Origin of the sequence: Noviherbaspirillum saxi, from assembly GCF_003591035.1 — a bacterium.
Taxonomy (GTDB): Bacteria; Pseudomonadota; Gammaproteobacteria; order Burkholderiales; family Burkholderiaceae_D; genus Noviherbaspirillum; species Noviherbaspirillum saxi.
Map to the genome: position 1 here is coordinate 2687822 of NZ_QYUO01000001.1, position 54897 is coordinate 2742718.

Below are 54897 nucleotides of genomic sequence, written 5' to 3' on the forward strand. Positions count from 1 at the left end.
AACCTCGCGGCGGCTTCCGGATTCAATGCCGCAGCACGCGCACGGTAAATCTCGTCTTCGCTTGCGCCGCTATTGCGCATGTTCGCGATCGATTGTTCCAGTCTGACGATTTTCATCGGTTCTTCCCTTGCATCGCGCAGTGCCGGCGCGAGCGATGCATCGAGTGCGGCAAGCCGAATTTGTTTTTCCTCGCTTGTCAGCGATTGATCCTGCCGAATTTCGAGACGTGCGATCGCATCGAGCGCACCCGCGTCTTCCATTGCGAACATGGCCTCGATTTCCTGCTGCGAAAAAAAGCGCAGCCTGACTTCCTGCATCGCCGCGAAGCGTTGCCGTACGGCCGTGCCGCCGACCGCACCGGAAACCGGCTTGGTGTCGATGTCCAGCAGCGCATGCTTGTAATCGACATAGCGGGTCAACAATTGCCGCGCCTGTTCGGCAGCACGTCCTTTCAATCTTGTATCGATGTCATGCTCGATTTCTGCACGTATCGCCTGCAGCGGCTTTTCTCCTGTCGCGGCTAGGTAATAGTCAAACATGCGAACCAGTTCGGCACTGACGACCAGATCGCCGCCATCGATCTGCAAGTTGCCATCGGGCCGCGTTCCTTCAAGCGAACGGACAAAGGCAAAGAGATTCGGCTCCGGCGAGGCTTGCATGGGCGCGAGTTCCTCACGCGGCATCAGCGCCAGCCACAGCATCAGGGCAGCGCTAATGGCTGCTGCCCCGTGCCACACTTTCAGTGTGATTCTGCTCATCGCCGGATTACAGACCGAGGTTCTTCAGGCGATTTGCATGTTGACGAAACAGCGTGACGGGATTGACCTCAAAGATGTTGACCAGGCCGGCCGTCTGATTCACTTCGTCCAGGTGGTTCATCGCATAATCGTCGCGAATCACCCGGCCGAGACGACTTGAACAACTGCTGACCAAGCCGTCGTTCTTTGCGAAACCGAAGGCCAGCGATGTCAGCGCGAGTGTCGGATCGATAGGATCGAGCAGATTGGTGTAAGGCTTGGCGCCGCTCCAGGAAAAGTATTGCACGCCCTTTCATGTGCAGCGGGCGATCGATCGCCAGATCCATGCCGCCCCCGGCCAGTTCGCGTTCTATGTCGGTCCGGTTGGCGTCCATGCTGATCATCTTGACGCGCGGTGCGATCCGTTCCAGTCGCGCGGCTAGTAGTGGCAGATAGACCCATTCAAACGGATCGTGGGCACCGACGGTAAAGGACATCTCCACGTTCGCCGGTTCGAAGGTCTCTTGCAGGTGCACCATTTCACGCAAGCCGTTCAGGTGCAATTGCACCTTGGGGATGATCATCTTGGTCTTGGTGGTTGCCACCATGCGGTTGCCCTGCCGGACGAACAGCGGGTCGTCGAGAAGTTCGCGCAGACGGTTGAGCGAGTGCGTAATCGCAGGCTGAGTCAGATGAAGCGCGCGCGCCGCGCCACCGATTCCGCCATGGGTATAGACGGCGTCCAGTATGCGGAACAGGTTCATGTCGACACGACTTTCTGGCTGGCTCATGGTTCAATCGGGAGCGATGACCGGCTTAAGATAACCGCGTAAAGAACCTAGTGTAATGCTTCGCAACCATCAAGCATTGACGCAATAGGCCAGTCAGCGGTATTTCGTTGTCGTTATTGCCGCTGCGGCGTAACACTGCCCTTGACCAGCTCGCCACGGATTTCCCGCAGCTTCGCCTTGACTCTCTGGGCATTGTCGTTGCCCATGCGGATCATCAGCTTGTGACCCGCGGACAGCGATTCCAGCTCCGGATCGGCATACTTGTAAAAGATATGCGGCTGCACCAGCGCGATCTTTCCTTCGCTGGGCGGCGCGGCAAGCACATGATCGATCACCACCACCAGCCGGTCATTGAAATAGCCTTTCGGATAACCGAGGTCCCGATACGCACTCTGGAACAATGGATAGAACCGGATATAGGCCTCCGCCAGCTGTTTGGCATCCACCAGGTCGAGGAGGCGGACAAACGGTGTGTAGCGCTTGAAATTTGTCTCGGCCATGGTCAGGTTTTCACTCTTCCCATTGATACGGAATTTTCCGGGCACCGGCGTCGTCGGCATCATTTGGGCCGAGACGATGGGACGCGGGAGGTTATCCACCGTGACCACGATGCGACGAATGATTTCCTGGGGCTGGAAGAATTGCTTTGCCGCGGCGCCGCCGACAAGTTCGGACAGCATCGCGAATGCCACCGAATCGCTTTTTCCCAGGGCAGGCAGCGATTCGTTCTGCGTTTCCGGAAGCGGATAGCGTATTGCCCCTTCGACCGCAGCGGTTGGCGGCGGCACATCCGAAGGCATCACCTGTGGCGGCTGATAGGTCGGCCCCTGCATCCACAAGAAAAACGCAAATGCCGCAACGCCCAGCAACGCCAGGATAAACAGTGTTCCGGCAGCTTTTTTCATATGCCCCCCTTCGGGACGAGTCGAACACGTTCGCTACGAAATGCATGCCTGCAGACCGCACTGCACGACCATAAACTACGTTATGCCATTTTCCGGGAAGATTCCAAGCGGTTTGGCAAGAGTGCTTATGTTTTGTCAATTGTTCTTGATCACAATGAATGAAAGCACTGTCAATTTAGGAGCCTTTGCAAAAGTTTCTTGTTTTCATTTTGCAATGGCGTGCGCGCCATAATTGCGGTAAGTTTCTTTTGCCAGCCGATTATCTATAAGACTCTACCCATGACCTACGAAGAATATCTAGACGAAGTCACTACCCTGCTCACCGAAATGTTCAACATGAGCGATGAAGAAGCGATCAAGCTCGTGATGCGCGTACAGGCCGCCGACTTTTTCACCTTGCACGACGACCTGCCCGAAATGCGCACGCAGGAGCGGGCCGAACGAGATGCGAAAACGATTTTCGAACAGCACAGGAAATCGCACACTTCCAATCCATCGAAGCGGTCGGCCAAGTCCAGAAAATAATCGGTGCTCAAGAAACCGGCGCGCAAGAATCTCCGTCATTCCTCGCCGATCTCCAGCAACACGGGCTGATGATCGGATGCATCGCTCTGATCATCGACATGTATCCGACGTACGCGCGGCGCAAGGTCGTCGCTGATAAATACGAAATCGCAGGTGAATGGATCGCCGGGCCATTGCACCTTGTCGTAGAGCCCCACCGTCGGCGCATGCGGCTGCCCGGGATAAAGCAGCGTCGACGCATCACGATACGGCGGCGTGCCGTCGTCAAAGTCTGCGAGCAAATTCCTTCGCTCTTCCGAATCAGGTCGACAATTGAAATCGCCTAGCAGGATCGCCTGCTTGCCGCGTCCCGGATGAAAGAAAGGACCATCGGAAGTCGAGCCGGCATCCGGCATCGCCGCATGGGCAACGGCTTCACGATGCAGCTCGCGCAAGCGTTCGACCTGTGCACAGCGCTGCAGCGCGGAGTAGTACTCAAGATGGGTAACGGTAATCCGCACGGCGCCGAGCGGCGTTTGCAGGCTTGCTTCCAGCGCTATCCTTTGCATGCTCTTCTTGCCGGGGTCGACCGGCCAGGGAAGTAGATGCCGGAATACCGGGCCAACAGCAAAGCGCGAAAGCATCATGTTGCCGAAACTGCGACGACCGCCTCCCGGCCCTGAAGCATCGACGGCCTTGCCGGCGATTGCGTGGAAGCCGGGCAAACGACGCGCGATTTCCTCGAACTGATTGCGTTCGTCATTTCCCGGCAATTCGGCATAGCCCGAAGACACTTCTTGCAGGCACAGCACATCGAAGTCTGCGATACGGCGCGCATGCGTGATGATGCGATCAATATCGACGCGGCCGTCCGCACCACGGCCCCATTGAATATTCCATGTGATCAGCTTCATGTTGGCTCCATGGCTTCAGGCAACTTTCCAGAACTTGCACTTGCCTGCACGGGCGTCCTTTACACCGTTTTCTCCTTGTAGGAATCGCCCATCCATACGTAATAAGTTCATATGCAGAAGGCTACCGCTTTTCCGGCTCGCCACCGATGCGCAGTATTTGAGCGATCTCTACATGTTGGACGCCCCCTTGAATGGATTGAACAAGCGCATGGCACGTTTCTCGCGATTGCCACGACTCTTCCCGGGAGTCTGTCATGAATATTCAACTGAAGAAACTGTCGGAACAGGTCATCGTCATGACCGGCGCCACCAGCGGTATCGGCCTATCGACCGCGCGCAAGGCGGCCAGGCAGCGCGCCAAACTGGTATTGGTCGCACGCAACGAAGATGCGCTCAGGGTGGTAAGCGACGACTTGAACCTGCAAGGTGCGGAATGCATGTATGTGGTCGCCGATGTGGCGAATGAATCCGATTTGCGCCGCGTTGCCGATGCGGCCATTGCCCGTTTTGGCGGCTTCGACACCTGGTTCAATATTGCCGGCGTGGGCATCTTCGGCAAGAATGAAGAAGTATCGATCGAGGACATGCGCCGCCTGTTCGACGTCAATTTCTGGGGCGTCGTGCACGGGTCGCTGATCGCTGTGCAACACCTGAAGCAGCGCGGCGGCGCATTGATCAATGTTGGCAGCGACGTATCGGACCGTGCGCTTCCCTTGATGGGTGCGTATTCCGCATCCAAGCATGCGGTAAAAGGCTTTACCGATTCGCTGCGCATGGAACTGGAAGAAGAAGGCGCGCCGGTGTCGGTCACGCTGATCAAGCCGGCCGCAATCGATACGATGTTCGTTGCCCATGCCAAGAATTACCTTGAATACGAACCCAAGTTGCCGCCCCCGGTTTATGCACCGCACGTGGTTGCCGACGCCCTTCTCTATGTGGCCCAAAACCCGGTGCGCGACATGTATGTCGGCAGCCGCGCCAAGATGATGGGGGCTGGCGCGCATTACATGCCGCGTGTGATGGACAAGGGCATGGAACGTTTCATTTACCGCTTGATGAAATCCGACCAGCCGGCCGGAGACCGCGACAACAACAGTCTGTACACCCACAAAACCGATTTGCTGGAGCGCGGCGGGGTGGGTGTGCCGCCACGTGAAACCAGCTACTACACCAGCGCAATGACGCATCCCCGCACAACGCGCGCCGTCGTGCTCGGCACCGGCCTTGCATTGGCGGCGGTGTGGCAGATGCGTCGGCGTCAACAACGCAGTGCGTACTGACGGCTGCGGGCATTGACTGGCGCTACAGTGCTTGCTTCTATAGAGTTAAATAGGACACATCTGCCATAACGCAGGTGTGTCCGCATGGGCTTGGATCGTTTAGCGTCCTAAGCCGTTTGTCGGTCCACTGATCCCGGGACCGCTGGGCGAACCACTGGAACCGCTACCCATGGTGCCGACGCCGGGAGAGGTCTGGCTTGTCGTCGCGCCCAAGCCGGACGCGCCGCTGCTGCTGGCGCCAGAGGTGCCAGCAGCCGATGGCGGACAATCTGTGCGCCCGCTGGACGAGGTGGTTCCGGCCCCGCCGGTTCCTCCAGTGCTGCTGTTACGGCTGCTATTGCCGGATACCGCGTCGGTGCATGGGCTGATCGCCGGACGCGAACAGACTGTTTTCAAAAGCCCGCATATCCATTCCGATCGCATGCATGTCCAACCCGGATTGCTGTACTCTCGGAAAGAGCTGCTGCTCTTCAAATTCGATGTGCCTGAGCATCGCATCCGCCAGTTCGCGAAACAGTTGCTCGGTCTGCGGATCCCCCTCTTCCATTGTGCCCAGTCTTGTCATCAGCTGCTTTGCCTGTTGGTGGTCTGCCTCGCACCGGTCGACCAGGCTGGCCGCGATATCGCTCACACGTGGATAGAATACGCCCTCTTCCATTGATGTATGCATCTCGAGCAGCAGCAAAATGCGTGGTCCGATTTCTTTCTTCTGGCTCAAATCCTGCGTGTTCCGGTAAGTCTCAAATAGTTGGCGGATCAGCGAATGGTCGGCTTTCAGGGCATCGACCGGCCGGTCCACCGGAAAGCCCCCTGCGGCACGTTGCATATTGTGATCCGGCTCCATATCGACTCCTTTTCTCAGCTAGCGTAGAAAGAATGATTGTAGGAGCGGCACGCACGATTGCAAGGCGCATTGAAGCGGATCGTTTCCAGTTTTTAATTGTTCGCTTTTTTTCTTGCCACCGCCTCGACCAGCAGGTACACCACGGTCGCCACCGCAAGGGGTGCCAGATAGTAAATTGCCCGATACGTAAGCAGCGCCGCCAGCAATTCGCTTTTGGAGACCTGATCCGAAAGCAGCGTGACGAATACGGCTTCAAGCACACCAAGTCCGGCCGGCACGTGAGTAATCACACCGGCGATGGCGGCCACCAGCAATACCCCTAGCACGACAGGAAATGCAATTTTCTGTTCAAGCAGCATGTACATCACGGCGCTGATCAACAGCCAGTTTGCCGATGACATCATCAGCTGCAGCAATGCAAGCCGCAGCGAAGGCAAGGTGAGCTCATGTCCTTTTATATTCCAGCTGCGCTTGCGCATGGTTGCGCACAGTACAAGGTAAGCAAATGCCAGCGCCAGAAGCACGCCCCCGAGTATGCGCAAACCCAGCACATCCAGCTTCCAGTCTTCCGGCACAGGAATGGGCCGCCACACGAACACCAGGCCGGCCAGCAACAGATAGCCGAGCCAGTTCGTCAGCATGCTCATCGCGACCACCCGGGTCGTGACTTCCGCATCGAGGCCTAGCCGCGAGTAAAGCCGGTAGCGAAACGCCACGCCGCCCACCAGCGAACCCAGGTTGAGATTGAATGCATAGCTGATGAAGTTGACCGTCATTACTTGTCGCACACCAAGCTGGTGGCCGGTGGTGTAGCGACCGATCAGGTCGAAACAGCTGTACAGCGTATAGCTTGCCGCACCGAAGGCGGCGGCGATCAATATGCCTTGCAGCGGCCGCCGCCGCATGGTGTCGAATACCTCATCCCATTCGATCGTGCGTGCCTGCGTGATCAGCAGATATCCGACCAGCGTAAAGAATGCGAGCGTCAGCAGGCGCTTTGTCCAAGGCCACCATGGCTTCGAAGTCAAACCATGCCCTGCTGGTTGATCCGACGGCGCAACGGGGCGTCGGTCCGCCTCTGCGTTCATGGGCACGCCTTGTCTTCCAGTCGGTCGGCGCCATCGTGCACGGCCTTCGATACCGGCAACGATGCCAGCCTTGGCGCATGGGCCGGCAGCAGGCCGGCCCATGATGGATAGCGTCGCAATACATGGAACAGGAAAAAGCTCCTGAACTGACGCCAGGCGCTGGACTCGGTCAGGTCTTTGGCTTCGATCCGCTTGCAGCTGTTGCTCATCAGCTCCTGCAAGTTTTCGCCAAGCTGCCGGTTGAATTCTGGATCGCGAATCATCACGTTGGCTTCGAGATTCAGTGCCAGACTAAGCGGGTCGAGATTGCTGGAACCGACTGTTGCCCACTCGTCGTCGACGACCGCCACCTTGCCATGCAAGGGCCGATCGCAATATTCATAAATTCTTACGTCGCCGCGCAATAGATAGTGATACAGCATGGCAGCGGCAGTCTGAACAATTGCCATGTCGGGATTGCCTTGCAGGATGAGCGACACTTCGACACCGCGCCGCGCAGCGTTGCGCAGATTACGCAGAAATACATAACCGGGAAAGAAATAGGCGTTCGCGATAATGACGCGCTTGCGCGCCAAACGGATCGCCAGCCGGTACTGGCGTTCGATATCGTCGCGGTGCTGGCGGTTATCGCGCCAGATGAAAATAGCATCGGCATTGCCGGCGTGTGCGGGTTTCACTGCCGCCGGCAATGCGGGCTTGCGCTGGAACCAGTGCCGACGCGGCGAGCCGTCTCGGATGGCCTGATGCATGAACTGGTGAATGTCGGCCACGATCGGGCCTTCTGCTTCGACCGCATAGTCTTGTTTCGCCTCGGGTCCGTAATCCCCGAGATGATCTGCAGAATAGTTGATGCCCCCGATAAATGCGCGGGCGCCATCGACCACCACCAGCTTGCGATGCATGCGGCGAAAGTAATTTATTCTTCGAAACAGCATGGGCGCAGGGTCGAATACATGCAACCGTACCCCTGCCTGCGTGAGGGATGAAATAAAGTCGTCCGACAAATCGGGTGAACCGAATGCATCGATGGTGATGTCAACCTGCACACCACGCTGTGCTGCTTCCATCAATACGGCATGCAGCCGCGTTCCTACCTTATCTTCGTACAGGATGAATGTTTCAATCAACACTTCATGGCGCGCAGCCGCAATGACTTCAAATACGCGCGGAAAGAATTCCTCGCCATTTTCGAGTAGCGAAAATTGGTTGCCTTTGGTCCATTGTTGACTCACTGGACTGCTTTCCTTCTTGTGATGATCTTATGATGGCCGGCAGCGATGCCAGTTCGTTTGCGATCCGCATACAACCCGCAATCATCAGAGAAGCACAGTGGTTGCTTGTTCCATGCAGTATGACGGGTCTCTCATGCTGCACGTTGTACTTGCGCAAGCGAAGCAAGGGTTCAATCGATGCCAATCGCTACTCACAGAGAGCGCATTTGCTGATTATCATCAAACGACATCGCGCTTATTGCTAAGCTGTTTTCAAAGGAGTGCCGCCATGAGACCACGCATTGCGCTTCAAGTGCTTGCCTTGCTGCTTGCATCCATTCCCCTGCTTGCCGTTGCACAGGAATTGACAGCCCCTGCCACCATTGGCAAGCCTGCATCCAAGGTGTATAGGCAAGTCATGCCGGATGGAAAAATCATCTACTCCGACAAACCTGTCAAGGGCGCAAAGATCGATGAAACGATTATTCCCGATCCGGCCAACGTCAATACCTGGAAGTCGGAAACCGGCAAACGCCCGGTCGTTCCGCCACGCGTAGAGTCGACGCCAGTTACAAAGACGCCGCCGCTTGCTGCGGCAAGCAAACGTAAGAGCGAAGATGAAGCGAACACGAATGTGATAAAAGCGGAAATGCTGCTGGAAGACGCCAGGAAAAAACAACGCAACGGCGTGGAACCGCTGCCGGGAGAGAGGACCGGCAATGCATCGGGCGGTTCGAGACTGAATGAAATTTATAATGCGCGCCAGCTAGCCTTGCAGCGTGATGTGGTGCAGGCCGAAGCGATGTTGAAAAAAGCCATACGCGAGCGCGATGCCTTACAGGGAACGCCGGCAACACGTTAAGCGTCATTCGATTCACTTGCCCCCGGTCCAGGGTGCGTTGGATGGATTGGCATTGCGCCCGCAATCGCATTCGTCCCAGTTATGATGATCCCAGATTTTCGGATTGAAATCGCTTGAGCTTGCGACAAAGCCTCGTGTGCGATTGCCTTGTATCGGTGCACCGGACAAATTGCCATCGTCGTCCGGTGGAGCGCCTCCGCATGCGCTTAATGCTGCAGCGACGCATACCGCGGTGACCATTGAAGTCCATGCTCTGTTTATCGTTGCTGTATTTTCCGTCAATCTCATTTCACAAGTTGCGTGACGTCACGTCTATTGCCTACACGCATGCTCTGAGATTTCCCGACAGAAAAGGTTCCTGCCGTCAACGACAAAAATATTTTGATACAACAATGCGTTAAGGCATTGATAACTGTTATCAATTATGGCAACAGCTAAATGAAATTAGGGGGCAAGGAAGCGAAAGCCTGGGCGCGCATGGCGCTGATATGCGCTGTGGCGAAAGAATGGCGGATTGGTGAAAATGCGATGCGGAGAAAAAATTTGCGATGAACAATAAAGTACAAAAGACAAGGGCTGAACGGCAACGCCTGTTCAGCCCTTGTTTATCAGATATATGCGTAGTCAATAATTGGGCACCGGCCGGAATGTACCGCCTTCATCAGATGCCGCAGCCTTGCCTTCCGCTTCTGCCTCGGCAAGGGTTTGAATGATCAGACCGGGGTCGATGTCTGGCAGGCGCTGCGACAGATCGTCGATCGCCATCAGATTGCTTCGGTCCTGATCCCATTGTTGATAGACATCCGTGATTTTTTTCCATACACGGCCGTGCTCCTGGTTCATCGGCATGCTGCATCTCCTTCGAGGTTAACTACTCCTGAGTTCCTTCAAACACGAAACAGTTCTCGTTGCCCGGCACAAAATAGACATGCGTCAATGTGCCGATGCGATATGCATTTCGACGCGAGTTACGGCAATGGCTTAACATGTTGGCCATTGATTGAATGACAGGGGAACAAGTGCAACCAGTTATCGCCGTCGACTCGCTGACAAAGACTTATGCATCCGGCTTTAAGGCGCTCAACAGCGTCAACCTCCAGATCCGTCGTGGCGAAATATTCGCCTTGCTCGGGCCAAACGGCGCAGGCAAGACCACGCTCATCAGCATTATTTGCGGCATTGTCAATGCCAGTAGCGGCAAGGTAGTGGCCGACGGACACGACATCGCGCGTGATTACCGCGCCGCGCGCAAGAAAATCGGACTCGTGCCGCAGGAATTGTCCACCGATGCTTTCGAAACCGTATGGGACACCGTCAAGTTCAGCCGCGGCCTGTTCGGCAAGGCGCCGAACGATGCCTACCTCGAAAAGGTACTGAAAGACCTGTCGCTATGGGCCAAGCGCGATTCCAAGATCATGACGCTGTCGGGAGGCATGAAACGCCGGGTGATGATCGCCAAGGCGCTCAGTCACGAACCCACCATCCTGTTCCTGGACGAACCGACGGCCGGCGTTGATGTCGAGCTGCGGCGCGACATGTGGGACATGGTGCGCCGCCTGCGCGAAAGCGGCGTCACCATCATCCTCACTACCCATTACATCGAGGAAGCCGAAGAAATGGCGGATCGTATCGGCGTCATCAACAAGGGAGAAATCCTGCTGGTGGAAGAAAAAACCGCACTCATGCAAAAGCTGGGCAAGAAGCAGTTGACGCTGCATCTTCAGCAGGCGCTTGCATCGGTGCCCGCCGAGCTTGCCGGCTATCGGCTCGAACTGTCGGAAGACGGCAACCAGCTGGTCTATACCTTCGATGCGCAAGGCGAGCGCATGGGCATTCCGGACTTGCTGCGGCGGCTTGGCGAACATGGCATTCATTTCCGCGACCTGCAAACCAGCGAAAGCTCGCTGGAAGATATCTTCGTCAGCCTGGTGAGGGGGAATGCATGAATCTGCACGCGATCAAGGCAATCTATATTTTTGAAATGGCGCGTACCTGGCGCACTCTGCTGCAGAGCATCGCGTCGCCGGTGATTTCGACCTCGCTATATTTCATCGTGTTCGGTTCGGCGATCGGTACGCGCATGGCGGAGATCGATGGCATCAGCTACGGCGCCTATATCGTACCCGGCCTGATCATGCTGTCGGTGCTGACCGAGAGCATCTCCAACGCATCGTTTGGCATCTATATGCCCAAGTGGGCGGGGACGATCTATGAAGTGCTGTCCGCACCGATATCCGCATTCGAGATCGTGATCGGCTATGTCGGCGCGGCCGCGAGCAAGTCGGTAATCCTCGGCTTGATCATCCTGCTGACCTCATGGCTGTTCGTCGATTATACGATCGTGCATCCATGGTGGATGCTGGGATTTCTGGCGCTGACCTCGCTTACCTTTTGCCTGTTCGGCTTCATCATTGGTGTCTGGGCCGATGGATGGGAAAAGCTGCAGGTGGTGCCGATCATGATCGTGACGCCGCTGACCTTCCTGGGCGGCAGCTTTTATTCGATCAACATGCTGCCGCCGTTCTGGCAGAAGGTGACCTTGTTCAATCCCGTTGTCTATCTGGTCAGCGGATTCCGCTGGAGCTTTTATGGCGTGTCGGACGTCGGCATCGGCGTCAGTCTCGGCATGACGCTGGTCTTCATGCTGTTATGCCTGGCGGGTATCTGGTGGATATTCCGCACTGGCTACCGGCTGAAGAACTGATTTGGCCGACATGACTGTCAACGGTATGGAAAAGGGAATCGCAATGCGACACGTTCTAGGGCTTGCCATGTTCGCTGCATCCACCAGCTTCTCTGTGCCGGTCTCTGCGCATGACACCACCGCCGCCATTGCACCCCTGCCCGGCCGCATCGTGATCGCCCATCGTGGCGCCAGCGCGCTGCGGCCCGAGCATACGCTGGAAGCGTACGCCAAGGCGATCGAAGATGGCGCCGACGCGATCGAACCGGATATCGTGATCACCAAGGATGGCGTCCTGGTGGCGCGTCACGAAAACGAGATTTCCGGCACCACCAATGTCGCCGACAAGCCGGAATTCGCCGACCGCAAAACGACGAAGCGCATCGACAATGTGGCCGTCACCGGATGGTTCATCGAAGATTTCACGCTGGCTGAGCTCAAGACCTTGGGCGCCATCGAGCGCATACCGGACAATCGCCCGGACAACACCCGGTTCAATGGCCAGTTTGCGGTTCCGACGCTGCAGGAGATCATCGACCTCGCCAGGACCAGATCGGCGCAAACACGGCGCACGATTGCGATCTATCCCGAGACCAAGCACCCAAGCTATTTCAACGCTATCGGGCTGCCGCTGGAAAAGCGGCTGGTCGATCTCTTGCATGCAAACGGTTATCGCGGCCGGCATGCGCCGGTCTTCATCCAGTCGTTCGAGGTCGGCAGTTTGAAGGAAATGCGCGCGATGACCGATCTGCGCCTCATCCAGTTGATGTCGGCGTCGGGCCAGCCGGAAGACTTCAGGCTGGCCGGCGACAAGCGGCGCTATCGCGACATGGCGAGCGCCTCAGGTTTGCAGGAAGTGGCGACCTATGCGAATGGCATCGGTCCGAGCAAGGACATGGTCATTCCGCGCGACAGCAGCAAGAACCTGACCGCGCCTAGCGATCTGGTGCGCAACGCGCATGCCGCCAAGTTGCTGGTGCATCCTTACACCTTCCGTCCGGAAAATCCCTTTTTGCCGACCGATCTGCGCCAGGGTGATGCCGCATCGCCTTCGCAGCGGGGCGACCTGATCGCGGAAATCCGGGCTTTCCTGCGGGCCGGTGTGAATGGCGTATTTACCGATGATCCGGCAGCAGGCCGCGCGGCGCTGAACAGCGAACCAGGCAAGTAATACGATCGAACGTCCATTGACAGTCGATCAGCGGACCTCGTCCGGCGTGTCCGCCGGCTTGTCGGTCGCCGGCAATTCCTGCGGAACGGGCTGGTAACCGGGATTGACCAGCGGGTCCTGACCAGGAACATCGGTACGCGGCTGGATAGGCGCCGGATCGGGACGAGGTGCTTCGCGCGTCATCTTCGCTCCCGGTTTCAGGCCGCTTCCGCGGCGCGAAGCAAGGCATCTTCGAACACGTCCACCGGCTGCCCGCCCTGGATCAGATAACGGTCGTTGATGATGACGGCCGGTACCGAATGGATGCCGTGTTCCAGATAAAACCGCTCTTGCTGCCGGGTGTCGTCGGCGAATTCGTCGGACAACAGGATTTGCCGCGCCCGCTCGGCATCCAGTCCGGCCGTGCCGGCGGCGCGTAGCAGCACCTCGTGCGAACTCGGGTCTTCACCCTCGGTGAAATAAGCGGAGAACAAGGCATGCTTGAGTTCCCGCTGCCGCCCTTCGCCTTGCGCCCAATGCAGCAGGCGGTGGGCGTCAAAGGTGTTGTAGATGCGGTCGCGCCTGTCCATGCGGAAGCTAAAGCCGACTGCCGCACCGCGTTCGCGGATGGCCTCACGGGTATGCTCGGACTGCTCCGGCGTCGCGCCGTATTTTTCGGCCAGGTGTTCGGTGATGTCCTGTCCTTCCGGCGGCATTTGCGGATTCAATTCAAACGGCTGGAAATGTAAGTCTGCGCTCACCTTGTCAGCAACACGCGTCATTGCCTGTTCGAGCGACTTGAGCCCGATAATGCACCAGGGGCAGGAAACGTCGGATACAAAGTCGATCTTGAGTCGCGTACTCATTGTTTTACTCATTGTTTATCACTCCGGTCTTGAGGCGTATCGGTTTTTGAAGACTTGGGATCGCCGCTACCGACCACTGCCTTGAGCCGCTGGATTCTCGCATATTCGGACGGATCTTCCTTCGCCAGCCTGTTTTCGCGCCATTTGTAATAGACCGCCAAACCGAGCATCGCAGCCGCACCGACCGCCAGCTTTCCCTTGTGGTTGCCCAGCATGCCCTTTACTGCGGCGGCTTGTTGCCCCGGGCCGGCCGGCGAGCCGGAATCCATTCCCGAATTGGATTTCGCATCGCTTGGCACAACCGGAGGATTCAAATCAGAAGATTCCTGGATATGCATAAGGGACCGGACCTTTCCTGTTCGGGTTTCACGAAATTGGATGACAACATGATTAGTCCTTGCAAAAAGCAAGTAGTTCATCGGAGGAACCCGGTATGCCAAAGGGAAATATCGGCCCTGTTACCGCGCACCGGAAACCATGACCCATTCCCGCTCTTCGACCTGCGTCAATTGCCGCAGGCAGTCGGCTTCCTTGTCCGACAAACCGTCGATCATCCTGGGATCGTCGATGTCGAGCGCACCATGCCGCGCCAGCAATTCCAGTTTGCTCAGATAGTTACCCATCAGCAGAACCTTGCCGACCGGCGACAGATGGGCGCTGTTCTTGTTTTCGCCCTGTTCCCGGATCGCGGTCATGACCGACTCGGGGAAATGCCATTCGGTGCCGATGTTGTAGGCCAGTGTGCGTCCATAGGCCGCCAAGGCATTACAAAAGGTCGGAGATCCGACCGGTTGGCGACCATCCGATATCTGGTCGATGACGCGCAACGACACGGTCAGGCCGACGTTCTGCACCAGTCCGGCGAGGAATACTTCCAGCGGCTCTACCGCTTCGTCCACTGCCAGCAGCCGGTTGGCAAGCGCACAGCGCTCGGACTGCGCCCACAGCCGCGGTGCCACCATCTTGGTAAAACTGCCGGACTTGAGATTGATGATGGGCTTGAAGGCGACGCTGGTGATCAATTGGCGCAAGCCATCCTGCCCCAGTACCAGGATGGCATGGTCGATGCTGGTGATCGGCTTGCCGGTGCTGTAGGCGACGCTGTTGGCCAGCCGCAGCACCTCGGCGACCAGCACCAGGTCGGTTGAAATCTTGCGCGCCAGCTCCGCCCCGGCAAAGTCGCCGCTGCGCAGGCTTTGTAGCAATTGCGGAATCACGCCAGGCATGCGCCGCACCAGGTGGGCGCCGGATTCATTGGACTTCACCACGCCATCGAGCGCCGCCAGGATCGCATTCTCGTTCCCGTTGGTGAAGATATCGGGGTGGCTTTCGGCATCGAACAGCCAGCTGGCGAAGATGAAATCGACCTGGTCGCGTTGCATCGACGAGACGCTGTCCGAGGCGAAGCGTGCCGTCTTGACCGGGGCCGGCGCAGTCGGCGCGGCCTGGGTTGTGGAATTCAGTTTGGGAGCCGGCTTGCCGGAATCAGAAAAGATGCGTCGCAGCCAGTCGTACATAGCGTCAGGAACAGAGGTTATCGGCACCCGGCATGCTGCCGGGTTTGCCTCGATTTAAACATGCTATTGACGCCGCGTCGACTGCGATCTGTACCTACCCTGCCTTTACTCCCTGCTCTGCTTGGCGCAAGGACGCCAGCAAGCGCATGCCTGCGGGCCAGTTACCGACGCCGCTACTGGCATTGATATGCCCCAGCGCACCCGCATTGACGAAGCGAGAGCCCCAGGCCTGCGCGCATTCGCGTGCATAGGCAGGCGCGCCATAGGGATCGTCGTCGCTCGACACCACGATGCCGGGAATAGCAATGCGACGCAATTCATGACGCGCGAAGCCCTTGGCATCGGCGGGAAAATTCGGTCCCTGCGGGTCGGGGACCGATACCAGCAGCATGCCGTGCACACGGATTGGCTGCCGCGTCTGCATTGCCCATGCGACCACTGCCAGGCATCCGAGGCTATGCGCGACCAGCACGACCGGCGCGGCGGCAGTAGCGATCGCATCGTCGATCGACCTCACCCACGCCGCGCACTGCGGGTGATCCCAGTCCTCGACCTGGATGCGTTTGAACTGAGGGTCTTCCGCTTCCCACAAGGTTTGCCAGTGTTGCGATCCCGATCCGTAAATCCCCGGCATGGTCAGTACTTGCGTTTGCATCGGATACTCCCTTTCAGTGGTTGTCATTGCAAAAAGTGTAGCGGCAAGCACCCTGTTCGCACCATGGAGAAACATCGGTTTTAATCGTATGATGCGAAGGAATTCCTGATTCCTCGAAAAGAAAACTGATGAAACCAAAGTTTGAGGCCGACCGGCTGGACTGGAAGATCATTGAACTGTTGCAGCGCGACGCCAGGATGAGCAATACCGAGATCGGCAAGACCATAGGCTTGTCGCAGCCGGCGGTCACGTCGCGCATACGCGCGCTGGAAGATGCCGGCGTGATTGACGGCTATACCGCACGCATCAATCCGCGCGCGCTCGGGCATGAAATCACCGCCATCATCCGTCTGCGCACCACGCATGAAAAAATCGCGCCATGCCTTGCCGCATTCGAACGCATTCCCGAAATACTAGAAGCGCACCGGATCACCGGCGAAGACTGCTTTGTGGTGAAAGCGAGTTTCGCCCACATGCCGAAACTGGAAGCGACGATCGATGCATTGGCAATGTACGGTTCGGTCACAACCTCGCTGGTGCTCGCCACGTACGCGCCCAAACCGCTGACGGCGCCGACCGGTAGCCTCGCATGAAGCACTGGTTGAACCGCCTGCTCGGCCGTGGTCCCAAGTCCGCATCGCCTGCTACGATATCGGCCGCGCCGAGCGCAGCGGCGCAACCGGCATCGAACGATTTGCCCGACCCGCTGGCCGCTTCGACGCTGCATGCGGCGGTCGATGTCGATCACCTCTTTTACCCGTGGCTGCTGGAGTTCGATGCCTCGGTCACCGAACCGAGCGAGGCCGAACAGCGGCTGATGCGTACGCTGGAACGCATGTCGGCTGCGGACGCGCCCGCCGTCAATACGCTGGTGCCGCGCATGCCCGCAGTGATTCCGATGCTGCTGCAAAGTCTGCGCGATAAAAATGTCACCAATGCGCATCTGTCCGAACAGATCGCCCAGGACCCGGTACTGCTGGCCGCGCTGCTGCGACAGGTCAACAGCTCGCTTTACCTCAGGACCGAACCCGTTAGCAGCATCGAACAGGCACTTGCCCTGCTCGGCCAGAACAACCTGCGCCTGCTGGTGGCGAGCGTGGCATTCAAGCCCCTGTTCAATGTGCAATCCGGTCATTTCACTGGAACGGCGGGAGCGCGGCTGTCCATGCTGTCATCCACCTCCGCCGCCGCATGCCGCAGTCTCGCGGCGCGTCGACAACTGGAACCCTTCGAATCCTTTCTCGCATCGCTGTTGCATAACGTTGGCCTTATCGTGGCGCTGCGAATCATGGATCAGGTGCATGAAGGCGCGACTTCCTTGCGCTCGCTGGCTTTCTGTACCGCCCTGGCAACCCACGCGCGCCGGGTTGCTTTACGGGTAGGCCGGGAATGGCAATTCCCGGAAGCGGTACTGGAAGCCCTTTCCTTACAAGGCGCCGCCCCTGTCGCCGCCTCACCGGTCGCATCCCTGCTGCGTCTGGCGGATCGCTTGAGCAAGCTGCATGTACTGGTCGCGAACGATCGGCTTGCCGCCGAAGAAGCCGAAGATTTTGCGCTGATCGAAGGCGGTGAAGATGGCCTGGTCTGTTACCGCAGTCTCGCCGCTGCCGGCGAATAAGTTTGCCGCCAAGTAGGCGCTGCGATAGGCGCGTTTTTTGCTCACGACTCCTGTGTGACTGAACATCGTTCCGTGTGACAAGGAGATTGGATAATGAAAGCCCCTACCGGAAAAATTCTGGCGTCTGCCATCATGTTGTCTCTTGGCATCGCAAGTTCGCCTTCGAGCATTGCACAGAATACCGGTGCCTCAAACGCTCCTGCCGCCGCCCGCTCCGCCACCGGCCAAAGCGCTTCCAGCGATATGCGCGCCAGTCAACTGATCGGCAAGCAGGTGCAGAATGCCCAAGGTGAAAAGCTAGGCAAGATAGAAGATATCGTGCTGGATATCGACAATGAACGGGCAAGCTATGTCGTGCTGTCTTCCGGCGGCACGCTCGGCGTGGGCGACCGGCAGATCGCGGTACCGGCGAGCGGCTTTCAGGTCCGATCGGAAAAAGATCCCATCCTGCTCAACCTTCCCAAGGACCAATTGCAAAAGGCGCCGGCCTACGACAAAAAACAGCATGCCAATTTCAGCCGCGACAGTTATCGCAGCGAGGTCGACCGCTATTTCTTCAAGGAAGAAACGGTGCGCCACAGTGCCGCCGGTGCACGCCTGATGTCGGCCAGCGACCTCATCGGCAAGGACATCAACGACCGGGCCGCGCATGACGCTGGAAAGATCGCCGATGTGGTTGTCAATTTAGGAAGCGCGGGCTCGTATCTTGTCATGCAATCGGACAAAGCCTGGAGCATCGACGACAAGCTCGTGGCACTGCCGTTCGCGGCGTTTAGCTTCCCCAGCCGTCCGGACCTCGATCTCCTGCTGAACGTGGATCGCACGAAGATCGAGTCGGCGCGCGGATTCCAGAAGAACAAATGGCCAGACCTGAATGCGGCAAGCGCGCAGCAACAGATTCGCGAACAATTGATGACCTTCCAGGCGGCGAGCAAGACCAATCCCGGAGAAACCCAAACCGGCAGGGAAACCTCCAGCGGCGGGTCGCGTTGACTAGGCAACTACGGCGCGTTGGTTCAGTAAACTAAGCTTCCGCACCGCAGTTGCAATTATCCGAGTCATCATCAATGTATCGACAATCACATTTCTTCATCGGAGAGTTCATAGATGTTGACGTGATGCGCAATGCCCGTCGTTTTCTTGCAACGAATTGGGCTCGCACAGACGACCCAGCGCGAGACATCGGATTGGGCACAGTGCGAAGAGGAGACAATCTCGTATTGATATTCCTTTAGCCCATGTAATAAAACACGTCGATTCATTAAATTTGATGCCATAAAATATACTTTCCCATCCGGATTTAAGTAATCAGGAACATCGGCAAGAAAGCGGCCAAGCAACTCGCCATCAGGATCACAAAGCGCGATTTCGGCTTCGTGATCGATGGCTTTGTCGAACAAAGGTGGATTAAAGAAAATGGTATCGAACAGTCTCCCTTGCAACCCCGAGAATAAATCGCTCGATACCACTTCCGCTGTTATCTTCATACGATGAAGATTTTCAGCAGCGCTCGCAAGCGCAGCGTCTGAAATATCAGCAAGGGTCAGCTCCATTCCTGGTCGATAAAGCGAAATTCCCACATACCCGCTACCGCAACCGAGATCCAATACTGAAGCTCCAAGAAGTTTATTCGACACCGCCTCGACGAGGAAGCTCGAGGACAATCCTACTCCTGGATGATATACATTCGGCGGAAGAAAAAGCGTGATCCCATTGATCGATGCCACTGGTTGTGGTTTGGCCAGACAAGCGACGTGCTGCGCATGGCTTGAAAACGTCTTGGCACTTGGTTTAATCCATGGCGCTGGAAAGTCTGGCGAGCCAACTGCGTCAATTTCCTTAGAGTTTTCATGCATCGCGGGTTCCCATGATTAAAGGATACATGGTGAGTAGCAACCCGGACACGTTAGTTCCACCACACAGGATGTAGAACATCAGCAAAGAGGCAGTTATTTTTCCCCTAAAGTGAATCAACGTTAGGTTTAATCACTTCGGATGGCATGGATTTATCCTGATACTGCATAAACCCAAGAAAGAAGTCGTGACTCCTCACTCATCAGCATCTACCTTCTCCGACGACGGGGAAAGGGGTCGAGTCTTGCCTTTTTCCTTACACGGATGTCGTCGTCAATTATGTCTCGTCCACTACGGTTAGAATTTGAAGGAGCGTTGTACCACGTCACCTCGCGTGGTGACAGGCACGAACCGATCTTTGCGGTGGTTTTTGCTTACTGCCTCATGGGTAACCACTATCATTTCGTGCTTCAAACCCGGCAGCCGAATCTCTCGCGTCTGATGCGTCACATCAATGGCGTCTATACCCAATCTTGCAATCGCCGTCATGGCAAGACAGGGCATTTGTTTCAAGGCCGGTTCAAGGCAGTGCTGGTGGATGAAGAGGCGTATCGCCTCGAGGTCTGTCGTTACGTGGATCTTAATCCAGTGCGCGCAGGGATGGTGAAGCGCCCTCAGGATTAGGTGTGGAGCAGCTATCGGGCACACACTGGCCAAGCGGAAGTGCCCGTGTGGCTGAATAGTGCTGGCCTTCACCGTCAGATCGCGCCTCGTGCGCCGCGGCGTGAAGGGCCGGCGCGCTATGCTCAGTTCGTCGCGCACGGCAAAGGGATAATGCTGTGAGAAGAAGCGTTGTCGGTGCAGATTTACCTTGGCGGCAAAGCCTTCGTTCAGCGCATGTAGGCATATGCGGAGTCACCGGATGCGAAAGAAATTCCTCGCGCCCAGCGCCGGCCGGTGGTGCGGCCATTGCAGTGGTGCTTTGAGCAGTACGACAGGGATGTCGCAATAGCCAAGGCGTTCCTTGAAGGTGGTTATACGCCATCAGCGATTTCGGAATTCGCCGGTTTGTCGGTATGCTTAAGACTGAGGAGCCAAAAGGCAAGACCTGCCCCCTTTCGTTACAGCGCGTGACACGACGCCAGCCATCTTTCCGAGATCGATGAACGGCGTTGCGGCGCTCGGTGCAGGCTCTGGTTCCCCATCGCGGACACGCAAACGTGCTCGCCATCCATAGAAGGTCGCCGTCGACACCGCTCCATCCCGGCAAAACGCTTCGGCCGTCTTACCGCTGGACGCAAAGCGCGCCAAGCCGATTCCCGTTGCGCTCGGATTGCTGTAGATGCTTACTTGTTCATGACTCCCCCGTGTTGTTGACCGTGAGGAGATTGTGCCGGCCACGCAGGCCGATGAACATAACGCCGTGGACTTACCGGTTACGCGTGTCGGGTACACGTGCACGAACTCACGCCGAGGTTGTGGAAGCAGCTATTCACCCACTGCGCTCTGACCAACGTCGACCCGCTGCCTGATTCCATAGCGCCACAAGAAGAACGGATACCTCCCCCTCACTATCCGAAAAAATGGGCAGTGTGATCGGCTTCGTAATGATTGGATACAACGCCTCGGGGTAACCGGTTGTCTTGGTTTTGTCAAATAATTAATTCCGATACCGTGCATAAGAATTAGTGATTGGAAACAATTATATTTTGACAATATTCTGGTGCCTAAATTGAGTCCCGAATCCTTAGCTGGACTTTAGAGCAGTTTCATCCTGACTGTACCGTCGATGCCGGACGCTTTGCCTGCGGCACCGCGTTGTCGAGGGGCCGCCGAGGCCTCCTTACCATGGCTCGCCATGTTGGGTCGCCGCGCCTTGTTCCGCAGGCAAACCGCCTCGGCCTCGCCTGGCAAGTCAGGATGAAACTGCTCTAGATCTGTATTCACGGAAAAATCCGAATAACTAAAAATGGGGTTGCCATGCTTAACAAGAAACGCATTGTAATTATCGGTGCTGGCTTTTCTGGAACTCTGACTGCTATCCGCCTCTTGCATTTTTGCGAAAGCGAAGTAGAGATTTGTCTGATTGAGAAGGACGATGCATCAAACTATGGAGGCATCGCGTTTGGGCAAACATCAACTACTTGGGCACACTTACTTAACATTCAGGCCGGCCGTATAACTCTGTTCCGCGAGCGCCCCGAGGACTTTCTCACATGGGTTAACGAAACCGCCGATCGCGCAACGTGGCCGCCAAAATGGAAGAATCATGCATTTAGTTTGTCATGTATGGTTCCCCGGCGTATTTACAGCCAATATCTCGCATATCGTCTAGGCGAAGCCGCACGCCTCGCGCATGCTGGAGTCACCTTTGTAGAGCTGAAGGGCGAAGTGCTCGACGCTCGGAGGGAGAACCAGCATTGGCGCGTCACCTACCTTGCCAGCGATTGCAGTGACGCAAAAAGCGTTTCGTTGCCTGCAAACTATATCGTCTTCGCGACGGGCCACTTGGCCCCGATGACTAAACCATTCTATGAAACGGTCAGGGATTCCGAGCGCTTTATATTCAACCAGTATGCGCGCCGTGGTCGGGAGCTCCTGTCAACCGTGAAGCCAGACGAAAAGGTGATGGTCGTCGGTTCAGGACTTGCCTCGTTTGATGCTGTCGTATCGCTCGTCGAGCAAGGACACACGGGGCCGGTCACCATTTGTTCCCGTGCTGGTCACATGCACGCATCTTATCCGCTTGATCATCAGCACGATATTATCGCAGTGCGGCGGCCACCGTTCATGGACGCCGAGAATCTATGCATAGACACCGTCGTCGACGGGGTTAAGGGTGAGTTCGCTTATCTGCGCGACCTGTTTGCGAATCAATACGGCGTCCCCGAGCAGATCATTCCGGAACGCATCATCAAAGCATGGGAACCTTATGTCGCCGAACTGGTGACCAGAATGGAAGCAAACGATGTTCGTTGCCTTCTAAATAAATACAAAAGTCTTATTGTTAGTTCTCGTACCAGTACGGTTCCCGCTATTGGAAATGTCATCCGCACCCGATTGAAAACCGATTCCCAGTCCGCGGGACAAGTCACAATCCTTGCCGCGCAAATCCAACACATTCATCGCGTCAACGATGACAACAGGCTTTGCGTTACTTTCAACGGCAATCAGGATCCGCAAATTTTTGACCGCATCATCAATTGTCTAGGCCATGCCACCGATTACGGCAACACATGCAATAGCCTCTGGACGAGTATGATCCAAGAGCAAAACCTTGCGACACCTCATATAAAGACTGGACGGGGCCTAGAAGTCACTCAACATGGTGAATTGCTTGCTCTAGAAGGCGCGCCATCAACCAATCTGTTTTGTGTTGGTCCGATGAGACAGGGGGACGAGATCGCGCGCCGCGGACGGCTCGGAGCCTTCGTATTTAGTATCGGAACGTTGAGGAACCAGTGTTTCGACATAGCGTTGGAGATCCGGCGACGCCTCAATCAACCGGTATTGCAGCAAACAATCCGCACACCTGACAATCTTCATACGTGCTGGGAAAGCAGCGTGCGCTGGTTTATTGAAACAAACGAACTGAACCTGCAAGAAGACGAACTAGCACAGTTTCGTAGATACGCATCACCTAATGACGGGCATTCACTCTTCGCCGCTTACCAAGGATTCTTTAGAACGCAAGACCATCGGTTGCGGCAGCCCTTCGCAGAAGAGATAGCGCGACAAAAGATTTCTCTTGCTAAAGAAATCACCAGACGTTTCTCCATTGAGAATACACGCGCGCAATTCTTGTGCGAGGTTTTCTCAAATCTCCTGGAAAAACACGCCGTGCATTCTCTATGTGATATCTCGAAGTTGGCAAAGTGGTCGGTGCCGCAATATGCGAATCATGTTCGCAATGTACACGCCCAGTTTGAACCTGCATGACAACCAATCGCCCCGGGCGGCATAACGTCCGGCAAGCCGCGGACATTCTATGATCACATTGTGCTATTCCCCGGGGTCTTGTTCTCTCGCTCCTCACATCGTGCTAAGAGAAATTGGCGTCCCTTTTACGGCAAAACGGTTCGCAGCCGATCTACGTGAGAATTACAGCGACGAGTATTTACAAATTAATCCGAGAGGGCGCGTTCCTGCCTTGATGATTGACGGCTTCACGATGACGGAAACCCCAGCAATTCTTGCTTACCTGGGACGCCGTTTTCCGGACTCAGAGCTGTTCCCGTCAAACTCCCTTGAGAGTGAAGCGCGTTGCTTGGAACGGTTAGCCTGGTCGTCCAATACCGTGCACGTCGCGTATGCCCAGATCCGGCGCGCTGAGCGATATGTTCTCAATCCCGCGGATTATGCAACTGTGAGAGATGGAGGGCATCATTATTTTCAACGTTGCATTGCCGAGATGGATGAGCATCTGCAACAGAATCGATTCGCTCTTGGTGACCGATATTCTGTTGTGGATCCGTTCTGGCTTGTCTTCTATCGATGGGGATGCCGCCAGAGTTACGAGATGGCGGAGCGATTTCCGGCCCTTACCACATACGTGACGCGGCTTGTCGCTAGGCCAGCCGTGCAACAGACACTCGACGCCGAAGGTATCTCGATATGGCCAAATGCAGGGCGGCCAGATAGGAAAACATGAATCAGTGCAGAAAAAACACGCTAATCCTCTCAATCGCTCAGGCACTCCTTCTTGTTAACAACATTACGCTGATTTCAATCAATGGCCTGCTCGGTTTTGCGCTGGCCGCCGACAAGCGATTAGCGACCCTTCCAGTGATGACCTACGTCATCGGTGCGGCCTTGTCGACGATCGCCGCATCCAGTTTCATGAAGCACTATGGGCGCCGGGCAGGATTTACCGTGGGTTCCCTTTTCGCTGTTGTAGGTGTGTCACTTGGCGCGGTGGCCGTTCTTATGCAGAATTTTTGGCTGCTATGCGCCGCAACTCTTGTATCCGGCGTCTATAACGCATTCGGCAAGTATTACCGTTTTGCGGCTGCCGATACTGGACCGGCAGATTTCAAGAGCACGGCGATTTCACTGGTACTTGCCGGCGGAATTGTTGGAGGCGTACTGGGGCCTGAGGCAAGTAAGATAACCCGCGATCTAACGCATGTTCCTTTCTTTGCAACGTACATTGCATTAATTCTGTTCGCGCTGTTCTCGTTAGCGGTCGTGCGGTTCCTCGATATACCGCAACCTAGCGAAAAGGAGAAGACAGCAAAAGGCAGGCCGCTGCACCAAATCATGCGGCAGCCGACCTTCATCGTGGCCGTGCTCTCTGCAGCAGTCGGCTACGGCGTGATGAACTTGATGATGAGTGCAACGCCGCTGGCAATGGACGTATGCGGCCTGCCTTTCAATGATGCCGCTCTGGTCCTGCAATGTCATGTAATCGGCATGTATGCGCCTTCATTTTTCACCGGGTCGCTGATCAAGCGCTTTGGGGTACTCAAAATTCTGATCGCCGGACTTGTTTTGATGTTCGCGTGCGTCGGCGTAGCATTGTCGGGAACGACGTTCTCACACTTTTGGTGGAGCTTGGCAATTCTCGGTGTCGCGTGGAATTTTCTTTATATCGGCGGCACGACTTTGCTAACGGAGTCCTACGATCCAGCGGAGAAAGCGGCAGTACAGGGCATCAACGACTTCTTGATATTTGGAACCACTTCAATATCAGCGCTTGCGTCGGGCATCGTCATCACCAGCCGGGGTTGGGCATCGTTGGCGACGATCTCTCTTCCCTTGCTCGGCATCACGATGGCAGCCGTGTTAAGCCTTGCTATCAAGCGCCGATTCGTAGTGGCATCCTAGTGTTTGTTGTGTCTGTTGATTCCTTCGCAAAGTCTTCGTACCGTGGCAAGGATGAAATCAGCGGTGATAGTGCGCACAAAGGGTTTGCCGAGACGCAGTTCGTAGTGAAGCCAGTCAGACGCTGTGCAATGAATCGGCGGCGTCAATTATTCGCGGCCGCGTCGGTTGCTTCAAAGCGCCGTGACATGTTGCTGTCGGGTATGGTCGGCCGAGGAAGCCAACAAAATCAGTTTTGCGAATTCAGCACCGCTGGCAGTGACGGCTAACGACTTATTGACTTTAACTGCGATTGTTCTACTTGTGCCAGCACCAATTCACCGTGGTCGGTCCGATGTCATGACAGCACTTCCTGCCGTAACGATATCTAGAATCCACACAATATCCGCGCCATTAATTAATAAGACAGGACATTAGGAGATGCTGATGCATGTTTCATCGCCGAACGAAGAGACTCAATGGTTACATGACAGCTATGAACCACCAAGCGGTTTTTCCAGTCTTTCCACGCCGGTCCACCATGCCTCGACCGTGGTCTTTGACACCGTCGATGCCTACCAGAACCGAGGGGCGCGCAGGTATGACGGCTATACTTACGGGTTATCTGGCACGCCGACAAGCATGGTATTGGCACACAGAGTTGCACAACTAGAAGCCAGCCACCATCAGGCCGTATTGACACCCTCCGGGCTATCCGCCATTTCGTTAGTCTACCTCAGTTGCCTTAGGCAGGGCGACCACGTCCTGGTCAGTGACAACGTATATGGGCCGAGCCGTCACCTGTGCCTGAACGTTCTCCAAGGAATGGGCGTTGAAATTTCCTTCTATGATGCTCTTGCGGGTTCAGGTATAGAGTCGCAGATTCGCTCGAACACGCGTCTCATATGGGTCGAGTCGCCGGGGTCAATTACGATGGAGATAGCGGACGTCAGCGCCATCGCCGCAATAGGAAGGAAACGCGGAATCCTTGTCGCCGCAGACAACACTTGGGCTGCCGGACTGCATTTCAAACCTTTACGTCATGGATGCGACATTTCGGTCCAGGCACTGACCAAGTATGTAGGAGGGCACTCCGATCTGCTGCTCGGTGCTATTGCCGTAAGCAATGAAATTCTCTATCGGAAAATTAAGGATACGGCTCACAGCCTCGGCTTGGGCGTATCTTCTCAGGACTGCTTCCTAGCCCTGCGGGGTTTATCGACGCTCAGCGTTCGCATGCGCCAGCACCAGGCAAGCGCACTAGAAATTTCCAGATGGCTGCAACAGCGATCGGAGATTAAAAAGGTGATTCATCCCGCCTTGGCATCTTGTCCGGGGCATGAAATATGGCGCCGGGATTTTTCCGGTTCTAGCGGCCTCTTCTCTATTGTCCTGCAGCCACAGTATTCCAAAAGATCTGTTGACACGATGATCGAGCGGCTGCGCTATTTCCGGATTGGCGCAAGTTGGGGGGGCGCGATCAGTCTCGCATTACCGCTCGATCCTAGTGACCTGCGAACGGCTGCCCCATGGAATGAGGATGGCTACCTGATCCGCTTGAGCATTGGCCTGGAAAACGTCGCAGATCTGATCGCCGACCTGCGCGCCGGACTGGATAGTCTACTGAGCGTTCAGGCAGTAGGTGACAGGCAAATGGCGTATAAAGAAGGATGACCTTGCTGCAGGAGGTTATCTCATGGCAAAGAAACGGTATAAGCGGGATTTTGAAGCACTGGAGCAACGTCGCAAGATTGCAGCGCGGCTTCTTGCGAAAGGGATGAAGCAGGCAGAGGTGGCCCGTGAACTTCATGTAAGCCGGCAAAGCGTGTCTGTCTGGGCTAAAGCGCAGGCCGTCGACAAGGAAGGTTGGCGTCGCAAGCCATTGGATTCTTGCCCTGGCCTGAATCCGGCGCAACGACGGTGGCTGTGCAAGCTTCTCGTCAGGGGAGCACAAGCGAACGGATTTCCCAATGATGCCTGGACACTGCGTCGCATTGGGCAACTGATCGAGCAGGAGTTCGGCATCGCGTATGGAAAGACAAATATCTGGTTGCTGCTCAAGGCAATGGGGTTTTCCTGCCAACGTCCTGCGGGGCGTGCGAGCCAGCGCAATGAAGAAGCGATACGGCAGTGGCGACTCAAACGCTGGCCGATGCTCAAAAAAAAGCCCGCCGGGAGAGAAGAATCCTGCTCTTCATCGACGAGAGCGGCTTGAGTGAGAGGCCTACTCGAATCAAGCCATGGGCACCGGTGGGATGCACACCGGTACTGCGGTACAGTTTCAACTGGAAGCAGCTGACGGTGATTGCTGCGCTGGGTGTGCGCAATTTCTATTTCCGATTCGTGTACGGGCCGATTGGCAAATCTGAGCTCGTGCATTTTCTGAAGATGCTGCACAAGAAGCTTCATCGGAAACTGCTGGTTATTTGGGATGGTCTGCCTCAGCATAAAAGCACGCTTGTCGCCGATTATCTGAAGTCAACATCGGGAAAGGTCGTTGTCGACTATTTGCCTGGCTACGCACCTGAACTCAATCCCTCTGAATACATCTGGGCCTATATGAAGCAACGAGAACTAGGCAACTTATGTCGCAGCACGATTGGCGAGGTCAAGGCATTCGCCTGCGGTCGCCTGAAATCTATGCAGCGTCGCGTCGGATTGATAGCATCGTTTTGGAAGCAGGCTGGCCTGAAACCCTAATGTCACCTATATCCTGAACGCGCAGTAGTGGCCGGCTAATCTGCATCTTAAATGAATTTTCGGAACAAGCTTCATTCATGAGCCACCTACTCCGTTCCAACTTTGAAGAGGATCACACTCGGCATGTCATGGAAGGTACGGAGCTGGCGCCGCACTTGCAAACTGCTGCACAGCTAGAGGCTTCACTGTCCGCGGTGCTTGACCGGTGTGTGCCAGGCGCCGATATCTGGCTCTTTGCTTACGGTTCCCTAATGTGGAATCCGATGATTGTTTATGAAGAATCTTGTTCTGCGATTCTCTTCGGATATCACCGAGGCTTCTATCTCAGATCGCGCATCCACCGAGGCACTCCTCAGAATCCAGGTCTAGTGCTGGCGCTGGATAGCGGCGGGTCTTGTCGTGGCATTTGTTACCGGATTGCTGCAGCGCGGGTGAAAGATGAGCTGCAACTTCTTTGGCGGAGGGAAATGCTAGGCGGGTCATACAAAGCGCGATGGCTTGATGTTCATACCTGCCGCGGAAGGGTTGCAGCGCTGGCATTCGTTATAGACCGCCAGCGTCCTACGTATGCGGGAAAGCTGACGGACGACGAAATCGTAAGTTGTTTGCACGCCTCCTATGGGCTTTCGGGATCCGGCGTTGATTACCTACTGCAGACACATCGGACCTTGACAGGAATGGGCATTTCGTGCCCGTCACTGACAAAGCTGATCAAACTAATTCGAGTTGAATCGGATGATAACCATAAGAGTTTGGGATTGGAACCAGCATGAATGAAAACATAACTAGCGCTGCGCACGCCGTCGCTGCCGCAGCACAACAATCGGCGGTAGGCAGTCAGGCCGAACACTTAGTGCTTCACCTCGTGTATCAGCTGATCGTCATATTGATACTTACACGCGTAGTGGTATGGTTCACAAAGCGCTGCTTGGTGCAAACGGACGTGACCGGTGAAATACTTGCCGGTCTGGTCCTTGGGCCGAGCTTGGTCGGTGCCATGTTTCCCCAGTGGTTTTCGTCTCTGTTTGTACCAGAAACCTCCACAATTTTCGTTGGGCTTGCCCAAACGGGGCTCATTCTATTGATGTTCCAGATCGGCCTCGAGTTTGAGTTCAAGACCAATCTGTCAGGGCGGATGAGCCCTGTGGTGCTGATCAGCGCTGCGGGCATTGTCATCCCGTTTTTGGCAGGGTATGTGACCGCTCCATGGTTCTGGGAACAGATGCCCGGGGCACGTCCGGACCAACTGGCGTTTCGTCTCTTCTTCGCGACAGCGATGTCGATTACCGCCATTCCTATCCTAGGTCGCATTTTCATGGAGCTGGGTCTTTCGCATACCCGGACCGCCGCGCTGACGATCGGTTCCGCCGCCGTCGATGACATTTGCGGATGGCTGGTCCTAGGTGTAGTGTCCGCTCTCATTACTGCAAAATTCGAATTCGGTACACTCGCTGTTCGGGTAGGACTATTGCTAGCCTATGTGGTCTTTGTCATGCTTCTTTTGCGTCCCATCCTTCTGAAGCGCCTGCAGCGACGCATGAACGCACAGAAACATCTATCAGGATCTTCTATCGCCCTGATCCTGATCTTGCTTTTCACTTCTGCCGCGGTCACAAGCAACCTTGGCGTTTTCGCGATCATAGGCGGCTTCGTCATCGGGGTTGCACTACACGAAAACCGTGAGTTTGTCCGAGCGTGGAAGGAACGCGTCGGCGGACTCGTGAATGCGTTCTTTCTGCCGATATTCTTCGCGTACACGGGCCTCAGAACTGACATCGGAACACTTTCTGGCAGTGACGCATGGTTGGTCTGCCTATTGATATGCATCATTGCCTTCGCCAGCAAATTTGGTGGTGCCTACGTTGCGGCCAGACTGGCAGGCGAACCACACCGCAGTGCACTGACGATTGGCGTATGCATGAACACGCGAGGGCTGATGGAGTTGATTGCTCTCAACATTGGCTATGATCTCGGCATCTTGCCGCGTCAAATGTTCACGATGTTGGTCATTATGGCAATTGCTAGCACCGTCATAGCCACTCCTCTGATTCGCTGGCTGATGCGAAGCGAATGCAAGCTGGCGTCCGAAGCGCCAGGTCTCTAAAAGCCGTCGCTAGGCCTATATGTAATGCCGAACCCGCATTTTCGGGAACCAGATAATGAGCAGCTTATTTACTAGTCGTATCAGGATGTTCGCCGAGAGGGGCTCGCGACATATACTTGCCGAGGGGCTACGAGGCGTGGAACGAGAGGCGTTGCGCATATGTCGTGAAGGCGTGCTCGCGACGACGAGGCACGCGAAAAACCTGGGTTCTCCCCTGACGCATCCGTATATCACGACAGATTACTCGGAGGCCCTGCTGGAACTGATCACGCCTCCAGAGCGGGATGTGCGTAACGTACTTGAAAATCTCGATGTGTTACATCGGTATGTGCACGCTTCCATTGGGACGGAGCTACTCTGGAATCAATCCATGCCCTGTCCGCTTCCGCCTGAGGATGTAATTCCGATTGCGTGGTACGGAACCTCCCATACCGCCATGCTTAAGCACGTGTACCGCCGCGGCCTTGCGCTACGGTACGGCAAGAGCATGCAGTGCATCGCTGGAATCCATTACAACTTTTCCGTTTCCCCTTCCTTATGGACGCTGTTGAAGGAGGCCATAACAGGAACTGGTTTTCCCGACGAACTACGGTCAGCGGGGTACATTAGTCTGATGCGTAATTTCCGTCGCTTCAGCTGGCTGCTGATGTATTTGTTCGGTGCATCGCCAGCGATGTGCAGTAATTTTGCGGGGAATGACGTCTACCCCTTTCACACAATGTCCACGGACAGGCTCTATCTTCCTAACGCCACCAGTTTGCGCATGAGCCGCATAGGCTACCGGGCAAATGCACAGGCAAGCATCGCCGAGCACTTCAATAGCGTCGAGGACTATATCGAATGCATCGCTGCAGCAGTCAATGAGCCTTACCCACCATATGCCGAACAGGGTGCATACCATAATGGCGAATGGACACAAATCAATACCAATCGTCTGCAGCTGGAAAATGAATACTACTCGGCTATACGGCCAAAGCAAGTCACCTTGCCGGACGAGCGACCGCTACAAGCGATATACCGTCGCGGTATCCAGTATGTGGAGGTACGCTGCATCGATATCGATCCGTTCGAGCCGCTCGGCATCAGCCTTGAGACAACTCGATTTCTCGAAGCGTTTCTGCTGTACTGCGTCTTGGAGGAAAGCCCTTTGACAAGCTATGATGAAGCGTGTGAGAACGCGGAGAACTTCTCCCGAGCCGTGGAAATGGGCCGATCACCTGGACTTACTTTGCACCGTCAGAGAAAAGCTATCCCCCTCCGAGACTGGGGCCTGCACTTAATGGAGAAGATTGCCGAAATTGCCAATCTACTCGACGGCTGCGACGACAAGGAAGGTTACATGACCGCCGTGCTGGCCCAGCAACGGAAGTTAAACGACACGGAACTGACACCATCGGCGCGGGTGCTCAAGGGGCTGCAGGCAAAAGGCGGTTCTTTCTTCCGTTATACGTTAGAGCAAAGCGCCATCCACACGGCATATTTTCGAGCCCGCCCGCTGCCAGATGTAACCGCCGCGCATTATGCAAGCCTAGCGCACTTGTCGGTAAATGCTCAGGCCAAGCTGGAAGAAGCGCAGACTGGAGAGTTTGAACAGTACATCTCTCGCTATCAAAGCTTGTCACTTGCGCTCTGAAGAGCGAAACTCTGGACGTCTTTGGGGACGGGCAGTTTTGCTTGTCTAATTTCCGAACCATGTCAATTTACATTAGCCAGGATTTCGATGGTGGCGCAATCGTCGCGGCATCGGCGGCACATCCCGAGGACATTTCACTGATGTTGCGGCCGGATTCGTCCGCGAAGTTTTTACAATGGTTTTATTTTCGCGTCCAAGGTGCGCAGGCGCACGAATGCGCGATTCGGATATTGAATGCGGGGCAGTCAACATATCCGGCGGGATGGGAGGATTATCGGGCTGTCGCAAGCTATGACCAGCAACATTGGATCCGAGTGCCGACAGATTATGACGGGCAGATACTGACGATCCGACATGCACCTGAAAGAAATAGTGTCTACTACGCGTATTTTGAACCTTATTCTCTCATTCGGCACCGGTCGCTATTGGAACGTGCCGCGGCATGCCCGCATATGCAGGTTGAATGTCTTGGAAAGACAATTGAGGATCGGGATATTGATCTCATTGTCGTAGGGGACGAAAGAAAGCGCAGGAAAATCTGGATCACTGCGCGTCAGCACCCCGGCGAAACAATGGCCGAATGGTTTGCCGAAGGCATGGTGGACGCATTACGAAATTCGCAAAACCCTATGGTGCGAGGCCTGTTGGCCCATGCAGTGTTTTATATTGTACCGAACATGAATCCTGACGGCTCTGTACGTGGCAACCTGCGTACCAATGCGGCAGGCGCCAACTTGAACCGCGAATGGCTTTCCCCTTCACTTGAATCAAGTCCTGAAGTTTGGCACGTCAAGAGGCGTATCGAAAAAGTAGGCTGCGATGTCTTCTTGGATGTGCATGGCGATGAGCGCCTACCATATGTGTTCGCCGCCGGCGGTGAGATGCTTGATAACTTCGAGGCTGGAAAAGCGGCGCATCAGCAACGTTTTATTGACTGTCTGGCTGCGGCGAGCACGGAATTCCGACCGACGGGATGCTATCCACCTGGAAAATACCAGAAGTACGGCCTTGAATTGGCGAGTACATACATGGAACTCGCGTTTGATTGCGTAGCGCTAATGTTAGAAATGCCGTTCAAGGACAATGCATGCGCACCGAATATGAGAACTGGATGGAGCGGTGGACGCAGTGCAAAATTCGGACAACAGACATTGGTCGCGCTCGCTGCATTTGATTCGCTCGGGTTTTGAGGGACTGCCTTTTTAGAATGTCGCGCTCCATCTTCACGCGCGCCAGCTCCGTTCGCAAGCGGCTGATTTCCATCTGCTCGGCGCCGACTGCCTTGCCGGCCTCCTTGAGCTGGCCTTGTGCCTGTGCCTTGATCCAGTTGTGAAGTGTCTATTCCGCAGCGTGTAGCGCGCTCCGCTAATCTTTGACATCTTGTTCTCCCCCCGCACTTCCCCAAAAAGTCCTCCGCTACATACCGAAAGAAAATATCCAGTGAAACAACTCAAACTGATGATGATTAGCACGTTGATTACAGTCGGTGGCTGCGCGACACCCGGTCGCTCAGCTTGCGGGTTGCAGCAAACAGGCGCTGCGCTTCATCGACGGTGACGATATCGGGCAGCCGCTGCGCCTTCGGCTTGATCAGGTGCGGCATGACCCACGGTTTGCGCAGCACATGGACAGTGTAAAACTTGAAGCCGTAAAGGTCGAGCTTGACCGCGCTCCAGGAGTGGGTGGCGACCAGATCGCTGAATAATCGGTGAGCTGGGCTTCGGACAGGTCGTCGATGCAGTGCAAGAAATACGTCCCCATGCGCCGGATGGCGCGGGCATAGGCATCTATGGTCTTGGCTTGCGGCCCTTTGAGTTTGAGGTGCTTGAGATGGCTCTGGCACTGCCGGTCGAAGTGCGCGGTGCGACTCGTCTTCATGCTGGTTTATCCTCACGAAATGTTGCACAATCAACCGCTTGGGAACAAGGGGACGGATGTGCAGAATAATTCGTGTCGCCAGAGTAGGCGATTTCTCCGCGTAGCGGCTTCGTTCAACATGACATTTGATTCTGATGCCTTCGGCACGGATCAATTCACACGTTAATTCTCAAGACATGAGCGTATTTGACGGACAACGGATCGTAAGCAAGCGGAAGCGCATGTTGGCCTATTGCGAACAGCATGGAATCGTTGTGCCGTCGGGATTCCATGACTTGGAAACGGTTTATCCGATCGCGGTTGTAGACATATCGATTCCGGAAAGACCTAGGCTGCTGCCAACAACTTTTTATAATACGGCTGGTGTTTTGGAATACTTTAAAGCTAAAAACAAGTACCCTGGAAATTATAGGGTGATGGATTTTAAGCGGGGATTTGAGTACGTCCTGGCATCGCCAATAAATTATCAGCGTCGAGCTGATTTTAATAGCCGTAAGGATGTTGATGATGCTCGGTGGCTTAACTCACGTCGTTGCACGCCGACGCAAATGGGCCCCTAAGGCATTCGGCCGCTTATCTACCAACTCAAACAAAAACAAGGAAGCGCATGAAACAGTACAAAGTGGTTGTTTATCAAGAGGGGATGTTGGGTTCGCTACTGCTAGGCGCATCGAAGGTAGATCCAGTCCGTTTCACTGACTTTCTAAACAAGAACGCAAGCCAAGGTTGGCGCGTGATCACGATGGAAAAAGACATCCGCCGCATGCTGCTGTTGTGGAAGCGCGAAGCCTACGTAGTTGTGCTGGAAAAAGACGCATGAAGCTCGGCTTAATCAGCGCGCTGTCCATTGCCGTCGGATGGGCCATACTCGCCATTGCCCAACTGTGGCTGCAGCCATTATCGGCAGAGAACTTCATAAAGGTATCTGTTACAGCGGGCATCCTTGTGGTCATCATTCTGGTCGTCACACTGGCGGCACGAGAGTACTTATCTGAAAAGAAGATGAAGGACGATGGGTTCATCGATGGCTAAGGGCGCAAACCTTTCAAAGAGGGCATCTATCACTTGCCTAACTGGTTACTCAACCGGACATCAACCTGGTGCGCAGGTTGATGCTAACCGGGTCTGCAAAAGTTTTTGACACGTCGTGTTCAGTACTCCCTTCTTCCGCAAGCGGGAGAGGGAGCGAAATACAAATGCAGCAGGTTTTGTCAAAAATTTCTACGGACCTGCTTAGTCGCAGTATGTAAAGCACTCGCCCAATCCCATGGGGAGCACGACGCCTGTTAAGTGCTTGAGCCCTTGGGACGGTCACTAGCAACAACTGTCGCCCCCTACGAGAGCACAAGTACGACGGGACAGCACTGCCGCTCACTCGTCGGCATCTACGCGCTGCGACGACGTGCCGAATACCCACGCAAACGCCAGCCCGGCTGTCAGCGCATTATTCCGCTGCACCAGCGGACTGTCGGCAAACACGGCACCGCCGAGATGGTCATAACGCAAAAACGCGCCGAGCCAGTAATGCCTGAAGCGCTTGCTCAGGGTAGCCGTGGCTTGCATACCCGCATAGCCGCTGCCGGCCGCATACGCAGGGCGGCCGGCGATGGCATCCGCTGCGCTGACCGAATACAGATACCCGTTGTAGTCGCGGGTGGCATAGACAGGACCGCCTTGCAGGCCAAGCTTCCAGCCGCCCATGCCTGCCGGGTCCCTGAGCTGCAATAGCAGGTTGGGGGAAAACAGCCAGCCGATATGGCGCGGCGAAGACTCGACGGTATAGGCGGCGCGTACGGGCAGGCGGAAGGACATGCGCAACCTGTCATCCGAGGCAGCCCATAGCCGGAAATCGGCGGTCGGCCCGACTTCCATGGTCGGTCGTAAATCTTCCATCCCGCGCCGCAGGGAATTGTCATTGTCGCGGCCAGGCAGCGTTGCATTCAGGCTCAGGTTGATTTCCAGCCGATCGCTTTCGAAAAGCGCGGCGCGCATGCCGCTGCGATCGGCCCGGATGACATCGCCGCGATAAACGAAATAAGGCGTCGGGAACAGGTAGCCGGAACGCTGATCTGAACCGCGATAGTCAGGCACGCTGAGCGCGCCCAGCCCAACACCAAGTTCCCATTTGGGCAGCGAATCCGCATGGCTGAAAAAGGGATGCAGGCAAGCGAGCAGCAAGCCTGTTCGCAGGAAGGTATTTTTCATGCGCGAGAAAGAAAATCATCCGGGAAACAGCTTGGTTTGACACTGTATTACCGGAATGAGTCCCCTATGCCGGGCACGGAATGATTGACCGATTTCGCCTTTGCGTCGTCCTATCCTGCGCGGCGCCTATGTCCTGATTGCGAAAGCGTTCATTGCGGGCTGCCACAATCAGGACATTGAACAGCCCGCAAGCGGCATTACCCGCCGAACAGGCCGCGCAGCAGCTTGACCGGATTGGTCACGTCGGGAAGGGGAATACCCGGCATGCCGCTGTTATCGCTGTTGGCGTTGCCATTGCTCATCTCGTTGCCCTCGCTGCGGCCCGCGCCACTACCCTGTGCCTTCGCATTGCCTTCCATTCCCAGCATGGCCATGCCGGTGGACTTGATGCGTACCCGCGCAGTCCATTCCGGTTGCCAGTCGGCCGGCGCCTTGGTCGGGCGCTGCGGGTGCGACACATTCAGTTCGGGGCCGTAGGCGATCATGTTGAGCATCGCGCCCTCGACCTTGTCGAAAATACCTTTGGGAACCGTGCAGTCATTGGTCGATGCAGGAAGGATGATCTTTTGCTGCAGCAGTTTGGTGATCTGCGCCTGCGACTGATAGCTCATCAGCGCCCAGCCGTTTTCCGGCTTTTCGCTCGAACTCCAGAAGATCATGTCTTGCGCGCCATCCGGCCCTTTGGCCGCGCCCTGCGCATGCAGGAAGTATGCCCTGGCGTTTTGCATCGCCGCCCAGTTGACCCGCACGCCATCCTGCGGCATGCCCTTGGTATTGAGCTTTACCTTCGGCAAAAAGTCGTATTCCGCGCCCACGCTGAATTTCAGGCTGGCCGGCACACCCTCGCCGCTGACCGCATGGTCGCCCTGCAGCGATGCATTGTCGGGAACCTGCTTGCTGTCCTTTTCATTGGGCCATAGCGCATGACCGGGCCGGTGCTCGACGCCGCGGCTGCCCGCGCCATGACTGGCGAAGAATTGCGCATACTCGCCAGTATTATTTTGCTTGGCGAAATCGAATACCTTGGGCTGACCGGGACGGATGGTGTCGCCGCAACCCCAGTACATCAGGATGCGTCCTTTCGGCTTCTCGATGGTGTCCGGCCGTTCGTTGCGCGTGGCGTCCTGTCCGGCAGATTTGGGGCGCAGAGGCATCAGCAGCAGCGAAGGACCCATGCTCATGCCGGTCGGGATGGCATGCGTGCCTTCCACACCGGCAGGCTTGGCGCGCACGAACAGTTCCGCATCGAGCGTCTTCCCGCGTCCACCGCCGGCACCCGGCATACCGGTATTGCCCATGAGACCGCCCAGCAATCCGCCTCCCATGCCGCCTTCCTCCGGCATGCCGGGAATCGAGAAGCTGGTCGTCGCGAGGTCGACCCAATATTGCGCGGCGGGGCCGCGTGACTGGGCATGGGCGGAAAGACTTGCGGCAGCGATGCAGATTGCGAGTGTCGTACGGGTTGATGCAGACATGTGGTTCTCCCTTGGTCGAGTCCTTGTTATGGTCGGTCAAATCACTGTGAATGGCGGACGCAGCAGTCTACCGCAGAGGCGCGAAGGCGGATACCGGCTCATGCGCCCGTGATCCTGCCGACATGACGATGACAAGAAGCCGCAATGCCGCAAGCGGCATGTTGACAGGCGCACTCAAAGCCATTGTTCAATCAATGCGCATTCCTGCACCGCTCTCCTGCCGACATCGTCATCGACCATCTTGAGCGCCGAGCCGGGCGACAGCATGCCGGCATCGATCAGTTGCGAAACAAAATAATTTTTCCCGGCGACTGCTCTGATGGACAGCACCGCATCGCTTTTTTCGCCGCGCGATACCAGCGTATGCTCGCCCGGCGGCACGGCGATCCGCATGAAGGTCTTGACCGCCGTCTCGCCGATCTTTCTGCCATCGATAATGACAGGTACGGTAGACGCGCCGCCATGGGCTCCATGGCGATAAATGTAGATATTAGCTTTTTCCGCGTCGACGGCGAACGTCTTTGCATTGGCATCCTCTTTGGTACTGGCCATTTGCACTGACGCGCATCCGGCGCACAGCATGGCCATGGCGAGCAGCGTGACGGCATAGCGAAGAAAATAGGACATGCGACTTTCCGGGAACGTAAAAAGCGCGCATAGATTAGCGGACGGCAAGTGTCTTGTATCTCCCACGTTCATGGGAGACATCCGGCGGACGACTGACTCACTGCCTCACAGAGTTGCAATACAGGTAACTTACATATCAAGAAGACAATGATGTGCCGGCCAATATAAATAATTTGTGGACGTCATAGAACCAAAATTGGCCATCGGCAACTAAGTTTTCTTTGGGGGTGTTATGCAAGATCGCAGAAGGAGCGGCAATGTGGATGCCGCAAATGTACTGTCCCGCCTGATGGAAAAATGGTCAGGCAAAACCACAAACGCATCATCGCAATCCTCGTTTCCCAAGGCGACAGGACCGGAATTCGAGTCGAAATCGATTGTGGAAGTCACCGAGGCATTGTTGCACCAAGTTGGAAAGTAATCCTGGAAGCGTCCGTTTCGTCGACGCAAAACCAACAGGGCGCCCGCTTGCGGCGCCCTGTTCACTCTGTTCCAACACCGAACTGCGAAACGGTCTGGCTATTGGCGCTTTACTGCGTCTTTCTCACCGATGGCTTTGCTTCCTTTCTCCGGTCCGTTCCCTTTCCTCTACGCGCGTTTGAACAGGCGCAGCAACAGAATCAGCACAATGGCGCCGACCGTGGCAACGATGATGCTGCCCAGCATGCCGCCGCCTGCCGAGATGCCAAGACTGCGAAACAGGAAACCGCCAAGGAAGGCGCCTACTATTCCAACAACGATATCGCCGACCACGCCAAATCCGCCGCCGACAATTGCGCTCGCCAGCCACCCGGCGATGAGACCAATTAGAAGAAACCAGAGTAATTCCATACCTTCCTCCATCGTGTAAATTCATCAACCCGCTCCGTATCCGCGGGGCCGCATGCTATCTACTATCTATCTACATAACATACGAGCCCCAGCGCGATTCCGGTTGACGGCTATCAATTGACGAAGGCAACTGATTGACAATTACGCAAGCAATATGGACTCATGCTGCATCTACTGTCGCTCGCTTCTCCCTTCGGCGCTAATGTCACTAATGCGAACGATAAGCGGCGGCTCCGGCGGCGGTATCGGCAAACTCGCGGAAGCGTGCAATCTTGCCATCGCGAATCGTGAAGATTTCCGCCCAGTCGCTTTCAAAGGTGCGATCGGTGGATTTCACGTTCCATGCATAGTGGCCGAGTGCTACCACCTTGTCGCCTTGCGCAATGAACTCGCGTGGTTCGAAATGCAGTGGTTGCTGCGATTGGTCGAGGGTGCTGAAAAATTCCCTTACCGCTTCCTTGCCATGCCGCGCACCGCTGAACGGCACGTCGTCGTTAGGGTCCAGTTCCCATTCGATATCGTCCGCGCACATTTCAAGCAGGCCGGGGATATCTCCTGCCTGAAACTTGGCATAGGCTTGCTGGACGAGCTGCGTGTTTTGCTGCTCATTCATGATGGTCTCCTTGGTGAACGGCAGTCATGAATATGCCGTCGCTTCACAATAGGACGACTCTGGACACAGTGCTTGTGTCAAATCAAACGCGTCGCCGGCCCGCACGACCTCAGCGTGCCGGCTCTTGGACCGCTATACTCGTCACTCCATTTCAAGGAGAACCCGATGGCAATATCGATGTATGCGGCATCCGTCCCTGTATTCCGCCAGATGCTCAACAGCCTTAACGACGTGCTGAACAAGGCCGACGCGCATGCGAGCGCAAAGAAGATCGATCCGAATGCCCTGCTGCAGGCGCGACTTTTCCCCGACATGCTTCCGCTCGCACGCCAAGTGCAAATCGCCAGCGATTTTGCCAAAGGCGCCTGCGCCAGACTGGCAGGCATGGAGATACCAAGTTATGAAGACAAGGAGCAAAGCTTCGATGAATTGCGTGCACGAATCGCAAAGACATTGGCATTGATCGAGGGCATTACCCCGGCGCAAATCAATGGCAGCGAAGAACGTGAAGTGGTGATTCAACAAGGCACGCCGCGCGAAAGAAAATTCGCGGGACAGACTTATCTGCTGCACTATGCGCTGCCGCAGTTTCTGTTCCATGTGACTACCGCTTATGCAATCCTGCGTCACAATGGTGTAGAAATCGGCAAACGCGATTTCATGGGAAGCTATTGAGGCCGGCACATGCGTAGGCGTATTGCCGTGATCGCCACCATCGCCGGCGCGGTATTGTTGAGCGGCATGTGTGCCGCGCATGCCGCCCTGGCTGCGTGGCATATATGGCGCAGCCTGACAGACGGTGGCGAAACCTGCGCCCAGAATTCGCCGGGCGCTGGCTGGGAACGGGTTGCCGGGCCTTACAAGGATGCGCGCTGCACGATTCCCGGCAAGCCGGGCTGACAAAAGAACGAGGCATGTCGCATGACACATCGGTCGATCTTGCGTCATGGACCAATCCCGACCCATAACGTGGCAAATGACATCGATGGATTTTTTTGACTGGCAAGGCGCAGGAGGAGTCCATAGCGGTGCTATGGACGACGAGTGCAACGCAGGCAGGCGGCTTCGGCGCGCCCGGAAAAAGACGCGATGGCATGTCACGCTATGGGCCGGGATTGGTACCAAGCTCCTGCTCTGCGTGACAGCGGCTGCCATGCTGCTGGCATCGTTCGCCGCGCAAGGTGCCGACGTTCTGCGCGTCGGCTCAAAACGCTTTACCGAATCTTACCTGCTCGGAGAGGTCATCCGCCAGACTGCCGCGCCGCATACCCAGGTGGAACACAAGCAAGGTCTCGGCAATACCGCCATCGTCTTTGAAGCGCTGAAGTCCGGCAACATCGATATCTATCCCGAATACCTGGGCACGATAGATCAGGAAATACTCAAGCATAAGTCACCCGTTTCTCTGCAAGAAATCAATCGCGAGCTGGCGTCGTTCGGACTGGCCGCAGCGGTGCCGCTCGGTTTCAACAACAGCTATGCGCTGGCGGTGCGCGGCAGCGATCGCCAGCTCGGGTTGGAAACGCTGGGCGACCTGTCCCGCCATCCCGGCTTGCGCCTTGGCCTGTCGCATGAGTTCATCGGTCGCGCCGATGGCTGGGCGGGATTGGCCGCGCGTTACGGGCTGCCGCACACACCGACCGGGCTGGACCACGGTCTTGCTTATCAGGCCTTGTCGGCGCGCCAGGTCGATGTGATCGACATCTACGCGACCGATGCCAAGATCCGGCAGTACGGATTGCATGTGCTCAAGGACGATGCAGGCTATTTTCCCCGTTACGATGCCCTGCTGCTGTACCGGCTGGATATCGCACAACGCTTTCCCGATGCCTGGCGGGCGTTGCAGCAATTGCAGGGAAAAATTTCCGCTGACGATATGCTCGCAATGAATGCAGGCGCGGAACTGGAAGGCAAACCGTTTTCCGAGGTTGCCGCCGGCTTCCTGTCGAACGGCAAGCAGCAAGCCAGGCAAGCCGGCGGTGTGCAGGCCAGGCTGTTTGACGGTCAATTGTGGCGACTGACGCGCGAGCATTTGCTGCTGGTACTGCTGTCGGTATTGTCCGCCACCGCAATCGGCGTGCCGCTCGGCATCCTTGCCGCCTATGTACCGCGTGTGCGCCATGCCGTGATGGCTGTGGTCGGGGTACTGCAGACCGTACCGTCGCTGGCGCTGCTGGCCATGCTGATTCCGCTGCTGGGAACCATCGGCGTGGTGCCGGCACTGATTGCGCTCTTTCTCTATGCGCTGCTGCCCATCGTACGCAATACCAGTATCGGCATCGAACAGGTGCCGGGCGGCTTGCGCATGGCTGCCTTGGCCCTGGGCATGACCAAACGCGACCGGCTGCTTCATGTCGATCTTCCGCTTGCTCTGCCGGTCATCCTCGCCGGCATCAAGACCGCCGCCGTCATGAGTGTGGGCACCGCCACCATCGCCGCCTTTATCGGTGCCGGCGGTTATGGCGAACGCATCGCGACCGGCCTCGCCATCAATGACAATGACATGTTGCTCGCAGGCGCACTGCCGGCGGCGGCGCTGGCCCTGCTCACGCAGTTTGCGTTCGACATGCTGGAACGCATGCTGACCCGATATCGCCGCATGCCGTTCGATCGGCACTGAACCAAGCCGCCTGATTTCCTCTCAAACCGATGAAGCGGTGTGCAGGTTTGGTATGCTTCGGCATCCGCATGATCGCGGCAAGGAGACATGATGAACCGTAAGGCCCGTTTCGGATTTTTGGCGCGCGTATTGATCTGCGTGACGGTGATTTCCGCGCTGATTATTTATTTCGCCCAGAAAACGATTCCGGACGTGTCATTAGTGACGGTATTCGCTTGGCTTACCGCCGCAGTCCTGCTTGCGCTGACGGCCATAGCGCTCGGCTTCCATGTGACGATGCGCTGGCATACCTGGTGTCTGAACCGCGGCGCGACCGATCCGCAATGGATGTGGTTCGGCGGCGAGCCGCCTGGATTGCAACGCCTGCGCCGCGATGCGAAGGCTAAGCGCGACGAGGATCATTCCTCGAGATAAATATTGTCTGAAGGCATATCAAAGCAAGTTGCCGTTTCCGCTTGAGCTTCAGCAAAGCTACTAGTCAGCAGCTGCGTAAAATCATCGCATCGATCATCGGATCGCTTCCTCCTTTCATTCAATGACGAAACCTCGTACCGGGCAGGCTCCTCCCACACTGGAGCGCGAGGAATTTCGCATCCGCTTTCATCAATCGTTCAAGGATCCCACCTTCGACCAGGCGAAAGATGCTTTGCGCGTAGTCGAAGAAATCGCCTGGGAAAACTATAGCCATAGCCGCAAGGCGCCGGTGACCGTCAAGGCCGGTCCGGGCTATGCCGATCCGGATTACGATCTCTCGATCGAGTGGCGCGAAGCCCACGAGCGGCTGCTGGCAGCGGAAGCGCGGCAAAAGGATCCGGCCACGCGCTCGCGCGTATTGCTGATATGCGCGTCGGCCCGCAACGATGGCTCTTGCCCCGGCGAAATTTCCAAGACCTTCCGCCTGACCCGCATCGCCGAAGAAATCCTGACCGCACATGATATCGAAGCCGATCTGCTCGACCTGAGCCTGCTCACCTCGGATTACGACCGCCACATCCATCCCTGCAAGGGCTGCGTATCCACCGCGATGCCGCTGTGCCACTGGCCATGCAGCTGCTACCCCAATCATGCGCAGCGCATGACCAATGACTGGATGAACGAGATCTATGAAAAATGGGTCTCCGCGCATGCCATCATCATCCTCACCCCGGTCTACTGGTATCAGGTACCCAGCGTGCTCAAGCTGATGATGGACAGGCTGGTCTGCGCCGATGGCGGCAATCCGGACCCGACTACCACCTCGGGCAAGAACGCCGAAAAAGCAAAAGCCATTGAAAACGCAGGATGGCCTTATCCCAAACACCTTGCCGGCCGCGCATACGGTTTGATGGTGCATGGGGACGTCGCGGGTATTGAAGGCGTGCGGCGCGGACTGTCCGACTGGCTGGACTGGATGGGCTTGATCGATGCCGGCAAGCAATCGCGTCTTGATCGCTATATCGGCTATTACGAATCCTATGCGCAAAGCCACGAAGCCCTGGACCACGATATCGCGGTGCAGGAAGAAACGCGCAACGTCGCCCGTGCGGTAGCGGCGGCCGTATGCGAGGTGCGTGAGAACCGTCTGTCTTCCCCCGGCAGCGACCTTCAGGATCCACGGCCCAAATAAGCAGGCAACGGGTGCCGCCATGTGCGGCATGCATGCATGCGCCAATGCCGGTAAGATGTCCGCAAGCAATACCAATCCTGACTCGTAACATGACAAATGAAGTCGTTGGATTTTTTCGACTGCAACGCCGCCAAACGGAAAAACGTAAATGTCATGTTGAGTTAGGGATGCGGATTGGTATAAGACATCATGTTGAGGAGAGCAGATGGTGCAAGACGTACACATCGAAACGGTGGTCGACGGGCTCGCTTTTGCGGAAGCGCCGCGCTGGCACGAGAACATGCTGTGGTTTTCCGACTTCTACACGCACAAGGTGATGCGCCTGCGCCTGGGCGGCGAACCGGAAACGGTGTGCGAAGTCGCGGGCCAGCCCTCGGGGCTGGGCTGGCTTCCGGATGGCCGCATGCTGGTCGTGTCGATGAACGACCGCCGCCTGCTGCGCCTCGACCATGACGGGCTCAATACGGTAGCCGATCTGAGTGACCTGACACCGCACCATTGCAATGACATGGTGGTGGACCGTAAAGGTCGTGCCTACATCGGCAACTTCGGCTTCGACATGCTCAACCGTGCACCGGTGCAGTCGACCGTGCTGCTGATGGTTGATGTCGACGGCAGCATACGGCCGGTGGCTGACGAATTATTGTTCCCCAACGGCGCTGTCATCACCCCTGACCAGTCGACGCTGATCATTGCCGAAACCTTCGGCAAGCGGCTGACCGCTTTCGATATCGCGGCCGATGGCTCGCTTGGCCGGCGCAGGGTATGGGCAAACTTAGGCGAAGCCTCCCCCGATGGTATTTGCCTCGATGCGGAGGGCGCAGTCTGGGTCGCTTCGCCGACCACGTCGGAATTCCTGCGTGTGCGTGAAGGCGGCGATATCGCGGATCGCATCAGTGTGCAGGATCAGGCCATCGCCTGCACGCTCGGCGGCCCCGAAGGCAATACCTTGTTCATGGTGACAGGACGCGTTTCCAGAGAGACGCGCGCACTCGCCGAAAGAAATGGCCGTATTCAGGCAGCCCGGGTGCAGATTCCCGGCGCGGGCTCCCCTTGAAGCCGCGCACCGGCTACTTGCGCGACTTGTATCAGCCGGTCATACCGGTGATGAACTTTCGTGCATCCACATGTCTTAATTATCAGTTTGACCATGTCAGGCGTGTTCCCGTTTGACAAGCTCCCATCCACCTAACTCTATCCCTCCTGCGTATGGCTGAAATTTCCGTCGAAAATGTAGTCAGCACCTACCGTTTCTATGCGCCGCTGTACGACAGCCTGTTCGGGGCCGCATTCGAACCTGGCCGCCGCGCATTGACTGCTGCAGTCAACGCGGTTCATCCCACCTCCATTCTTGAAGTCGGCGTCGGTACCGGCCTCACGTTGGGAAATTATCCGGCTACGTCGTCCGTTGTCGGCATCGACATTTCCAACGAGATGCTTGAGATTGCGCGAGAACGTGCGAAGGCCCTGCACAGTCGCAATATTCACCTGGTGGCGATGAATGCCGAGATGATGGACTTTCCCGACGGATCTTTCGACTGCGTGGCAATGCCTTATGTGCTGTCGGTAACGCCGCATCCCGAACGCCTGGTCGCGGAGATCCGGCGCGTATGCCGCAAGGGCGGGACTATCCTGATCCTGAACCACTTCAGCGGCAGCCGCTTCTGGTGGTTTCTGGAACGGGCAGTCCGCTCGCTGGCCAATCGCATCGGTTTCCGTTCGGACTTTTGCTTCGACGAACAGATCATGAAATACGACTGGGAAGTGCAATCGGTCAAGAAGGTCAACCTGTTCGGCCTGTCGCGACTGGTGGTGATTCGCAATACCTGATCCCTGATCGGACACGACGGACAAACCGGCTCCGGCAGGATGAAATAAATATGGTCATACTTCGAGGACTGTGCATCGCAGTTTCTCGTCCAATTAAATTCATCTGCAAGGAGGGTCCGATGAAGACCAAAGCCGCAATCGCCTGGCAAGCCGGCGCACCGCTATCCGTGGAACAAGTGGATCTTGACGGCCCGCGTGCCGGCGAAGTCCTCATCGAAGTCAAGGCGACCGGCATCTGCCATACCGATTACTACACCTTGTCGGGCGCTGATCCGGAAGGCATCTTTCCCGCCATACTCGGACACGAGGGAGCCGGCGTCGTAGTCGACGTTGGTCCCGATGTGCGCTCGCTCAAGCAAGGCGACCATGTGATACCGCTGTACACGCCCGAATGCCGGCAATGCAAATTCTGTCTGTCGCAAAAGACCAACCTGTGCCAGGCGATACGCTCGACGCAGGGACGCGGCCTGATGCCCGACGGCACCAGCCGCTTCTCCATCGGCGGCAAACCCCTGTTCCACTACATGGGCACATCGACCTTCGCCAACCATATCGTCGTGCCGGAAATCGCCGTTGCAAAGATCCGTTCCGATGCCCCGTTCGACAAGGTCTGCTACATCGGCTGCGGCGTGACCACCGGTGTCGGTGCGGTGCTGTTCACTGCCAAGGTCGAAGCCGGTGCGAATGTGGTGGTGTTCGGCCTTGGCGGCATCGGCCTCAATGTGATCCAGGCCGCAAGAATGGTCGGCGCCGACAAGATCATCGGCGTGGACATCAACCCGGCACGCGAACAAATGGCACGCAAGTTCGGCATGACGCATTTCATCAATCCTAAGGAAGTGGAGAACGTGGTCGATGCGATTGTGCAGCTTACCGATGGCGGCGCCGATTACAGCTTCGAATGCATAGGCAATACCACCACGATGCGCCAGGCGCTCGAATGCTGCCACAAGGGATGGGGCCAGTCGGTCATCATCGGCGTGGCTGCTGCCGGACAGGAAATCAGCACACGTCCGTTCCAGCTCGTCACCGGGCGGGTGTGGAAGGGTTCGGCGTTCGGCGGTGCGCGCGGACGAACTGATGTACCGAAGATTGTCGACTGGTATATGGAAGGCAAGATCAATATCGATGATCTGATCACGCATAAGCTGCCGCTGGAGCGGATCAATGAGGGGTTTGATTTGATGAAGAGCGGGGAATCGATCAGGTCGGTGGTGATGTATTGAGGGGGATGGGGAGCAAGAGGTCTTGACGAACGCCCTCACCCCCTGCCCCTCTCCCGCTTGCGGGAGAGGGGTTCTGGCGGCGTCAATAGTGGAATGAGTCAATTCTGCATCACTCAGCACTTATAAAGGCTTTGGCAGTTTCCCCCTCTGCCGACGCCAAAAGGGCGCTGTCTAAAGCGGATAAAGAAGCGCAGTTGTTTGGGCCCGCCGAGGGGAGCCGAAGGCGAGTTCTGCGCTTCCCGCTTTAGACAGCGCCCTTTTGGGAACCCCGAAGGGGCGCGGCAGTGGGGTCGCCTTTCTTTGCTTACTTTCTTTGGCGAAGCAAAGAAAGTGAGTGGCCCGCCGGGGCCAGTCCCGGCTAGGTTGACCGAAGAAATGCCCCCCAGAATCACCGAAGAGACACCCAAAACACGAGGACCACACCATGCTACAAATCCTCTCCGAACACCCCTGCTTCAACGGCATCCAAGCCTACTACCGCCACGACTCCCGAACCACCGGCCTCCCCATGCAATTCTCCGTCTTCCACCCCCCGGTCGAAGAAAAAGAACTAGTCCCCGTACTGTTCTACCTGGCAGGCCTGACCTGCACCGAAGAAACCTTCATGATCAAAGCCGGCGCGCAACGCATCGCCGCACAACTCGGCATCATGCTCGTCACCTGCGACACCAGCCCGCGCGACACCGGCATACCCGGCGCCGACCAGGATTGGGACTTCGGCCACGGCGCCGGCTTCTACCTCGACGCCACCGAAGCCCCGTGGAGCAAACACTTCCGCATGGAGTCGTATGTCACCGATGAACTGCACGAACTGATCTTCAGCGAATTCAATGCCGATGCAGAGCGCACCGGCATCTTCGGCCATTCGATGGGAGGACACGGCGCACTGGTGCTCGCGCTGCGCCATCCGGACAAATACAAATCGGTATCGGCATTCGCGCCAGTCACGGCGCCGTCCCATTGTCCGTGGGGTCAAAACGCCTTCAGCCGCTATCTGGGCCATGACGGGAACCAATGGCTTGAGCATGATGCCTCAGCGCTGATGAAGCACCGGCAAACGCCTTTTCCGCATGGCATCCTGATCGATCAGGGACTGGGCGACACATTCCTGCACGAGCAACTGCTGCCCGAGCAGTTCGAGCAGGCATGCAGCGCGGCCGGGCAGCCGCTGACGCTACGCCGGCATGAAGGCTACGACCATGGCTACTACTTCATCTCCACGTTTGTCGAAGACCATCTGGCGTTTCATCATCGCGTGTTAAACGCAGCCTGAGGCTGCATCCGATTTACAGCAATGTCTGCGCAAGGGCTTCGAGCTGCGCGCGGTACTGTGCTGCATCGATCTGCCGGCGCGCCACGCCGCTTGCCTGAGCGGCAACGGCGATCTGCGGCGTCACGCCGGTCAGCAAGCGCTTGTCGAGCAGCGTCGGCACGATGTACTGCTTGCCGAACTGGTCGTCACTGCGTGCCATTTCCGCCAGCGCCACCACGCAGGCACGCTTCATTTCCTGATTGATCGTGGTCGCGCCGGTATCGAGCGCGGCGCGGAACAGGTAAGGAAAGCACAAGGCATTGTTGATCTGGTTCGGATAGTCGGAACGGCCGGTCGCGATGATGGCATCGGGCGCGACTTCGCGGATCAGTTCCGGTCGCAGTTCGGGTTCCGGATTGGCCAGCGCGAACACGATGGGACGAGCCGCCATTTTTTTCACGTCGTCCTGCTTCAGCAAACCCGGACCTGACAGGCCGAGAAACACATCCGCCATGCCGATCACGTCCGACAGCGTCTTCGCATCGGTCGCTTGCGCCCATGCGCGCTTTTCGGCGGTCAGTTCGCGTTCGGTGGTGAGCACGCCACGGCTGTCGCAGACATAGACATTCTCGCGCCGCACACCCAGGTCCACCAGCATGTCGAGGCAGGCGATAGCGGCCGCACCGGCGCCGGAACATACGACCTTGACCAGCGAGATATCGCGGCCGGTCAGATGCAACGCATTCAGGAAACCGGTGCCGACCACGATCGCCGTACCATGCTGATCATCATGGAATACCGGAATCGACAGCCGCTCGCGCAGCGTGCGCTCGATCTGGAAACACTCCGGCGCCTTGATGTCTTCGAGGTTGATGCCGCCGAAGGTCGGATGCAGCGCGGCGATGATATCGATCAGCTTGTCCGGGTCGGTTTCATCGATCTCGATGTCGAATGCGTCGATACCCGCGAACTTCTTGAACAGCACCGCCTTGCCTTCCATGACCGGCTTGCCGGCCAGTGCGCCGATGTCGCCCAGGCCAAGCACTGCGGTGCCGTTGGTGATCACACCAACGAGATTGCCTTTCGCGGTGTACTCATAGGCTTTTGCCGGGTTCTTGTTGATTTCAACGCAGGGAACGGCTACGCCTGGCGAATAGGCGAGCGAGAGATCGGCCTGGCTGGCGACCGGCTTGGTGACCTGGATCGCGATCTTGCCGCGCTGTCCGGCGGCATGGTAATCGAGTGCTTGTTGTTCCAGCTTGTTCATGTCGTCTTCTTATAAAAAGTAGGTGTGGTCTTGGCCGCAGCCCGAAGCGGACGATGAAGAAAGCGGCGGCAAATGCGCCGATGGCGCCGGCCGGCAGCGCAGCGTTTCGTCATGCAAGTCCGACGCAGCGGGGCGTCAAGTCAAAGCGTCAAGCATCCTCACGACCGCATTGGTAGCTGCGGCTTGAGAACACAACATGGGGGGGGTGGTTGTGCAAACGTCTTCGCCATCGTTTGCGGTATGCGACTGGCCTGGTAAGGCGAGTGCATGCCGTGGACAGGTCGATGCCGCGCAATTGCCCGCAGCACGCCCGGAGTTTTCCCGCGATAAGGGAAAGTGATCAAACAGCGTTGCTTCCCGCCAGGCCAGCCACCTTGATTCAGGGCGGCGGCGGGAGGCCGTAGCCTAGCATACTCCGGAGACTGTGGCGAACCCGGCATGAACCGGACCGGTGCACGGCAGTAGAACTGCCCTCTCGTGAAGCATTCGGCTGCCCTGTTCGGCAATACGTGCAACCAATTGCGTTGCAAGGCATGGCGCATTATGCAGGCATGGAAAATGCTATCCACAAAGCAATAATCTTATCGAGGAATGCTTATGAGTTCGCTTGCCATTGCAAAGAGGCCAGATACTGCCACCACGACCGGAGGCGTCAAAATTTCCGGCGAAGTCTTTGCCGCAATGATCAACCTTTCCGGACGTCGTCGCTTCACCTCGCAGCGGCTGGTGCTGTATGCGGTGCTCGCATCGCTCAGCCATGACGATGCGGTAGCGACCGCGCGCAGTGCGCTCAAACTGTTCGAGGATGCGCATGTTGCGCTGGTGGACGAGGCTCGCAAGCTTCCGGATGATTTTTCCGGCGAACTCAAGAACGCTTACTTCGGTACGCCGCAGGCCGACCGCAACATCCGCGATTTCGCCTCGCTGGCCCAGCGTGCGCTCACCGCGATCGAATCCGGTGCTCGCCAGGCGCCTGCCCTCCTAGATGAACTGGTGCGCGGCGCGACGCCGATGCTGGCGGTACTGAATCAGCTGACGCAAATCTACGAAGACCTGTCCAAGCGCCATGCTCTACACGTGCGCAAGCATTTGCACGGCATCATGAACGATATCGAATCCATCGCCCGGCAAGCACGGATGGTGTCATTCAACGCACAGATCGTGGCGGCCCGCGCCGGGCACGCAGGACGCGAATTCTCGGTGGTGGCCGGCGTTTTGTCCGACATTACCGGTGAAATCGATGGACTGGTGCACGAAGCCTTGAACAGTTCGGTCGCCTGATCGATAGCCTTAGGCACCGCGCAGGAAGAACGCCGCTACCCTACATGTTGAGTGAATCGTGCCGTAAACAGGGGATACGGGCAGTCACGGCTGTCCGCGATCACCGCTGTTTCGGCGGCAGGCATCACTCGACATCAGGACATCATGGCACTGAACAGCACGCAGCTGGAACTTATCAAACTGTACATGGCCAGCTTCAACCGCGCGCCTGAAAAGGGCGGGTTCGATTACTGGAGCGGCCAGCTCGCGGCGGGCAAGACTTTCGCGCAAGTCGTCGACATCGTCTTCAATCTCGGCATCGTCAAGGCCATCTATCCGGATGCAATGCCCAACGATGCCTTCCTGACGCTTATCTACATCAACATCTTCAACAAGCTGCCCGACGACGAAGGCCTGGCGTACTGGACGAGCCAGCTCAGCGGCGGGCGCAGCCGCAGTTCGCTGGTGCTGGACATGATCAATGCCGGCCTGAATACGCCGGACGGTACCGCCGGCAAGACCTTCATCGTCAACCGGTATGGGGTCGCGCAGCATGCGGTCGAACAGCAGCTGGCCAAAGGCAAGGAAATCAGCATCGACACGCTCAAGGTCATCATGGGCAGCGTGTCCGATACTTCGGCCAGTGTCGCGGCGGCGAAAGAGTCCATCGACAACGACAATTCCGGCGGTTTGCGCGCGCCGACCGCGCCGCTGACCGTACCGGCAGGTGCAAACGGCATCAGCCCGGCGGAAAAGACAGCGGGCGTATCCGTGGTCGCCGATCTCGCCGGCACCAATGCGGTCGCCGGCAATATCGTCGAGTTGCTGATCAACGGCGTGCCGTTTGCCACCCCGCTCAACAAGACATTGGCGGCAGCCGACATCACGGCAGGTAAAACGACGTTCACCATTCCTTCGGCGGCGAGCTGGGGCGGCGATGGCGAGAAACTGATCACGATGCGCCTGAAGGATGCGGCCGGCCATGTCGGACCGGCTGGCGGCGGCGTGACGGTGGTGCTGGATACCACGGCTCCCACGGCCCCCACCACCGCACTGGTAGTGGCTGCAGCCGCGAACAGCATCAGCGCAGCGGAAAAGGCATCCGGCGTCGATGTCGTGGTTGCACTGGCCGGCACCAATGCGGCGGCCGGCGACACCGTTGAAATTCTGATCGGCGCGCTGGCTTTCTCTGTTCCAGCGACCAAGGTGCTGACGGCGGCTGATATTACCGCCAATAGTGCGACCGTCACCATCCCGGCCGGCGCGAACTGGGGTAACGACGGCAACAAGGTGCTGACCGCGCGAGTCAAGGATGCGGCCGGCAATATCGGTGCAGGAGGCGGCAGCCTGACGGTGGTGCTGGATTCCACCGGACCGGCCGGTCCGGCCATCACCATTGCGGCCGCGACGAATGGCATCAGCGCCGCCGAAGAAGCCGCCGGTGTCGCCGTCGTCGCAGCACTCGGCAGCAGCAATGCGGTTGCCGGCGATGTGCTCGAAATTTTGATTGGCGGCGCATCGTTTTCGACGCCGGTCACCTATACGCTGACCGCCGCCGACATTACCGCCAAGGCGGCAACCGTCACCATTGGCAATAGCGCCGGCTGGGGCAGCGACGGCACCAAGCTCATCAGCGCAAAGATCAGGGATGCCGCCGGCAACCTGGGTACCGAAGGCAAGAGCGTCTCCGTCGTGCTCGATACGGTGACACCTGGCGCACCTGGCGGCGCCCTTACTTCCGCAGCCGCCGCGGGCGGGATCAATGCCGCGGAAAAAACAGCGGGCGTGGCGTTCAGCGTCGACTTGACCGGCGGCTCGGCCGTGGTCGGCGATATCGTCGAACTGATGATCGATGGCGCCGCATTCGCCACGCCGGTAGTCCGTATGCTCACGAGCGGCGATGTAGCCGGTCACAGCGCCGTACTGACCGTCGGCGGCACCGCCACCTGGGGAGCGGACGGCAGCAGGGTGCTCACGGTCCGGATCAAGGACGCGGCCGGCAACGCCAGCCCGGCGGGCGGCAGCCTGACTGTAACGCTCGACACGTCGGTGCCGACCGCGCCCGCCAATGCACTGGCAGTCGCCGTCGCCAGCAATGGAATCAGCATCGCGGAAAGAAATGCCGGGGTCGATGTCGTGGTCGATCTCACCGGCAGCGGAGCGGCCGTCGGAGACAGTGTCGCGATACTGCTGGGCGGCACGGCGTTCGGCACGCCGGTGACCGCGACCTTGAATGCATCCCATCTCACCGCCAATAACGTGACCATTACCATTCCTGGCGCAGCCGTATGGGGTGCGACCGGCGACAAGACATTGACCGCGCGCGTCACCGATGCCGCCGGCAATGTCGGCACAGCCGGCGGCAGTCTCACGGTCGCGCTCGATGCAACAGCGCCCGGCGCGCCGACGTCGGCTATCACGATGGCAGCCGCGACCAATGGCGTCAATGCGACCGAGCGCACGGCAGGTGTGGCCGCCGTAGTCAACCTTACCGGTACCAGCGCCGCCGCAGGCGACACCGTCGAATTGCTGCTGGGCGGCTCGCCGTTTGCGACGCCGGTCACTCAGGTATTGAATGCTGCTCACGTCTCGGCAACCAATGTGTCGATTGCCATACCCGCGGGCGCCAACTGGGGAAGCGACGGCAGCAAGACGCTCACGGCGCGCGTGATCGATGTCTCGGGCAATGTCGGTAGCGCCAGCACCGGGTTGACGTTGAACCTCGATACCGTGGCGCCCGCTGCGGGCACGCCGGCGATCACTTACACGGATTCAGGGACGGCAGGAATTTCTGCAGGAGATACATTCGCATTGCTATTTAACGAAGCAACGGATGGCGCCATCGCGCTCGGCGGGCTGACGCTGACCAATTCCCATAATTTTGGAAGCTCTGCAACCGCCGACTGGAATGGTGCTAAAACAATATTGACAGTTACTTTGGGCGGAACCGGTATTTCAATAGCATCGGGAGATGTGATCGGCATCGTAGGCGTAGCCGATACGGCGGGAAACACCGCGAACATCAACTTTACGGTCGCATAAGGCGACGATGATGAAAACACAAAGGCGGACCGCATGGTCCGCCTTTTTTTTCTTATGCAGTCCGACTAACTGCGTAGGCTCAGCGATACGCTTCCGCCAGCGACATTACGCGCGGCGTAAAGCTCACATCGAACTTGCCGAGCACCTCCTGCATCAGCGCGAGATTCGCGTTCTTTTCCGCGTCCGTCCATCCTTCGAAAATATCGGTGCCGGCCTTCTGGAAATGGATGTCCATGATCTTCTTGCCATCATGGTGGGTATACGGCTTGGTCAGCACCTGCTTGAAGCCCATGCCTTCGACCGCGCCAATGAAATCCGTGGGCGGATTGGCCGCATCGACCGCAATGTAAATCATGAAGGTCTTGCCTGGCGGCTTGGCTGCGACATCGACCGTGAAGACACCAGGCGCAACGGGCACTGCCGTACTTTTCAGAAATAACATGACTCTCTCTTTCTCTTCTCTTTTTGGCAACACCGCTTGTCGCGCTTAGGTTTATTTACAGCAATATGCCATAAATATGTTATGGCTCAAACCCTTGTGATCCGGTTTAATTTGCGCACAACACATTCGCGACAAATGAAGGAGAAAACCGTTCATGTTCATCGGTCACTACTCGGCGGCATTTGTCGCCAAACGGCTTGCGCCCGCCCTGCCGCTGCCGCTCCTGTTTATCGCCTGCCAGCTGATCGACCTGTTCTGGGGGGCGTTTGTGCTGCTTGGTGTCGAGAAGCTGCGGATCGTGCCGGGGTTTACCGCCTCGAACGGTCTGGATCTGTATTTCATGCCCTACACCCACAGCCTGTCGAGCGCGCTGGTATGGTCGCTCGGTGCCGCGCTGCTGTGCTGGATGTGGGCGCCTGCATCAAGATTGCGCGCGACTATGGTGATCGCAATGGCGGTCGCGTCGCACTGGGCACTGGATCTGCTGGTCCATATTCCTGACCTGCCTCTTTGGTTCGACAGCATCAAGGTCGGCTTCGGCTGGTGGAATTACCGCGGCTTTGCGCTGCTGCTGGAGCTTGTGCTGCTGTGGACCGGGATAGTGCTGTGCCTGCCGGTCGCGGGCGCCAACCGCAACCGTTTCCTGTTGCTGGGCGTAGGGATGAGCGGCTTGCAGGTCTTCAGCCTGCTGCACCAGCCCGATACCGGCAACGCGGTGGCGCAGCAGTTGCTGATGACTTACTTGGGACTGGCCGCCGCCGCGTGGTGGGTAAGTCGCATCAAAGCGGAAAGGAAGCAAGCGGCGCTGCCTTAGCATCCTGCATCGGCGGCGTGCGGGCAACATTCATGATCATCGACACGGTCGTGAAGTAGCCAACCAGGCCAAGCAGGTCGACCACGCCACGCTCGCCGAAAGTAGCGACCGCACGCGCATAGGTACCGTCCGACACGCCATGCATGCGCGCCAGTTCATCGCATATTTCGTATGCGAGTTCTTCATCCGGCGCCATCCCTTGCGGCCGGCGTCCCTGCGCCAGCGCATCGAGCACTTCCTGCTGCACGCCT

60 protein-coding genes and 3 pseudogenes (2 of these 63 only partly in view) are annotated in these 54897 nt (G+C 57.0%); 35 read left to right on the forward strand and 28 right to left on the reverse strand.

Annotation, left to right across the window (positions count from 1 at the left end; all coding sequences use genetic code 11):
- From D3871_RS12640 to D3871_RS12655, 4 genes and pseudogenes are all read right to left on the reverse strand, one after another.
- Nucleotides 1–758: the 5' portion of a lipase secretion chaperone gene (locus tag D3871_RS12640; RefSeq protein ID WP_119769214.1), read on the reverse strand. 184 nt of this gene lie to the left of the window's left edge; 758 of the gene's 942 nt are visible here — the first part of the coding sequence; the start codon lies at nucleotides 756–758; its stop codon lies off the left edge, out of view.
- Between the two features lie 7 nt (nucleotides 759–765).
- Nucleotides 766–1050: pseudogene (locus D3871_RS12645) on the reverse strand (lipase); the annotation flags it as partial.
- 340 nt (nucleotides 1051–1390) lie between these two features.
- A pseudogene (locus D3871_RS30845) lies at nucleotides 1391–1528 on the reverse strand (helix-turn-helix domain-containing protein); the annotation flags it as partial.
- Nucleotides 1529–1641: 113 nt separating this feature from the next.
- Entirely contained in the window at nucleotides 1642–2433 is a 792-nt protein-coding gene (locus tag D3871_RS12655) for a DUF3014 domain-containing protein (protein WP_119769215.1), read from the reverse strand.
- Nucleotides 2434–2712: 279 nt separating this feature from the next.
- Between D3871_RS12655 and D3871_RS12660 the strand changes: the two genes are divergently transcribed.
- Entirely contained in the window at nucleotides 2713–2958 is a 246-nt protein-coding gene (locus D3871_RS12660; protein ID WP_119769216.1) for a hypothetical protein, read from the forward strand.
- A 35-nt stretch (nucleotides 2959–2993) separates the two neighbouring features.
- On the opposite strand, the gene D3871_RS12665 is transcribed toward D3871_RS12660, so the two are convergent.
- On the reverse strand, nucleotides 2994–3851 hold the full coding sequence (locus D3871_RS12665) for an endonuclease/exonuclease/phosphatase family protein (protein WP_119769217.1): 858 nt from the start codon (nucleotides 3849–3851) through the stop codon (nucleotides 2994–2996).
- 254 nt (nucleotides 3852–4105) lie between these two features.
- On the opposite strand from D3871_RS12665, the gene D3871_RS12670 reads away from it, so the two are divergent.
- Complete coding sequence (locus D3871_RS12670) at nucleotides 4106–5131, forward strand: SDR family oxidoreductase (RefSeq protein ID WP_119769218.1); 1026 nt, start codon at nucleotides 4106–4108, stop codon at nucleotides 5129–5131.
- 334 nt (nucleotides 5132–5465) lie between these two features.
- Here the strand turns inward: D3871_RS12670 and D3871_RS12675 are convergent, their stop codons facing one another.
- From D3871_RS12675 to clsB, 3 genes are all read right to left on the reverse strand, one after another.
- On the reverse strand, nucleotides 5466–5975 hold the full coding sequence (locus tag D3871_RS12675) for a hemerythrin domain-containing protein (protein WP_119769219.1): 510 nt from the start codon (nucleotides 5973–5975) through the stop codon (nucleotides 5466–5468).
- Between the two features lie 92 nt (nucleotides 5976–6067).
- Entirely contained in the window at nucleotides 6068–7063 is a 996-nt protein-coding gene (locus tag D3871_RS12680) for a lysylphosphatidylglycerol synthase domain-containing protein (protein WP_119769220.1), read from the reverse strand.
- Nucleotides 7060–8295, reverse strand: coding sequence for a cardiolipin synthase ClsB (gene clsB / locus D3871_RS12685; RefSeq protein WP_119769221.1), 1236 nt, complete (start codon nucleotides 8293–8295; stop codon nucleotides 7060–7062). The genes D3871_RS12680 and clsB overlap by 4 nt, the downstream gene beginning before the upstream one ends.
- Nucleotides 8296–8563: 268 nt before the next feature.
- Between clsB and D3871_RS12690 the strand changes: the two genes are divergently transcribed.
- Entirely contained in the window at nucleotides 8564–9136 is a 573-nt protein-coding gene (locus D3871_RS12690) for a hypothetical protein (RefSeq protein WP_119769222.1), read from the forward strand.
- A 624-nt stretch (nucleotides 9137–9760) separates the two neighbouring features.
- Here the strand turns inward: D3871_RS12690 and D3871_RS12700 are convergent.
- Nucleotides 9761–9985, reverse strand: a complete 225-nt coding sequence (locus tag D3871_RS12700) for a hypothetical protein (RefSeq protein WP_119769224.1) — start codon at nucleotides 9983–9985, stop codon at nucleotides 9761–9763.
- A gap of 170 nt (nucleotides 9986–10155) precedes the next feature.
- On the opposite strand from D3871_RS12700, the gene D3871_RS12705 reads away from it, so the two are divergent.
- The 3 genes from D3871_RS12705 to D3871_RS12715 are packed head-to-tail and all read left to right on the forward strand — an operon-like array spanning nucleotide 10156 to nucleotide 12990.
- On the forward strand, nucleotides 10156–11082 hold the full coding sequence (locus D3871_RS12705) for an ABC transporter ATP-binding protein (protein ID WP_233575594.1): 927 nt from the start codon (nucleotides 10156–10158) through the stop codon (nucleotides 11080–11082).
- Nucleotides 11079–11840, forward strand: a complete 762-nt coding sequence (locus tag D3871_RS12710; protein WP_119769226.1) for an ABC transporter permease — start codon at nucleotides 11079–11081, stop codon at nucleotides 11838–11840. The genes D3871_RS12705 and D3871_RS12710 overlap by 4 nt, the downstream gene beginning before the upstream one ends.
- Before the next feature lie 43 nt (nucleotides 11841–11883).
- Complete coding sequence (locus D3871_RS12715; RefSeq protein WP_119770051.1) at nucleotides 11884–12990, forward strand: glycerophosphodiester phosphodiesterase; 1107 nt, start codon at nucleotides 11884–11886, stop codon at nucleotides 12988–12990.
- 27 nt (nucleotides 12991–13017) lie between these two features.
- On the opposite strand, the gene D3871_RS30220 is transcribed toward D3871_RS12715, so the two are convergent.
- The 5 genes from D3871_RS30220 to D3871_RS12735 all read right to left on the reverse strand — a co-directional run bounded on the left by D3871_RS30220 (nucleotide 13018) and on the right by D3871_RS12735 (nucleotide 16007).
- On the reverse strand, nucleotides 13018–13173 hold the full coding sequence (locus tag D3871_RS30220; RefSeq protein ID WP_158597930.1) for a hypothetical protein: 156 nt from the start codon (nucleotides 13171–13173) through the stop codon (nucleotides 13018–13020).
- A gap of 14 nt (nucleotides 13174–13187) precedes the next feature.
- Entirely contained in the window at nucleotides 13188–13835 is a 648-nt protein-coding gene (locus tag D3871_RS12720; RefSeq protein WP_199724762.1) for a DsbA family oxidoreductase, read from the reverse strand.
- 8 nt (nucleotides 13836–13843) lie between these two features.
- Entirely contained in the window at nucleotides 13844–14149 is a 306-nt protein-coding gene (locus tag D3871_RS12725) for a hypothetical protein (RefSeq protein WP_147376804.1), read from the reverse strand.
- Between the two features lie 144 nt (nucleotides 14150–14293).
- A complete protein-coding gene (locus D3871_RS12730) occupies nucleotides 14294–15379 on the reverse strand; it encodes an HDOD domain-containing protein (RefSeq protein WP_147376805.1) in 1086 nt (361 codons plus the stop codon).
- Nucleotides 15380–15446: 67 nt separating this feature from the next.
- Nucleotides 15447–16007 (reverse strand): RBBP9/YdeN family alpha/beta hydrolase, encoded by a 561-nt coding sequence (locus tag D3871_RS12735; protein WP_119770052.1) that lies wholly within the window; start codon nucleotides 16005–16007, stop codon nucleotides 15447–15449.
- Between the two features lie 128 nt (nucleotides 16008–16135).
- Between D3871_RS12735 and D3871_RS12740 the strand changes: the two genes are divergently transcribed.
- From D3871_RS12740 to D3871_RS12750, 3 genes are all read left to right on the forward strand, one after another.
- Nucleotides 16136–16600, forward strand: coding sequence for an Lrp/AsnC family transcriptional regulator (locus D3871_RS12740; protein WP_119769230.1), 465 nt, complete (start codon nucleotides 16136–16138; stop codon nucleotides 16598–16600).
- Nucleotides 16597–17625, forward strand: coding sequence for an HDOD domain-containing protein (locus tag D3871_RS12745; protein ID WP_119769231.1), 1029 nt, complete (start codon nucleotides 16597–16599; stop codon nucleotides 17623–17625). The genes D3871_RS12740 and D3871_RS12745 overlap by 4 nt, the downstream gene beginning before the upstream one ends.
- A 93-nt stretch (nucleotides 17626–17718) precedes the next feature.
- Entirely contained in the window at nucleotides 17719–18618 is a 900-nt protein-coding gene (locus D3871_RS12750; protein ID WP_119769232.1) for a PRC-barrel domain-containing protein, read from the forward strand.
- A gap of 86 nt (nucleotides 18619–18704) precedes the next feature.
- On the opposite strand, the gene D3871_RS12755 is transcribed toward D3871_RS12750, so the two are convergent.
- Nucleotides 18705–19481: a methyltransferase gene (locus D3871_RS12755; protein WP_119769233.1), complete on the reverse strand. Its 777-nt coding sequence runs from the start codon at nucleotides 19479–19481 to the stop codon at nucleotides 18705–18707.
- Between the two features lie 313 nt (nucleotides 19482–19794).
- Between D3871_RS12755 and D3871_RS12760 the strand changes: the two genes are divergently transcribed.
- Nucleotides 19795–20103 carry a transposase gene (locus D3871_RS12760; protein ID WP_199724763.1) on the forward strand — a complete coding sequence of 103 codons (309 nt, stop codon included), beginning with the start codon at nucleotides 19795–19797 and terminating at the stop codon, nucleotides 20101–20103.
- A 396-nt stretch (nucleotides 20104–20499) separates the two neighbouring features.
- On the opposite strand, the gene tnpA is transcribed toward D3871_RS12760, so the two are convergent.
- Together tnpA and D3871_RS29810 are read right to left on the reverse strand one after the other, a co-directional pair.
- Complete coding sequence (gene tnpA, locus D3871_RS31675) at nucleotides 20500–20880, reverse strand: IS66 family insertion sequence element accessory protein TnpA (protein ID WP_420799643.1); 381 nt, start codon at nucleotides 20878–20880, stop codon at nucleotides 20500–20502.
- Nucleotides 20881–21177: 297 nt separating this feature from the next.
- The gene (locus D3871_RS29810; protein WP_147376806.1) at nucleotides 21178–21366 is read right to left on the reverse strand and encodes a hypothetical protein; all 189 of its coding nucleotides are present in this window, start codon (nucleotides 21364–21366) and stop codon (nucleotides 21178–21180) included.
- Between the two features lie 33 nt (nucleotides 21367–21399).
- Between D3871_RS29810 and D3871_RS12765 the strand changes: the two genes are divergently transcribed.
- From D3871_RS12765 to D3871_RS12815, 10 genes are all read left to right on the forward strand, one after another.
- Entirely contained in the window at nucleotides 21400–23358 is a 1959-nt protein-coding gene (locus D3871_RS12765; RefSeq protein ID WP_119769234.1) for an FAD/NAD(P)-binding protein, read from the forward strand.
- 49 nt (nucleotides 23359–23407) lie between these two features.
- Complete coding sequence (locus D3871_RS31680; protein WP_119769235.1) at nucleotides 23408–24070, forward strand: glutathione S-transferase family protein; 663 nt, start codon at nucleotides 23408–23410, stop codon at nucleotides 24068–24070.
- The gene (locus tag D3871_RS12775) at nucleotides 24067–25245 is read left to right on the forward strand and encodes an MFS transporter (protein WP_119769236.1); all 1179 of its coding nucleotides are present in this window, start codon (nucleotides 24067–24069) and stop codon (nucleotides 25243–25245) included. Before D3871_RS31680 ends, D3871_RS12775 begins: the two co-directional genes overlap by 4 nt.
- 423 nt (nucleotides 25246–25668) lie before the next feature.
- Nucleotides 25669–26895, forward strand: a complete 1227-nt coding sequence (locus D3871_RS12785; RefSeq protein ID WP_119769238.1) for a cystathionine beta-lyase — start codon at nucleotides 25669–25671, stop codon at nucleotides 26893–26895.
- A gap of 22 nt (nucleotides 26896–26917) precedes the next feature.
- Nucleotides 26918–27436: a winged helix-turn-helix domain-containing protein gene (locus D3871_RS12790; protein WP_119769239.1), complete on the forward strand. Its 519-nt coding sequence runs from the start codon at nucleotides 26918–26920 to the stop codon at nucleotides 27434–27436.
- Nucleotides 27352–27921 (forward strand): transposase, encoded by a 570-nt coding sequence (locus D3871_RS12795; RefSeq protein ID WP_119769240.1) that lies wholly within the window; start codon nucleotides 27352–27354, stop codon nucleotides 27919–27921. The genes D3871_RS12790 and D3871_RS12795 overlap by 85 nt, the downstream gene beginning before the upstream one ends.
- A gap of 128 nt (nucleotides 27922–28049) precedes the next feature.
- The gene (locus D3871_RS31685; RefSeq protein ID WP_420799662.1) at nucleotides 28050–28694 is read left to right on the forward strand and encodes a gamma-glutamylcyclotransferase; all 645 of its coding nucleotides are present in this window, start codon (nucleotides 28050–28052) and stop codon (nucleotides 28692–28694) included.
- Nucleotides 28691–30025: a cation:proton antiporter gene (locus D3871_RS12805; protein ID WP_119769242.1), complete on the forward strand. Its 1335-nt coding sequence runs from the start codon at nucleotides 28691–28693 to the stop codon at nucleotides 30023–30025. Before D3871_RS31685 ends, D3871_RS12805 begins: the two co-directional genes overlap by 4 nt.
- Nucleotides 30026–30080: 55 nt before the next feature.
- A complete protein-coding gene (gene gshA / locus D3871_RS12810; protein WP_119769243.1) occupies nucleotides 30081–31658 on the forward strand; it encodes a glutamate--cysteine ligase in 1578 nt (525 codons plus the stop codon).
- Nucleotides 31659–31717: 59 nt separating this feature from the next.
- Nucleotides 31718–32848: a M14 family metallopeptidase gene (locus D3871_RS12815; protein WP_119769244.1), complete on the forward strand. Its 1131-nt coding sequence runs from the start codon at nucleotides 31718–31720 to the stop codon at nucleotides 32846–32848.
- Nucleotides 32849–32855: 7 nt separating this feature from the next.
- Here the strand turns inward: D3871_RS12815 and D3871_RS12820 are convergent.
- The 3 genes and pseudogenes from D3871_RS12820 to D3871_RS12825 form a co-directional block, all read right to left on the reverse strand.
- Nucleotides 32856–32996 (reverse strand): annotated as a pseudogene (locus D3871_RS12820) (IS3 family transposase); the annotation flags it as partial.
- Nucleotides 32997–33135: 139 nt separating this feature from the next.
- Nucleotides 33136–33261 carry a hypothetical protein gene (locus D3871_RS31345; protein ID WP_274381729.1) on the reverse strand — a complete coding sequence of 42 codons (126 nt, stop codon included), beginning with the start codon at nucleotides 33259–33261 and terminating at the stop codon, nucleotides 33136–33138.
- Nucleotides 33249–33536, reverse strand: coding sequence for a hypothetical protein (locus D3871_RS12825; protein WP_199724764.1), 288 nt, complete (start codon nucleotides 33534–33536; stop codon nucleotides 33249–33251). Before D3871_RS12825 ends, D3871_RS31345 begins: the two co-directional genes overlap by 13 nt.
- A gap of 607 nt (nucleotides 33537–34143) precedes the next feature.
- On the opposite strand from D3871_RS12825, the gene D3871_RS12830 reads away from it, so the two are divergent.
- Nucleotides 34144–34356 carry a DUF4177 domain-containing protein gene (locus D3871_RS12830; protein WP_119769245.1) on the forward strand — a complete coding sequence of 71 codons (213 nt, stop codon included), beginning with the start codon at nucleotides 34144–34146 and terminating at the stop codon, nucleotides 34354–34356.
- Nucleotides 34353–34568, forward strand: a complete 216-nt coding sequence (locus D3871_RS12835; RefSeq protein WP_119769246.1) for a hypothetical protein — start codon at nucleotides 34353–34355, stop codon at nucleotides 34566–34568. Before D3871_RS12830 ends, D3871_RS12835 begins: the two co-directional genes overlap by 4 nt.
- A gap of 339 nt (nucleotides 34569–34907) precedes the next feature.
- On the opposite strand, the gene D3871_RS12840 is transcribed toward D3871_RS12835, so the two are convergent.
- The 3 genes from D3871_RS12840 to D3871_RS12850 all read right to left on the reverse strand — a co-directional run bounded on the left by D3871_RS12840 (nucleotide 34908) and on the right by D3871_RS12850 (nucleotide 37843).
- Nucleotides 34908–35741, reverse strand: a complete 834-nt coding sequence (locus D3871_RS12840; protein ID WP_119769247.1) for a MipA/OmpV family protein — start codon at nucleotides 35739–35741, stop codon at nucleotides 34908–34910.
- 197 nt (nucleotides 35742–35938) lie between these two features.
- Nucleotides 35939–37216 carry a hypothetical protein gene (locus D3871_RS12845; protein WP_119769248.1) on the reverse strand — a complete coding sequence of 426 codons (1278 nt, stop codon included), beginning with the start codon at nucleotides 37214–37216 and terminating at the stop codon, nucleotides 35939–35941.
- A 174-nt stretch (nucleotides 37217–37390) separates the two neighbouring features.
- Nucleotides 37391–37843: a DUF2846 domain-containing protein gene (locus D3871_RS12850; RefSeq protein ID WP_158597931.1), complete on the reverse strand. Its 453-nt coding sequence runs from the start codon at nucleotides 37841–37843 to the stop codon at nucleotides 37391–37393.
- Nucleotides 37844–38102: 259 nt separating this feature from the next.
- On the opposite strand from D3871_RS12850, the gene D3871_RS30225 reads away from it, so the two are divergent.
- Complete coding sequence (locus tag D3871_RS30225; protein WP_158597932.1) at nucleotides 38103–38264, forward strand: hypothetical protein; 162 nt, start codon at nucleotides 38103–38105, stop codon at nucleotides 38262–38264.
- Between the two features lie 167 nt (nucleotides 38265–38431).
- Here D3871_RS30225 and D3871_RS12860 read toward each other — a convergent pair whose 3' ends face one another.
- Nucleotides 38432–38674, reverse strand: a complete 243-nt coding sequence (locus tag D3871_RS12860; protein ID WP_119770054.1) for a GlsB/YeaQ/YmgE family stress response membrane protein — start codon at nucleotides 38672–38674, stop codon at nucleotides 38432–38434.
- Between the two features lie 208 nt (nucleotides 38675–38882).
- Nucleotides 38883–39287 carry a nuclear transport factor 2 family protein gene (locus D3871_RS12865; protein WP_119769251.1) on the reverse strand — a complete coding sequence of 135 codons (405 nt, stop codon included), beginning with the start codon at nucleotides 39285–39287 and terminating at the stop codon, nucleotides 38883–38885.
- 165 nt (nucleotides 39288–39452) lie between these two features.
- On the opposite strand from D3871_RS12865, the gene D3871_RS12870 reads away from it, so the two are divergent.
- The 9 genes from D3871_RS12870 to fghA all read left to right on the forward strand — a co-directional run bounded on the left by D3871_RS12870 (nucleotide 39453) and on the right by fghA (nucleotide 47842).
- Nucleotides 39453–39962, forward strand: a complete 510-nt coding sequence (locus D3871_RS12870) for a DUF1993 domain-containing protein (protein ID WP_119769252.1) — start codon at nucleotides 39453–39455, stop codon at nucleotides 39960–39962.
- Between the two features lie 9 nt (nucleotides 39963–39971).
- Entirely contained in the window at nucleotides 39972–40187 is a 216-nt protein-coding gene (locus D3871_RS12875; RefSeq protein WP_119769253.1) for a hypothetical protein, read from the forward strand.
- A 253-nt stretch (nucleotides 40188–40440) separates the two neighbouring features.
- Nucleotides 40441–41907 carry a glycine betaine ABC transporter substrate-binding protein gene (locus D3871_RS12880; protein ID WP_119770055.1) on the forward strand — a complete coding sequence of 489 codons (1467 nt, stop codon included), beginning with the start codon at nucleotides 40441–40443 and terminating at the stop codon, nucleotides 41905–41907.
- 87 nt (nucleotides 41908–41994) lie between these two features.
- Complete coding sequence (locus D3871_RS12885) at nucleotides 41995–42321, forward strand: hypothetical protein (RefSeq protein ID WP_147376807.1); 327 nt, start codon at nucleotides 41995–41997, stop codon at nucleotides 42319–42321.
- A 121-nt stretch (nucleotides 42322–42442) separates the two neighbouring features.
- On the forward strand, nucleotides 42443–43513 hold the full coding sequence (locus D3871_RS12890; RefSeq protein ID WP_119769255.1) for a flavodoxin family protein: 1071 nt from the start codon (nucleotides 42443–42445) through the stop codon (nucleotides 43511–43513).
- Nucleotides 43514–43718: 205 nt separating this feature from the next.
- Entirely contained in the window at nucleotides 43719–44570 is an 852-nt protein-coding gene (locus D3871_RS12895) for an SMP-30/gluconolactonase/LRE family protein (RefSeq protein WP_119769256.1), read from the forward strand.
- A gap of 152 nt (nucleotides 44571–44722) precedes the next feature.
- Nucleotides 44723–45343 carry a class I SAM-dependent methyltransferase gene (locus D3871_RS12900; protein ID WP_119769257.1) on the forward strand — a complete coding sequence of 207 codons (621 nt, stop codon included), beginning with the start codon at nucleotides 44723–44725 and terminating at the stop codon, nucleotides 45341–45343.
- 119 nt (nucleotides 45344–45462) lie between these two features.
- Nucleotides 45463–46569 (forward strand): S-(hydroxymethyl)glutathione dehydrogenase/class III alcohol dehydrogenase, encoded by a 1107-nt coding sequence (locus D3871_RS12905; RefSeq protein WP_119769258.1) that lies wholly within the window; start codon nucleotides 45463–45465, stop codon nucleotides 46567–46569.
- A gap of 424 nt (nucleotides 46570–46993) precedes the next feature.
- Nucleotides 46994–47842, forward strand: coding sequence for an S-formylglutathione hydrolase (fghA, locus tag D3871_RS12910; protein ID WP_119769259.1), 849 nt, complete (start codon nucleotides 46994–46996; stop codon nucleotides 47840–47842).
- Between the two features lie 13 nt (nucleotides 47843–47855).
- Here the strand turns inward: fghA and D3871_RS12915 are convergent, their stop codons facing one another.
- Nucleotides 47856–49088: a malic enzyme-like NAD(P)-binding protein gene (locus D3871_RS12915; protein ID WP_119769260.1), complete on the reverse strand. Its 1233-nt coding sequence runs from the start codon at nucleotides 49086–49088 to the stop codon at nucleotides 47856–47858.
- A gap of 597 nt (nucleotides 49089–49685) precedes the next feature.
- On the opposite strand from D3871_RS12915, the gene D3871_RS12920 reads away from it, so the two are divergent.
- Together D3871_RS12920 and D3871_RS12925 are read left to right on the forward strand one after the other, a co-directional pair.
- Nucleotides 49686–50369, forward strand: coding sequence for a methyl-accepting chemotaxis protein (locus tag D3871_RS12920; protein WP_119769261.1), 684 nt, complete (start codon nucleotides 49686–49688; stop codon nucleotides 50367–50369).
- Nucleotides 50370–50513: 144 nt separating this feature from the next.
- Entirely contained in the window at nucleotides 50514–53390 is a 2877-nt protein-coding gene (locus D3871_RS12925; RefSeq protein ID WP_119769262.1) for a DUF4214 domain-containing protein, read from the forward strand.
- Nucleotides 53391–53469: 79 nt separating this feature from the next.
- Here D3871_RS12925 and D3871_RS12930 read toward each other — a convergent pair whose 3' ends face one another.
- Nucleotides 53470–53832 (reverse strand): hypothetical protein, encoded by a 363-nt coding sequence (locus tag D3871_RS12930; protein ID WP_119769263.1) that lies wholly within the window; start codon nucleotides 53830–53832, stop codon nucleotides 53470–53472.
- Nucleotides 53833–53986: 154 nt separating this feature from the next.
- Between D3871_RS12930 and D3871_RS12935 the strand changes: the two genes are divergently transcribed.
- Entirely contained in the window at nucleotides 53987–54646 is a 660-nt protein-coding gene (locus tag D3871_RS12935) for a hypothetical protein (protein WP_119769264.1), read from the forward strand.
- On the opposite strand, the gene D3871_RS12940 is transcribed toward D3871_RS12935, so the two are convergent.
- Nucleotides 54612–54897 carry the 3' portion of a carboxymuconolactone decarboxylase family protein gene (locus tag D3871_RS12940; protein ID WP_233575595.1) on the reverse strand. The gene runs 314 nt beyond the window's last position, so 286 of the gene's 600 nt are visible here — the last part of the coding sequence; its start codon lies off the right edge, out of view — the gene reads right to left on this strand; the stop codon is at nucleotides 54612–54614. The two genes, D3871_RS12935 and D3871_RS12940, sit on opposite strands and share 35 nt — an antisense overlap.

What these genes read in the sequence shown, in the direction of transcription:
- D3871_RS30220 (WP_158597930.1), bottom strand. Translation starts at nt 13,173, where the DNA reads ATGACGCGCGAAGCACCTCGTCCCGATCCGGCGCCTATCCAGCCGCGT.
- gshA (WP_119769243.1), top strand. Translation starts at nt 30,081, where the DNA reads ATGAGCAGCTTATTTACTAGTCGTATCAGGATGTTCGCCGAGAGGGGC.
- D3871_RS12785 (WP_119769238.1), top strand. Translation starts at nt 25,669, where the DNA reads ATGCATGTTTCATCGCCGAACGAAGAGACTCAATGGTTACATGACAGC.
- D3871_RS12805 (WP_119769242.1), top strand. Translation starts at nt 28,691, where the DNA reads ATGAATGAAAACATAACTAGCGCTGCGCACGCCGTCGCTGCCGCAGCA.
- D3871_RS12915 (WP_119769260.1), bottom strand. Translation starts at nt 49,088, where the DNA reads ATGAACAAGCTGGAACAACAAGCACTCGATTACCATGCCGCCGGACAG.
- D3871_RS12885 (WP_147376807.1), top strand. Translation starts at nt 41,995, where the DNA reads ATGATGAACCGTAAGGCCCGTTTCGGATTTTTGGCGCGCGTATTGATC.
- D3871_RS12680 (WP_119769220.1), bottom strand. Translation starts at nt 7,063, where the DNA reads ATGAACGCAGAGGCGGACCGACGCCCCGTTGCGCCGTCGGATCAACCA.
- D3871_RS12715 (WP_119770051.1), top strand. Translation starts at nt 11,884, where the DNA reads ATGCGACACGTTCTAGGGCTTGCCATGTTCGCTGCATCCACCAGCTTC.
- D3871_RS12655 (WP_119769215.1), bottom strand. Translation starts at nt 2,433, where the DNA reads ATGAAAAAAGCTGCCGGAACACTGTTTATCCTGGCGTTGCTGGGCGTT.
- D3871_RS12670 (WP_119769218.1), top strand. Translation starts at nt 4,106, where the DNA reads ATGAATATTCAACTGAAGAAACTGTCGGAACAGGTCATCGTCATGACC.
- D3871_RS12740 (WP_119769230.1), top strand. Translation starts at nt 16,136, where the DNA reads ATGAAACCAAAGTTTGAGGCCGACCGGCTGGACTGGAAGATCATTGAA.
- D3871_RS12905 (WP_119769258.1), top strand. Translation starts at nt 45,463, where the DNA reads ATGAAGACCAAAGCCGCAATCGCCTGGCAAGCCGGCGCACCGCTATCC.
- D3871_RS12815 (WP_119769244.1), top strand. Translation starts at nt 31,718, where the DNA reads ATGTCAATTTACATTAGCCAGGATTTCGATGGTGGCGCAATCGTCGCG.
- D3871_RS31680 (WP_119769235.1), top strand. Translation starts at nt 23,408, where the DNA reads ATGATCACATTGTGCTATTCCCCGGGGTCTTGTTCTCTCGCTCCTCAC.
- D3871_RS12690 (WP_119769222.1), top strand. Translation starts at nt 8,564, where the DNA reads ATGAGACCACGCATTGCGCTTCAAGTGCTTGCCTTGCTGCTTGCATCC.
- D3871_RS12845 (WP_119769248.1), bottom strand. Translation starts at nt 37,216, where the DNA reads ATGTCTGCATCAACCCGTACGACACTCGCAATCTGCATCGCTGCCGCA.
- D3871_RS12840 (WP_119769247.1), bottom strand. Translation starts at nt 35,741, where the DNA reads ATGAAAAATACCTTCCTGCGAACAGGCTTGCTGCTCGCTTGCCTGCAT.
- D3871_RS12835 (WP_119769246.1), top strand. Translation starts at nt 34,353, where the DNA reads ATGAAGCTCGGCTTAATCAGCGCGCTGTCCATTGCCGTCGGATGGGCC.
- D3871_RS12790 (WP_119769239.1), top strand. Translation starts at nt 26,918, where the DNA reads ATGGCAAAGAAACGGTATAAGCGGGATTTTGAAGCACTGGAGCAACGT.
- D3871_RS12775 (WP_119769236.1), top strand. Translation starts at nt 24,067, where the DNA reads ATGAATCAGTGCAGAAAAAACACGCTAATCCTCTCAATCGCTCAGGCA.
- D3871_RS12700 (WP_119769224.1), bottom strand. Translation starts at nt 9,985, where the DNA reads ATGCCGATGAACCAGGAGCACGGCCGTGTATGGAAAAAAATCACGGAT.
- D3871_RS12935 (WP_119769264.1), top strand. Translation starts at nt 53,987, where the DNA reads ATGTTCATCGGTCACTACTCGGCGGCATTTGTCGCCAAACGGCTTGCG.
- D3871_RS12895 (WP_119769256.1), top strand. Translation starts at nt 43,719, where the DNA reads ATGGTGCAAGACGTACACATCGAAACGGTGGTCGACGGGCTCGCTTTT.
- D3871_RS12755 (WP_119769233.1), bottom strand. Translation starts at nt 19,481, where the DNA reads ATGCATGAAAACTCTAAGGAAATTGACGCAGTTGGCTCGCCAGACTTT.
- D3871_RS31685 (WP_420799662.1), top strand. Translation starts at nt 28,050, where the DNA reads ATGGAAGGTACGGAGCTGGCGCCGCACTTGCAAACTGCTGCACAGCTA.
- D3871_RS12875 (WP_119769253.1), top strand. Translation starts at nt 39,972, where the DNA reads ATGCGTAGGCGTATTGCCGTGATCGCCACCATCGCCGGCGCGGTATTG.
- D3871_RS12920 (WP_119769261.1), top strand. Translation starts at nt 49,686, where the DNA reads ATGAGTTCGCTTGCCATTGCAAAGAGGCCAGATACTGCCACCACGACC.
- D3871_RS12880 (WP_119770055.1), top strand. Translation starts at nt 40,441, where the DNA reads ATGCTGCTGGCATCGTTCGCCGCGCAAGGTGCCGACGTTCTGCGCGTC.
- D3871_RS12735 (WP_119770052.1), bottom strand. Translation starts at nt 16,007, where the DNA reads ATGCAAACGCAAGTACTGACCATGCCGGGGATTTACGGATCGGGATCG.
- D3871_RS12660 (WP_119769216.1), top strand. Translation starts at nt 2,713, where the DNA reads ATGACCTACGAAGAATATCTAGACGAAGTCACTACCCTGCTCACCGAA.
- D3871_RS12850 (WP_158597931.1), bottom strand. Translation starts at nt 37,843, where the DNA reads ATGTCCTATTTTCTTCGCTATGCCGTCACGCTGCTCGCCATGGCCATG.
- D3871_RS12830 (WP_119769245.1), top strand. Translation starts at nt 34,144, where the DNA reads ATGAAACAGTACAAAGTGGTTGTTTATCAAGAGGGGATGTTGGGTTCG.
- D3871_RS12870 (WP_119769252.1), top strand. Translation starts at nt 39,453, where the DNA reads ATGGCAATATCGATGTATGCGGCATCCGTCCCTGTATTCCGCCAGATG.
- D3871_RS12930 (WP_119769263.1), bottom strand. Translation starts at nt 53,832, where the DNA reads ATGTTATTTCTGAAAAGTACGGCAGTGCCCGTTGCGCCTGGTGTCTTC.
- D3871_RS12765 (WP_119769234.1), top strand. Translation starts at nt 21,400, where the DNA reads ATGCTTAACAAGAAACGCATTGTAATTATCGGTGCTGGCTTTTCTGGA.
- D3871_RS12890 (WP_119769255.1), top strand. Translation starts at nt 42,443, where the DNA reads ATGACGAAACCTCGTACCGGGCAGGCTCCTCCCACACTGGAGCGCGAG.
- D3871_RS12675 (WP_119769219.1), bottom strand. Translation starts at nt 5,975, where the DNA reads ATGGAGCCGGATCACAATATGCAACGTGCCGCAGGGGGCTTTCCGGTG.
- D3871_RS31345 (WP_274381729.1), bottom strand. Translation starts at nt 33,261, where the DNA reads ATGCCGCACCTGATCAAGCCGAAGGCGCAGCGGCTGCCCGATATCGTC.
- fghA (WP_119769259.1), top strand. Translation starts at nt 46,994, where the DNA reads ATGCTACAAATCCTCTCCGAACACCCCTGCTTCAACGGCATCCAAGCC.
- D3871_RS12750 (WP_119769232.1), top strand. Translation starts at nt 17,719, where the DNA reads ATGAAAGCCCCTACCGGAAAAATTCTGGCGTCTGCCATCATGTTGTCT.
- D3871_RS12825 (WP_199724764.1), bottom strand. Translation starts at nt 33,536, where the DNA reads ATGAAGACGAGTCGCACCGCGCACTTCGACCGGCAGTGCCAGAGCCAT.
- D3871_RS12710 (WP_119769226.1), top strand. Translation starts at nt 11,079, where the DNA reads ATGAATCTGCACGCGATCAAGGCAATCTATATTTTTGAAATGGCGCGT.
- D3871_RS12665 (WP_119769217.1), bottom strand. Translation starts at nt 3,851, where the DNA reads ATGAAGCTGATCACATGGAATATTCAATGGGGCCGTGGTGCGGACGGC.
- D3871_RS12860 (WP_119770054.1), bottom strand. Translation starts at nt 38,674, where the DNA reads ATGGAATTACTCTGGTTTCTTCTAATTGGTCTCATCGCCGGGTGGCTG.
- D3871_RS12900 (WP_119769257.1), top strand. Translation starts at nt 44,723, where the DNA reads ATGGCTGAAATTTCCGTCGAAAATGTAGTCAGCACCTACCGTTTCTAT.
- D3871_RS12745 (WP_119769231.1), top strand. Translation starts at nt 16,597, where the DNA reads ATGAAGCACTGGTTGAACCGCCTGCTCGGCCGTGGTCCCAAGTCCGCA.
- D3871_RS12865 (WP_119769251.1), bottom strand. Translation starts at nt 39,287, where the DNA reads ATGAATGAGCAGCAAAACACGCAGCTCGTCCAGCAAGCCTATGCCAAG.
- D3871_RS12720 (WP_199724762.1), bottom strand. Translation starts at nt 13,835, where the DNA reads ATGAGTACGCGACTCAAGATCGACTTTGTATCCGACGTTTCCTGCCCC.
- D3871_RS12925 (WP_119769262.1), top strand. Translation starts at nt 50,514, where the DNA reads ATGGCACTGAACAGCACGCAGCTGGAACTTATCAAACTGTACATGGCC.